Origin of the sequence: Micromonospora sp. MP36, assembly GCF_008119785.1 — a bacterium.
In the GTDB taxonomy this organism is placed as follows: Bacteria; Actinomycetota; Actinomycetes; order Mycobacteriales; family Micromonosporaceae; genus Micromonospora.
The window spans coordinates 1-46866 of record NZ_VSFA01000057.1 but is presented as its reverse complement, the minus strand read 5'-3'; the positions used below and the strand labels follow the sequence as shown (position 1 = coordinate 46866).

Genomic DNA, 46866 nt, shown 5'->3' with positions numbered 1-46866 from the left:
GGCGGGGGGGGGGCCGGGGGGGGGGGGGGGGGGGGGGGGGGCGGGGGGGGGGGGCGGGGGGGGCCGGGGGGGGGGGGGGGGGGGGGGGGTCCGGTGGCGGTGGTGCGGTGAGCGCCGCCGCGGTGTGGGCCGGCCCGAGGGCCAGCCGGTGCGTGGCGGCGGCGAGGCCGCCCGCTGTGGCCGCGATGGCGAGCAGCATCAGCACGGCGCCCTGTAGCAGGGGCAGGTCCTGGGCGGTGGCGGCGCCGAGCGCGACGCGGCCGAGTCCGGGGATCGCGAAGAGGATCTCCACGGCGACGGCGCCGCCGACCAGGCCGACGACGACGAGGGCGAGTTGCGGGAACAGCGGCGGTAGGCAGCGGCGCAGGGCGCCGTGGGCGAGGGTTCGCCAGGGCAGGCCGGCGGCGCGCCAGGTGCGCGCCCACGGCTCCCGGTACGCCCCGGGCAGTGCGTCGTCGGCGAGTCGGCCGAGCAGCCCGCCGGCGGGGATGCCGAGGGCGAGCGCGGGCAGTACGAGGTGTGCGGGTGTCGACCAGCCGTACGGTGGCAGCCACCGTAGCCAGACCGCTCCGATGAGCAGGAGCAGCGTGCCGAGGAGGAATTCGGGTGCGGCGGCGAGGGCGGCGCCGGTTGCGCCGGCGCGGGGTTGGGTGTGTCCGCGTAGGAGGCGGCGGCTGGTGAGCAGGGCGGCGATGGTGAGGGCGACGGTGAGGGCGGCGCCCATGAGGGTCAGCGACACTGCCAGGGCCTGCCACACGGTGGGTGCGACGGGGTGGCCGGTCACCCAGGAGGTGCCGAGGTCGCCGTGGGTGAGTCCGGTGAGCCAGCGGCGGGACAGCGCCAGCGGGCCGTCGTCGAGGTGCAGCCGGTCGCGGATCGCGGTGAGCGCGGCGGGGTCGGGTTCGCGTTCGCCGTACTGGGCGCGCAGGATGCTCAGCGCGGGGTCGCGGCCGGACAGCCAGGGCAGCATGCTGATCAGGGTGAGCAGGGCGGCGGCCGCGGCGAGCCGGGAGACGGCGGTCAGGGTGTGGTTGCTGTTCATTGGGTGACGCGGGTGGTGAGGCCGATGAGCAGTCGCTCGCGGGGGTCGAACACGGCGTCGACGACGCCGGGCCGGTTGCCTTGGATGACGCGTTCGTGCAGCAGTGGCACGGCGGCGTCGGTTTCCAGGATGGTTTTTTCGGCGGCGAGGATCCGGGCGCGTCGGGCGGTGAGGTCGGCTTCCGCGCCGGCTCGGGCGACGGCTCGGTCGACGGTGGGGTTGCACAGTTGGGCGAGGTTGAAGCCGCCGTGGCAGGTGAAGTCGCTGGTCAGGTAGGCGACGGGGTCTCCGGAGTCGAGCATGGTGGCGCGGGAGAGGATGAACGCGTCGAAGCGGCCGGCGAGGGCGTCGGTCTCGATGTGGGCGTATTCGCGGACCACCTGCCGCACGGTGAAGCCGGCGGCCTGCAGGTGTTGGGCGAGGGTGGCGGCGACTTCGGGAAGTTCGGGGCGGTCGCTGAAGGTGGCCAGCACGATCGTTCGGCCGGGCACGGGGGCGGCGGGGTGCTGGGCGCGGGCGGGGCGGGCGGCGGTCCAGGGCAGGGCGGGTCCGAGCAGCCCGACTGCGGGGTCGGCGCGGTTCTCGTACACCCCGCGAACGAGGTCGTCGCGGCGGACCGCGGCGCGGGCGGCGGCGCGGATGGCGGGGTCGGTGAAGGGGCCGCGCCGGGTGTTGAGGTAGAGGGTGTTGGTGCGTGGCATCGCCACCTCGCGGTAGGTGTCGGCGGTGAGCAGCGCCGCCTGGGCGGCGGGTACCGCCTCGACGATGTCGGCGGCGCCGGTGCGGAGCGCGGCGGTGCGGGCGGTGCCGTCGGGGACGAAGGCGACGTCGATGCCCGGCGCGGCGGCGCGTCCGGCCCAGTGCTCGGGGAAGCGGTCGAGGCTGGCGCCCTGGGTGCCGTTGAGGTGGGTGAGCACGAACGGGCCGGTGCCGGCCTGCCGCGGGTCGACGGTGTCGCCGGTGTACGCCTTCGCGGCGAGGATGGACAGTTGCGGGCTGGACAGGCGCTGCGGCAGCAGCGGATCGGGTGTTCCGGTCCGCACGACGAGGGTGGTGGGGCCGTCGGGTGCGACGGTCAGGTCGACGCCGTCGAGGATGCGGGGTTTCGGTCGGGCGGTCGCCGCCCGGGTGATGGAGGCGGCGGCGCGTTCGGCGTCGAGGGTGGTGCCGTCGTGGAAGCGGACGCCGGCGCGCAGCGCGAACCGCCAGGTCCGGTCGTCGGTGCGGGACCAGGACACGGCCAGGGACGGCTGCGGGGTGCCGTCGGCGTCGAGGGTGGTGAGGGCTTCGGCGACGCCGAGGCGGGAGAGTTTGAAGGCGTCGTCGCTGAGTGGGGACAGCGCGGCCCGGGGTGGCAGCAGCATCACCACGCGCAGCCGCTGCCCGGTGGGGTGGTTCGGGGCGGGGCCGGCGAGGCAGCCGGCGGCGGCGAGCGTGACGAGCGCGGAGGCGATGGTGATGGTGCGTCGGATCGGATGCGGCATGGGCCCTTCCTCAAGGTGGGGAACGGCCCGCAGCATAGTTACGATCGGTTGTCATTTTCATATCGTCGGGGCGGCATGGGTACGACCGGCCGACAGTCGCGCCGGTGCCGGCGCTCGGTGAGCGTCGCGGAGGGCCGGCCCGGGGCCAGGCCGGTCTCGTGGGGCGTGGCCATCGCGTCATGGCAGCATCGGCGGGATGCGGGTGGGTGCGGCGCGGGCGGTGGCGGTCGACTGGGTACGCGAGCGGATGCGCCGTGACCCGGCCGTGCGGGGCGCGTTGTTCAGCGGCTCGACCGTGGCGCTGCCGGACACGGCGGCGCTGCCGGCGTCGTCCGACGTGGACGTGCTGCTGGTGCGCGACGAGCCGGGCGCGAAGCTGGGCAAGTTCCGCCACCGCGGGGTGCTTCTGGAGGTCACCGAGCTGACCTGGGCGGACCTGGGGTCGGCCGACGACGTGCTCGGGTCGTGGGTGTTCGCGCCGCTGTTCCGTACGGACACGGTGATCGCGGACCCGACGGGCCGGCTGGCGGCGATCCGGGAGCGGGTGGCGGCGGGGTTCGCCGATCCGGGGTGGGTGCGGCGGCGGTGCGCCGGGCTGCGCCGGCGCGTCGAGGACGGGCTACGGCGGCTGGACGATGAGGCGCCGCCGCACGCGCAGGTGACGGCGTGGTTGTTCCCCACCTCGCTGACGGCGCTGCTGCCGGTGGTGGCGGCGCGGCGGGACCCGACGGTACGCCGCCGGTACGTGCTGGCGCGGCAGGTGCTGGCCGAGCACGGGCTGTCCGCCCGGTACCGGGAACTGCTCGGCTGGCTGGACGGTGGCGGGGTGTCCCCCGCCCGGGTGCGGGAGCACCTGAACCGGCTGGCGGAGACGTTCGACGAGGCGGCGCGGGTGGCGCGTACGCCGTTCGCCTTCGGCGCGGACATCACCGCGGCGGCGCGGCCGGTGGTGGTGGACGGTGGCGCGGAGCTGGTCGCGGCGGGCGCGCACCGGGAGGCGATGTTCTGGATCGTGGCGACGTACGCCCGCTGCCACACCATCCTGGCCGCCGACGCGCCGCAGCGGGAGGTGGCGTTGCGGCCGGCGTTCGAGGCGGCGGTGGCGGACCTGGGGGTGGCGTCGGCGGCCGACCGGCGGCGGCGGGCCGACGAGGTGCTGGCGGCCCTGCCCGGCTGGTGGGAGGTGTCGCGTGCGATCGGCGGGTGGGATGTGGCAGGCTGAGCGCGGACGCGACTGGCGGCACGGGGATGGCAGCAACCATCGGGGAGCTCGTCGCGGGGGTCGACCGCCTGGGCCTCCGCGGGCGAGGTGAGCCATGTCTTCTGCGGGTACGACGGCCCGGATCCTGTCCGGCAAGCCGGTGGCCGACCAGGTGTTGGCCGAGGTCACCGAGGCCGTTCAGGCGTTGCGCGCCGCCGGGGTGACCCCGGCGCTGGCGACGGTGCTGGTGGGTGACGACGACGCCAGCGCCGGCTACATCCGGATCAAGCAGCGGCAGGCGGCGGAGCTGGGGTTCGTGTCCCCGCACGTGCACCTGCCGGCGTCGGCGTCGCAGGCGGATCTGCACGCGGTGCTGGCGGACTTCAACGCCGACAAGGACGTGCACGGGGTGCTGGTGCAGCATCCGATCCCGGGGCATCTGGACTACGACCGGGCGTTGCAGGTCCTCGACCCGGACAAGGACGTCGACGGGATGCATCCGGTGAACATGGGGCGGCTGGCGTTGGGCCTGCCGGGTCCGCTGCCGTGCACGCCGGCGGGCATCGAGGCGCTGCTGGCGTACCACGGGGTGCCGGTGTCGGGTCGTGAGGTGGTGATCCTGGGCCGGGGGGCCACGTTGGGTCGGCCGCTGGCGATGCTGCTGGCGCAGAAGCGGCCGACGGCGAACGCGGCGGTGACGGTGGTGCACACCGGGGTGGCGGACTGGCCCCGCTACACCCGGCGGGCGGAGATCCTGGTGGCGGCGGCGGGCGTGCCGGGCATCATCCAGCCGGAGCACGTGCGCCCGGGCGCGGTGGTGGTCGGCGGCGGTGTCCGCTACGAGGGGCGGCGTCTGCTGCCGGACGTGGACGAGTCGTGTGCCGCGGTGGCGGGGGCGATCACGCCGCGGGTCGGCGGGGTGGGTCCGACGACGGTGGCGATGCTGTTCCGCAACGCGGTGCGCGCGGCGGAGCGGGCGGCCGGGATGGCCTGAGGTCGACCGGCGCCGCGCCGGGTGGCGGCGGCGCCGCTCAGGTGACGGTGACGGGGCGGCCCAGCCAACCGGAGAGCCAGTCGAAGGCCGGGTCCTCGGCGGCTTCCCAGACGGACATGCTGTGGCCGCCCCCGTCGACGTAGGTGGTGGTGACGGTCAGCGGCGGCCGGGCGAGCCGGCGCAGGGCCTCGGCGTCGTGGTGGGCGGTGCGGTCGGCGCGGCCGCTGGACAGGTAGAGGGCGACGGCGGGTGGGGGCAGGTGCCGCAGCCGCCACCGGTCGTCGTTGAGGGTGTGTTCGCTGCCGTCGCCGATGGTGATGCCGGGGTCGGCGTAGCCGGAGAGGCTGGCGGCGGCGGCGTACCGGTCGGGGTGGCGCAGGGCGAGGTTGGTGGCGCAGTAGCCGCCGGCGGAGTAGCCGATCAGTCCCCAGCCGGCGCGGTCGGTGCGCACCCGCAGTTGGGCTTCGGCGGCGGCGGGCACGTCAACGGTGAGGAACGTCTCGGCCTGCGGCCCGCCGACCAGGTTGGTGCATTCGGTGTCCAGCAGCGGGCTGGGCGTCTGCGGGGGGAACAGCACGACGGTGGGCGCCATCCGGCCCGCGGTGATCTCCTGGTCGAGGTGCCGGGCCGCGGCGAGGCGGTTGAGCCAGGCGGCGGGTGAGCCGGGGTAGCCGTGCAGCGCCTCGACGACGGGGAACCGTTGGGTGCGCTGCCGGTCGTAGGCGGCCGGCAGGTAGGCGGGGACGCGCAGGGTGAGGCCGCTGGCGGCGCCGGCGACGGTGAGGGTGACCAGCCGTCCCCCGCCGTGGCCTGCGGCGGGTGCGGCGGCGCCGGTGGTGGCGACGGGGTCGCGGCCGAGCAGCGCCGACCAGCTGGTCCAGGTGTCGACCTGCCGGTTGACCCAGATCCCGGCGGCGGCGCCGGCGGTGAGCAGGCACAGCAGCGCGGTGGCGGCGCGCACGGCGGCGCGGCGGACGCCGGCGCCGCGGTCCCAGAGCGCGGACAGCAGCACCGCGGCGGCCACCGCGACGGTGGTGGCGGTCAGCGCGGCGGCGAGGCTGTCGGGGCCCACGGTCAGCCTCCGGTGCTCGGTGAGCCGGCCTGCGGGGGCGGTGGGATCAGCGGCGCGGGCCCGTCCAGAGGTACGGGTGTCTGCCGGCACGCCCAGCGCAGGGCGACGGCGAGCCGGTCAGCGGGGCGGCCGGGGTGGTGGGTGGACGCGCCGATGACGGCGACGGTCTCCGTGGCGGGCAGGTCGGGCGGGACGGCCAGGCCGGTGGGCTCCGGCGCGTCGTCGACCAGAGCGAGGGCGGGATAGCGGGCGGGTGCGGCGCGCACGACGTCCCGGGCGAGCCCGGTCAGGTCGGCCGGGGCGATCAGCGCCCAGCTGTGGCTGGTGACCCGCAGGTCGCGGGCGAGGCCGGCGGGCAGGGCCTCGGTGAGCACGGTCGGCCCGGCGCCGGGCCGCAGGTGGGTGAACACGACGATCACCGGCCCGGTGTCCTGCTCGACCGTGCGGGCGGCGGTGGCCTCCCCGGGGCCGGTGGTGTGGTCGGCGAGGACGGCGATCACCGGGTACCGCCGGGTGGGGTGCTGCGGGTAGTCGGCGGGGACGACGACGGTGGGGGTGGCGGTGACCGGCCAGCGGCCGCCGCGCGGCGGGTGCCACGGAAACGCGACGGGGGCGGTGGGAGTCGGACTCCGGCTGGCGAGCCAGCGGTCGAGGCGCCCGGCCCGGGCGGGTTCGGTGTCGTGGCGGCCGGTGCCCGCGGGCAGCAGGTCGCCCCAGGTGGGATAGAACCCCTCGGCCCGGTTGACCGCGAGGCCGACGGCCAGCAGGGCGAGCACCTCGGTGAGCAGGACGGCGGCCGCTCGGGTGAGGGCCCGGCCGCGGCCGCGGCGGTGCCAGGTGCGGGCGGTGACGACCGCGGCGCCGACGGCGAGGACGGCGACCGCGATGAGCAGCGGCAGGCCGGTCAGCGACATGGCTGGCCCCTCCCCTCGTCCTCCCATCGCTATCACGGGCGCCGGGCCGACCGGACAGGATTCGGTGTTCCGTCGCACCCGGGCACAGCCGACGGTAGGGGCGGTGGCTGGGGGTTTGCTGCGAGCTAGCCGAGGTCGACCAGCAGCGGCCGGTGGTCGGAGATGGTCGACAGCGGGGTGCGCACGGCGGTGACGGGCGGCAGCCGGTCCCGGCCCTGCCGGTCGGCGAGGATGTGGTCGAGCTGCACGCGGGGCTGCCCGGCCGGGTAGGTGGGGCGCCGACCGAGGGGACGCCACCGGGACAGCAGGGCGGCCGGGCCGGCGGGCAGGTTCAGGTCGCCGAGCAGGATCCGCGGGGCGGGCAGGGCGCGCAGCGCCCGCACCACGCGGCGCAGTTGCAGGACGTTCCAGCCGGGGACGAAGGACAGGTGGGTGGCGGCGACGGTGAGCGGCCCGTACGGGGTGTCCAGCACGGCGGCGAGGACCACCCGGGGTTCGTCGCGTAGCAGCACCAGCCCACCGCCGGGGCCGGGAACGTAGACCGGGGAGCGGACGGGGGCGGGACGCAGCCGGGTGACCTGCCAGGAGCGCACCGGGTGGCGGCTGACCAGCCCGACGCCGTAGCAGGGTTCGCCGTGCCCGTCGTCGTCGTGGGTCAGCGGGCGGAACGCTTCGCCGGGGGTGCCGACGACGGCGGCGGCGAACCGGTGTTCGGGGGCGTCGAGGGCGCGGGCGGCGATCGCGGTGAGGTCGAGGTTGCCGCTGCGGGACTGGTCACGGTCGACCTCCTGCAGGGCGAGGACGTCGGCGTCGAGTGCGGTGACGGCGGCGGCCAGCCGGTCGGGGTCGACGAGTCCGTCGGTGAGGGACCGGCCGTGCAGCAGATTGAACGTGGCCAGGCGCACCTGGACACCCTACGACGCCGTGGCAGGCTTGCCGGGTGCTCAAGGCGTTGGTCTGTTCGATCCTGGTGTTCGTGGCGGTGGCGGCGGCCGGCCTGTGGTTGCGGCGGCTCCGGGGCCGCTGAGCGGCGGTGAGCCTGGCCACAGCGGCTCTCGTCGGGGCGATGGTGGTCGGCAGAATGGCCGCCCGTGGACCCCCTGTCGTTGACCACCCTGCTGACCGCGGCCGCCATGGCGGGCTGGGTGGACGCGGTGGTCGGCGGCGGTGGCCTGTTGCTGTTGCCGGCGCTGCTGGTGGCCGCTCCGGGTGTGCCGGTGGCGACGGCGTTGGGCACGAACAAGCTGGCCGCGATCTTCGGCACGTCCACCGCCGCGGCGACGTACGCGCGGCGCACCAAGCTGGACTGGGCGGTGGCCGGGCCGGCCGCGGGGTTGGCGGTGCTGACCGCCGGGCTGGGCGCGGCCCTGGCGGGGGCGGTGCCGGCGGGCGCGTACCGGCCGGTGGTGCTGGTGGTGCTGGTCGCGGTGGCGGTGTTCGTGCTGACCCGGCCACGGCTGGGGGTGGTGTCGCAGCCGCATCGGCGTACGCCGGCGCGGGTGACGGCCGCGGTGGCGGTGGCCGGGGTGGGCATCGCCCTCTATGACGGGCTGATCGGCCCGGGCACGGGCACCTTCCTGGTGCTGGCGTTCACCGCGCTGATCGGCGCGGACTTCGTGCACGGTTCGGCGCTGGCGAAGGTGGTCAACGCGGGCACGAACCTGGGCGCGCTGGTGGTGTTCGCGGCGACCGGGCACGTGTGGTGGCTGCTCGGTGCGGGGATGGCGGTGTGCAACGTCGCCGGCGCCGCGCTGGGCGCGCGGATGGCGCTGCGGCGCGGCGCCGGCTTCGTGCGGGTGGTGCTGCTGGTCGTGGTGCTGGCTCTGGTGGCGAAGCTGGGCTACGACCAGTGGCGGGCGGCCTGAGCCGGCCGCTCAGGCGTGCCGCACCACGTCGTCGTAGTCGAGGCGGGGCAGCCGGGGGAACCAGGCGTCCGGGCCGGGCTTGCCGATGTTGACCACGAGCAGGGACTTCCAGGCGCTGTCGGCGAAGAACTCCTTGTCCACCCCGGCGGCGTCGAAGCCGGCCATCGGTCCGGCGGCGAGGCCGGCGGCGCGCACGGCGAACAGCCAGTAGCCGATCTGCAGGGTGGCGTTGAACCGGGCCATCTGTTCGCGGCCGGCGGGGTCCTCGGCGAGGGAGTCGCGCATCTGCGGGCGGATCGGGAAGACCCGCGGGACGAACTCGTGGAAGTCGGTGTCGGCGGCGAGGACGGCGACGACCGGCGCGGTGGCGGTCTTGGCGCGGTTGCCGTCGGCCATGTGGGTGAGCAGCCGCTCGCGGGGCTCACCCTGGCGGACGAACAGCACCCGCAGCGGTTGGGTGTTGGCGGCGGTGGGCGGGTACTTGGCGAGTTCGAAGATGGCGCGCAGCTGCGCGTCGCTGACCGGTTCGTCGGTGAACGTGTTGGCGGTGCGGGCGTCGGTGAACAGTTGGGCCTGCGCCTCGGGGTGCAGGGTGATCAGATCGCTCATATGCTCCTCGCTTCAGCCGGGCTGCTCCGAGGAAGGGAGCAGCTAGCTTTTTAGTAGTGCCTTGCAGGGCGAGGGTAGCGCGTATCCTGAGGGCATGACGACGAGGCCCCAGGTGAGCGCTGCCGCCCACGCCTGCGACGCCGGCCTGGCCCGGGCCTTCGCGTTCCTCGGCAAACGCTGGAACGGGATGCTGCTGGGCGTGCTCGCCAACGGTCCCGCCGGCTTCGCGGAGCTGGCCCGCGCGCTGCCCGGGATCAGCGAGTCGGTGCTGTCGGACCGGCTCGGTGAGCTGTGCCGGGTGGGCCTGGTGTCCCGCACCGTGCGGGAGGGGCCGCCGGTGGGGGTCAGCTACCAGCTCACCGACCCGGGAGCCGCCCTGCTGCCGGCCCTGGACGCCCTGGCCCGCTGGGCCCACGACCACCTGCCGGCCGAGGCGGGACGCGCGGGCGGCTGCTGACCACCGCCGTGTGATCATGGGCGGATGCCCGTACGCGCCGAACACGACCGGGCCGTCCTGGCCGACCTGCTGAGCCGGGACCCGGTGCTGCACGCCTACCAGCTGGGCGACCTGGACGACTTCTTCTGGCCGTACACCTCGTGGTACCGCCGCGGCGACCAGGTGGCGCTGCTGTACCACGGCGTCGACCTGCCGACCCTGCTGGCGTTCGCCGCCCCGGAGCGGACCGGGGAACTGGCGACGCTGCTGGGCGAGCTCGCCCCGGTGCTGCCGGCCCGGCTGTGGGCGCACCTGTCCCCCGGCCTGGACGCCACCGTGGCCCGCTGGTACGAGGTGTCCGACGCGGCCGTGCACCACCGGATGGCGTTGACCGACCCGGACCGGCTGGCCCGAGCCGGCGCCGCCGGGGAGGTGCTCGACCGGTCCGACCTGCCGGCGCTGCTCGACCTGTACGCGGTCGCCTACCCGGGCAACTGGTTCGACCCGCGGATGCTGGACACCGGCCAGTACGTGGGGATCCGGGAGGCCGGCGAACTGGTCACCGTGGCCGGGGTGCACGTCTGGTCCCCCACCTGGCGGGTGGCCGCCCTGGGCAACGTCACCACCCACCCCCGGGCCCGCGGCCGCGGGCTGGCCGGCGCGGCGGTGGCCGCGCTCTGCGCCCGGCTGCGCGCCCGGGTGGAGCACGTGACGCTCAACGTCCGGGCCGACAACACCGCCGCGGTGCGCCTCTACGAGCGGCTCGGCTTCACCCGGGTCGCCGACTTCACCGAGTGCGCGCTGCACCGCCGCCCGTGACCGGACGGCCGGCGATTCTCCCCTGTCCAGCCACCACGCCGGGTCAACAACCCGACGCTGACCTGCGCATGTGTCGGACCGGCCGGCGCCGCCGGAGCCCCTAGCGTCTGCCTTCGAGGCCGCGCCCGGGGCGGGCGCGGCCGGAGCTGAAGGAGACACGACGATGGGTTTCACAGCAGTGCCCCGCGGGCGCGCCAGGGGGGTGACCGTCGCCGCCGTGACCGCGATGGTGACCGCCGTGGCGGCCCCCGCCTGGGCAGCCCCGGGAGTCGACCCGGGCACAGTGGACCGGTCCGCCGACCCCGGCGCCACGATCCCGATCAGCAAAGTCGTCTCGACCCCGCCGATCCCGCCGCAGCCGGACGTGGTGCTGCTGGTCGACACGACCGGCAGCATGGGTCCGGCGATCGCCAACGTCCGGACCAACCTCCAGCAGGTGATCACCGACGTCCGCGCCGCGCAGCCCAGCGCCGAGTTCGCGGTCGCCTCCTACCGAGACGAGGGCGACGGGCCGGAGCTGTTCCGGGTCCGGCAGAACCTCACCGCCGACGCCACCGCCCTGCAGACCGCCGTGGACGGGCTGACCGCCGCCGGCGGCGGCGACACCCCCGAGGCGTGGGTGAACGCCCTGTTCCAGGTCTCCGACGGCGCGATCGCCTACCGGTCGGGCAGCAGCCGGATCGTGGTGCTGGTCGGCGACGCCCCCAGCCACGATCCCAGCGCCGGGCACACCCTCGCGCAGGCCACCGCCGCGCTGCAGGCCGACACCGCCCGGGTGCTCGCGGTCGACGTCACCGGCGGGGGCGGCGGCCTGAACGCCACCGGCCAGGCCAGCAGCCTGGCCGCCGCCACCGGCGGCCAGGTGGTCGGCAGCGCCCCGAACACGGTGACCGCCGCGATCCTCAGCGGGCTGCGGGACCTCGACGTCACCGTCACCCCGACCGTGACCTCCTGCGATCCGGGCCTGTCGGTCAGCTTCGACGCGGCGTCGCGCACCCAGCAGAGCGGCACCGACGTGCCGTTCGCCGAGACCATCACGGTGGCCGGAAACGCCGCCCAGGGCGCCACCCTGCACTGCACGGTGGACTTCCTGCTCAACGGGCTCTCCGGCGGGCCCGCGTTCGTCGAGCACATCAGCGTGAAGGTCAACGACGTCACCCCGCCGACCGTGGTCGTCGACGACCGGACCGTCGAGGCGACCAGCCCCGCCGGCGCGGTGATCACCTATCCGGCCAGCGCCACCGACAACGTCGACGGGCCGCTGACCCCGACCTGCGCGCCGCCGCCCGGGAGCACCTTCCCGCTGGGCGCCACCACGGTCACCTGCACCGCCACCGACGCCGCCGGCAACACCGGCAGCGACACCGCGGTGATGCGGGTGGTCGACACCACCGCCCCGACCACCCGGTGCGTGCCGACGAACAACCCGAGCGGCGGCAACGTCCCCGGCTCCGACAACCCGGACGGCTTCTACCAGCTGACCGCCACCGACATCGTGGACACGAAGGTGGACGTGTACATCGGGGACGCCGCCGACCCGTCGGTGCGGTTCGGGCCGTTCCCCGCCGGTACGAAGATCAAGTTGGTCCAGGCGCCGGGCGCGCAGTCCCGGGTCAAGGACGGCACCGGCGACATCGACTACAAGGTCACCCTGCGTGGCGACGCGGTGATCACCGGCGTCGACGACGCCGGGAACCGGTCGACGGCGACCTGCCTGGTGGCCCCGCCGCCCAAGTGAGCCGGTGAGCGGGCGCGGGGGTGGCCGGCGGCCGCCCCCGCGTCGTCACCGCCCCCGGCTCGGCGAGTCGAACCGCCCGGCGCGGATCTCCCGCAGCGCCCGCCGGCGGGTGTCCCCGCGCAGCGTGTCCACGTACAGGCGGCCGTGCAGGTGGTCGGTCTCGTGCTGCAGGGCCCGGGCCAGGAATCCGCTGCCGGAGATGGTCAGCGGCTGGCCGTGCTGGTCGAAGCCGTGCGCGGTGGCGTGCATGGCCCGCGTGGTCGGGAAGTACAGCCCGGGAATGGACAGGCAGCCCTCGTCGTCGTCCTGCAGTTCCGTGGACAGCTCCAGCCGGGGGTTGACCAGGTGGCCGCGGTGGCCGTCGGCGTCGTAGACGAACACCTGTGCGCTCACCCCGATCTGCGGGGCGGCCACCCCGGCCCGGCCGGGCGCGCCGAGCAGCGTGTCCATCAGATCCTGCACGAGCCCGCGCAGTTCGGCGTCGAAGCTGGTCACCGGCTCGCAGGGGGTGCGCAGCACGGGGTCGCCGATGATCCGGATCGGGCGCATAGTCATGCCCGGAAGGCTATCCGCTCGTTACCGTTGCGCGCGTGCCCGGGGTCGGTCGGCGGGGTCGGCTCAGGCCGGCCGGTCGGTGGGGGCCAGGCCGGTGTCGGCGATGCGCTCGCGCAGCGGGCGGCGGCGCAGCGCCGCGAGGACCGCGTACAGCTCGTCGGCCAGGGGTACGGGCAGTTCGGCGTCGAGCTGCCGCATGGCGGTGGTGGTGGCCGCCCACTCGGCCTCGATGACGGGCAGCAGGGCGCGGGCCCGGTCGGTGAGGGTGACGATGCGCTGCCGGGCGTCGGCGCCCGGGGTGAGGGCGACCAGGCCGGCGCGGCTCATCTGGGCGACGGTCTGGCTGGCCGCGGAATGGGTGACCCCGACCCGGGCGGCGAGGTCCCGGATGGGCAGCGGCCCGTCGGCGACGAGCACCCGCACCAGCGGTGAGTATCGGGGCCGGTAGTCGGCCAGGCCCAGGCCGGTGTAGACGGCGGCGACGTCGCCGTCGAGCAGTTCCAGGACGTGGCGCAGCAGGGTGCCGAGCGCCTCGCGGTCGGGGGTGGCGGTCACGTCCGCTAATGTAACAGCGCTGTTGCATCTGAGGTGTGGGAGGGGAACCGCATGTATCCGGAGATCGAGCCGTACGCGCACGGCATGCTCGACGTCGGCGACGGCCAGCACGTCTACTGGGAGACCTGCGGCAACCCGCACGGCCGGCCGGTCCTGATGGTGCACGGCGGTCCCGGCTCGGGCGCCACCGCGTCGTGGCGACGGCTGTGCGACCCGGCCGCCTACCGGATCATCCTGTTCGACCAACGTGGCTGCGGGCGCAGCACCCCGCACGCCAGCGACCCGGCCGTGGACCTGTCCGTCAACACCACCGCCCACCTGCTCGCCGACATGCAACGGCTGCGCGAGCACCTCGACGTCGACCGGTGGCTGCTCTGCGGCGCCTCCTGGGGCTCCTCGCTGTCCCTGGCGTACGCGCAGCGCCACCCGGACCGGGTCACCGCGCTGGTGCTGTTCAGCGTGGTCGCCAACACCCGCCGCGAGATCGACTGGGTGACCCGGGACATGGGGCGGATCTTCCCGCAGGAGTGGGCCCGGTTCCGCGACGGCGTGCCCGAGGCCGACCGCGACGGCGACCTGTCCGCCGCGTACGCCCGGCTGGTCAACGACCCCGACCCGGCGGTGCGGGACCGGGCCGCCCGCGACTGGTGCGCTTGGGAGGACGTGCACGTCTGTCTCGCCGGCGGGTTCAAGCCCAGCCCCCGCTACGCCGACCCGGTGTTCCGGGCCTGCTTCACCCGGCTGGTCACCCACTACTTCAGCAACCTCGGGTTCCTGCCCGACGGGCAACTGCTGCGCGACGCCGGCAAGCTCGCCGGCATCCCCGGCGTGCTGGTGCAGGGCCGCCTCGACGTCAGCGGCCCGCCGGACATCGCCTGGCAGCTCACCCGCGACTGGCCGGACGCCCGCCTGGAGATCGTGGAGTCCGGCGGCCACGGCAGCGGCCACGGCGTGGGCGAACGGGTGGTCGCCGCCCTGGACGCCTTCGCCCGCGCCTGACCGACCCGCACCCCGGTCGGTCCGAGCTGGCAGTTCGCCGCGGTGGACACCCCGGAGCACGGCCCACCGCCCGCCAGCCGGCGACGACGAGCAGCCGGCCCCGGCGCCCCGGTGCGGCGCCAACCGGCCGGGCGCGGTGCGTCAGCCGGCGGCGAGCAGCGCGCGCACCGGGGCGGCCTTGGCCGCCGCCTCGGCGACCTCGGCCGCCGGGTCGCTGCCCCAGGTGATGCCGCCGCCGGCCCACAGGTGCAACCGGTCGGCGTCGGCCGCGGCGGTACGGATGGTCAGCCCCAGGTCGAGCCGGCCGGGCCCGACCCAGCCGAGCGCGCCCATGCTGGCGCCCCGCCCGACCGGTTCCAGGGCCGCGATCCGCTCCAGCGCGGCGAGTTTCGGGGCGCCGGTCACCGACCCGCCGGGGCACACCGCGCGCAGCAGGTCGGCCAGGCCCAGCCCGTCGGCGGGCGCCGCCGACACCGTCGACTCCGCCTGCCACAGGTCACACCACCGGCGTACGGCGAACAGCTCGTCGACCCGCACCGAGCCGGTGCGGGCCACCCGGGCCAGGTCGTTGCGTTCCAGGTCGACGATCATCACGTGCTCGGCGCGTTCCTTCGCGGAGGCGAGCAGCTCGCGGCGTCCGGCGGGGGTGGCCGGGCGGGTGCCCTTGATCGGCCGGGTGACCAGCCGGCCACCCTCGAGGGCGACCAGCGTCTCCGGGGAGGCGCAGCCGATCGCCCAGCCGGGCCCGGACAGGGTGCCGCCGTAGCGGGCGCCGGGCAGGGCGGCCAGCCGGGCCAGGGCGGGCAGCGGGTCCCCGACGTACGGGGCGGCGGCGTGGCCGACCACGTTGACCTGGTAGACGTCGCCGCGGCCGATGGCGGCGCGCACCTGCGCGACGGCGTCGGCGTGCGCGCGGGGCGTCCAGCTGTCCCGCCAGTCCCCCAGCCGCCAGCGCTCACCGGCTGGGCGGCCGGCGCGGGCGGGCGGCCGATCGGCGTGCCCGTAGACGACCACCACCAGGTCCGGCAGCGCCGGCACGGGGCTGGGCGCGCCCGGCGGGCCGCCGGCGGTCAGGGCCCCGGCGGCGGCGGACAGGTGCAGGGCCGCGCCGCACACCCCGGACGGGTCGTGCCCGCCGGGGCGGGCCAGGTCGTGCAGGGCGATCCCGTGGGCGGCGAGGAACTCCTGCGCCAGCGCGGCCGGGTCGCCGCCGTCGGTGGTGTGCCACTGCAGGCGGGCCCGTTCCACGAGCCGGCCCCGGCAACCGTCGGGTACGCCGGGCACGTCGACTACGCCCGGCACGTCCACCACGCCCGGTGGGAGCGCTCCCACACCGTACGGCTTGTTTCCACTCATACGTTCAGCCGATTTCCGGTGAACAAGGCGGAAGCCTGCTCGATAGCGCGCGCTTCCGCTTGGTACTGTGCGTCACTGGTCATGTGAACCATGACACAGCGCCCCCACAGTCCGGAGAACCCGATGTGTCAGCACCAACCGACCTGCCCCTCCGCTGAGGCGACCGACCGCGCAGCCGCCCGCGTCATCGCCTGCTTCCGTGAGCAGGGCTGGAGCCTGCTCTGCAACGGCGTCATCGTCTTCGAGGACACCGGCGAACTGCTCCCCGACGGCAGCACCATCGCCCCGCACCGCGGCCCCGCCCGACACGCCCTCGTCGCCTGACAGATCACGCTCCGTCAGGAGCATAGGCGCCAACGCCGGCCGGGGCGGCGAACCGCACCGCCCCGGCGCCTGCACGTCAGTCCTCGAACGCCTCCGGTGACGGGCACGAGCAGACCAGGTTCCGGTCGCCGTACGCGCCGTCGATCCGCCGCACCGGCGGCCAGTACTTCCCCGCGCGGTCCGCAGCCGGGTACGCCCCCACCGACCGCGGGTACGGGTGCGGCCACTCGTCGGCCGACACCATCGCCGCGGTGTGCGGGGCGTTGGACAGCGGATTGTCCCCGCCCGGCCACTCACCCGAGGCAACCTTGTCGATCTCCGCCCGGATCGCGATCATCGCCTCGCAGAACCGGTCCAGCTCGGCCAGGTCCTCACTCTCGGTCGGCTCCACCATCAGCGTCCCCGCCACCGGGAACGACATCGTCGGCGCGTGGAACCCATAGTCGATCAGCCGCTTCGCCACGTCGTCCACGCTCACCCCGGTCGCCTTGGTCAGCGGCCGCAGGTCCAGGATGCACTCGTGCGCCACCAGGCCCTTGTTGCCGGCATACAGCACCGGGAAGTGGTTCCGCAGCCGCGCCGCCACGTAGTTCGCGGCGAGCACCGCCACCCCGGTCGCCCGGGTCAGCCCCTCGGCGCCCATCATCCGCAGGTACGCCCACGGGATCGGCAGGATCCCCGCCGACCCGTACCGGGCCGCCGAGATCGCCGGCCGGCCTTCCCGCACCGCCTCGGCCGGGTCACCGGGCAGGAACGGCGCCAGGTGCGCCCGCACCGCCACCGGCCCCACCCCCGGCCCACCACCGCCGTGCGGGATGCAGAACGTCTTGTGCAGGTTCAGGTGCGACACGTCCGCCCCGAACCGGCCCGGCTTGGCGAACCCGACCAACGCGTTGAGGTTCGCCCCGTCGACGTACACCTGACCGCCGGCGTCGTGCACCTTCGCGCACAGCTGCGCGATGCCCGTCTCGTACACCCCGTGCGTCGACGGGTACGTCACCATGATCGCGGCGAGCGCGTCCCGATGCTTGTCGATCTTCGCGTCGAGGTCGACCAGGTCGACGTTGCCGTTCTCGTCGCAGGCCACCACGACCACCCGCATCCCGGCCATCACCGCCGACGCCGCGTTGGTGCCGTGCGCCGACGACGGGATCAGGCACACGTCCCGGTGCCCCTGCCCGCGCTGCCGGTGGTACGCCCGGATCGCCAGCAGGCCCGCCAGCTCCCCCTGCGAGCCGGCGTTGGGCTGCACGCTGACCGCGTCGTACCCGGTCACCTCCGCCAGCCAGCCCTCCAGCTGGCCGATCAGCTCCCGGTACCCGGCCGTCTGCTCCACCGGCGCGAACGGGTGCAGGTGGGCGAACTCCGGCCAGGTGATCGCCTCCATCTCGGTGGTGGCGTTCAGCTTCATCGTGCACGACCCCAGCGGGATCATGCCCCGATCCAGGGCGTAATCGAAGTCGGCCAGCCGCCGCAGGTAGCGCAGCATCGCCGTCTCGGAGTGGTGGCTGCGGAACACCGGGTGGGTGAGGAAGTCCGACGTACGGGCCAGCCCCGACGGCAGCGCCGCGTCCACGTCGCCGTCGACCCCGTCGACCCCGAACGCCGCCCACACGGCCGCCAGGTGCGCCCGCGTGGTCGTCTCGTCGCAGGAGATCCCCACCCGGTCGGCGTCGACCAGCCGCAGGTTCACGTTCCGCTCGGCCGCCGCGGCCACCACCTCGGCCGCCCGCCCCGGCACCGTCACGGTGACCGTGTCGAAGAACGCCACGTCCGCGACCTGCACCCCGCCGGCGCGCAGCCCGGCCGCGAGCCGCGCCGCCATCTCATGGGTACGCCGGGCGATCGCCCGCAACCCGTCCGGGCCGTGGTAGACCGCGTACATGCCGGCCATCACCGCCAGCAGCACCTGCGCGGTGCAGATGTTGCTGGTCGCCTTCTCCCGCCGGATGTGCTGCTCCCGGGTCTGCAACGCCAGCCGGTACGCCCGGTTGCCGTCGGCGTCCTTCGACACCCCCACCAGGCGGCCGGGCAGCATCCGCTCCAGGCCCGCCCGCACCGCCAGGTAGCCGGCGTGCGGCCCACCGAAGCCCATCGGCACCCCGAACCGCTGGGTGGTGCCGGCGGCGATGTCGGCGCCGATCTCACCCGGCGCGCGCAGCAGCGTCAACGCCAGCAGGTCCGCGGCGACGGTGACCAGCGCCCCGACCTGGTGCGCGGCCTCGACCAGACCGGCGTGGTCGCGGACCGCCCCGGACACGCCCGGGTACTGCAGGTGCAGGCCGAAGAACTCACCGGGCAGCTCGTCGCGCTCGACGTCGAGCACCCGCACCTCGATGCCGAGCGGCTCGGCCCGGCTGATGATCACCGCGATGGTCTGCGGCAGCGTGTCGGCGTCCACCACGTACACCGGGCTCTTGCTCTTGGCCGCACGGCGGGCGAGGGTCATCGCCTCCGCCGCGGCGGTGCCCTCGTCGAGCATCGACGCGTTCGCGGTGGCCAACCCGGTCAGGTCGGTGACCATCGTCTGGAAGTTCAGCAGCGCCTCCAGCCGGCCCTGGCTGATCTCCGGCTGGTACGGCGTGTACGCCGTGTACCAGGCCGGGTTCTCCAGCACGTTGCGGCGGATCACCGCCGGGGTGTGGGTGCCGTGGTAGCCCAGCCCGATCATCGACACGGCGACGGTGTTCCGGGCGGCCAGGGCGCGCAGCTCGGCGATGGCCTCCCGCTCACTGGCCGGCGCCGGCAGGTCCAGGGTGCCGTGCCAGCGGATCACCTCGGGGATCGCCGCGTCCATCAGCTCGTCGATGGAGCTGTAGCCGACGGTCTCCAGCATCCGGCGCTCGTCGCCGGGGTCAGGGCCGATGTGCCGGTCGGCGAACTGCTCTGCGGTCATGCGCGGCGCTCCTTGTCGGGGCGAGGTCGACGGGTCGGCCTCCCCCTGAGTCGCGCTGACGCGCTCCACAGTGCCTGCCCACGCGGTCCTTTTGCCTGAGAGGTTCCGGGGAGGAATCTGCCCCTTCGGCGCCGTCCGGGTGGTTTCCGGGCGGTCTCTCCCGCGTGGGTGGTACCGGCATGGTCAACGCTACCAGCGACCGGGTTTCCGGCTCATGTCCGGCCCCGTCGGGGGCGCCCTACACGGCGGCCGGCTCCCCGGCGGCCCGGGACGCGGCGGCCGCGTCGGGCCCGGTGATCCGGTCGGCCAGGGTGGGCAGCACCGCACCCAACGGCGCGTCCACCCGCACCGTGGCGTGCCCGTCGCCGCGCGTCGGCCCCTGGTTGACCACGGCCACCGGAATGCCGAGCTTCGCCGCCCGGATCACGAACCGCCGCCCCGACATGACCGTCAACGACGAACCGAGTACCAGCAGCGCCCGGGCCCGTTCGACCAGGGCGAAACAGTCGGCCACCCGGGGCGCGGGCACCGTCTCGCCGAAGAACACCACGTCCGGTTTCAGCATGCCGGTGCCGCAGATGCCGCAGTCGACGGTGCGGAACCCGGCCACCGCCTCGTCGGGCAGGTCGACGTCACCGTCGGGGTTGACGTGGGCGACGTGCGCGGCGAAACCCGGGTTGGCCTCCCGCAGCCGCCGGTCCAGCTCCTCCCGGGAGGTCAGGTTGCCGCAGTCCAGGCAGATCACCTCGTCGAGCCGGCCGTGCAGCTCGATCACCCCGCGGCTGCCGGCGGCGGTGTGCAACCCGTCGACGTTCTGCGTGATGAGCCCGCCGACCAGGCCCGCCTGCTGCAGCCGCGCCACCGCCCGGTGCCCGGCGTTCGGGGCGGCCCGGGCGATCAGCCGCCACCCCAGGTGGCTGCGCGCCCAGTAGCGCCGCCGCGCGTCCGCCTCCCGTGTGAACGCCTGGTAGGTCATCGGGGTGTGCCGGCGGGCGGCGCCGCTGGGCCCCCGGTAGTCCGGGATGCCCGACTCGGTGGACAACCCGGCCCCGCTGAGCACCACCACGCCCCCGCCGCCGACCAGCCGCGCCAACGCGTCGATCTCCGTCACCCGTCCATGCTGCCTCAACTGTCGCCCCCGCTCCCACCGGGTGACCGCCCTCACCCGACCGGGCCGCGCGCCGGAGCGGCGGGGGTTGCGGCTCGCCCGGCGGGCGCACCAGGCGGAGACTAGGTTGGGGCGTATGCGCGTCGTCATCGCCGGAGGCCACGGCAAGATCGCCAAGCTGCTGGAACGGGAACTCGCCGGGCGCGGCGACACCGCGGTGGGGCTGATCCGCAACCCCGACCATGCCGCCGCGCTGCGCGCCGCCGGCGCCGAACCGGTCGTCGCCGATCTGGAACACACCGACGTCGACACCGTCGCCGCCCACCTCGCCGGCGCGGACGCGGTGGTCTTCGCCGCCGGCGCGGGCCCGGGCAGCGGCGCCGCCCGCAAGGACACCGTCGACCGGGCCGCCGCGGTGCTGCTCGCCGACGCCGCCCAGCGCGCCGGCGTCCGCCGCTACCTGCTGGTCTCGTCCATCGGCGTGGACCGGCCGCCCGCGCCCGGCAGTGACGAGGTGTGGGTGGCGTACCTGCGGGCGAAGAAGGCCGCCGAGGAGGAGGTGCTCGCGCGGGACCTCGAGGTGACCGTGGTGCGGCCCGGGCGGCTCACCGACGACGAGCCCGTCGGCCGGATCACCCTCGCCCCGCACGTCGACCCTGGTGAGGTCACCCGCGCCGACGTGGCCCGCGTCGTGCTCGCGCTGCTGTACGAGCCGGCCACCGCCGGCCTCACCCTCGAACTCGTCGGCGGGGAGACACCGATCGCCGACGCGGTCCGCGCCGCCGCCCGTTAGCGCGCCGCCGCGACCCGGTCCGGCGCGGAACGCGAGCGGGTCGCGGCGGGTCGGCCCACCGTCGTGGCGGGCCGACCCGCGGTTCAGCGCTGCTGGTGGCGGGGCGGCAACGCCACCCGCACCCGGCCGCCGCCCACCGGCGCGGCGCCGGTCGCCGCGCCACCGCCGACCCGCGCGGCCGCGGCCGGCGGCGCCCCGCCGGTGACCTCCGCGGCGATCCGCTCCATGGTCCGCGACAACTGCTCGCTGCCGTTGTCGAGGTGCCGGGCCGCCGCCTGCATGTGCGAGATCATCATCTCGCCGAAGATCCGCAACGCCTCCCGCGCCGCCACGGAGTCCTCGAAGTTCGCGCCGGCGCTGCTGCGGTAGTCCGCCACCGCCCGCTCGGCTTCCTGCTTCGCCTCCTCCACCGCCGCCCGCATGTAGCTCTCGTACTGCATCCGCGCGTACTCGGCCACCCGCTGCGCGTAGTCGTGCGCCTGAGCGATGATCTGCTCGGCCTCCCGCTGCGCCGCCGACAGCAGGTTGACCTCCTTCGCCGCGGGCAGCTTCGCCGCCGCCCCCGTGCTCGGGATCACCCCGTGCCGGTGCAGCTCCAGGTGGTCGTTGAGCCGCTCGTTCTCCGCCCGCAGGTTCGCCACCTGCGTCGCCAGCACATCCAGCTCGTCGGCCACCTGCATCCGGAACCGGTCCACGTCCGCCGGGTCGTACCCACGGCGGGTGAACGAAGCCCCGCCGAACTCCCACCGGCGCACCCGGTCCGAGGTCAACCGGACCTGCACGCTGGAGACCTGACCCCCGTCGTACCTGCTGATCGGGGCTGCGCTCACCGGACACCCCCTTCGCCTGCAGGATTCGCGAGCTCACTCCTCGCGCTCACCGGACACCTCCGGAATCGTCAGGGGCGGCCGCGGTCCGCCACGTCGGCCCGTACCAGTGCTTGCCGAAACCCTCATGGTGCAGCTGACCCTGGTGGTAACCCGCCCGGCTCAACGTCGTCACCGAATGACTGACCATCTCATCCGAGCCGCAGATGTAGACGTGCCGGGACCGCCAGTCCCCGTCGGTCAGCGCCCGGTCCACCACGTGCGCGAACTCCCCCGGCCGCTGCAGGTCCCGCCCCACCACGTAGGTGACCGCCAACCACGGATACGACGCCGCCAGCTTCTCGATCGCCTCGTTGTCGTAGAACTCGGCCGGCGAGCGGGCCCCCACGTACAGGTCGACCCGGCGGCGCGAACCCTCCACCGCGACCTGCTCCACCAGCGACTTCAGCGGGGCCCAGCCGGTGCCGCTGCCCAACAGCAGCAGATCGGACGCCCCGGACGGCCGCAGCGTCAACCGGTCCCCCAGCGGGGCGGCCAGGTGGATCTGGTCACCCACCGCGCACCCGTAGACGAGCCGCGACGACACCGTGCCGCCCGGCGCCGCGCGCACGTGCAACTCCAGCGTGCCGTCCGCGCGGGGCGCGTTCGCCGGCGAGTAGTACCGCCACGCCCGCGCCGCCGGATGGGACACCCCGATCGACTGACCCGGCGTGAACGGCAGCAGATACTGCGGGCGCAGCGTCAGCACCGCCACGTCGAACGACCGCCGCTCGTGCCCGAGGATCTCGGCCACCCACCACGGCGGGTTCACCGCCTCGGCCGCCTGCGCCGCGTCGATCATCACCTGCGACACCAGCCCGTACGCGGCCGTCCAGTCCTGCGCCAGCTCATCGGTCCACGCCTCGCCGAGGAAATGCTGCAACGTCGCCAGCAGCGCCTCACCGACCGCCGGATAGTGCTCCGGGCGCACCGCGAACTTACGGTGGTCGGCACCGAGGTCCTGCAGGAACCCGACCAGGCTGTCGACCTGGTCCACGTTGGACACGATGTGCCCCAACGCGGTCACCAGCCGATCCCGCTGCCCCGCCATGTTCGTGGGGAACATCTGCCGGGTGTCCGGGTGAGCCAGGAACAACATGGAATAGAAGTAGAGCGCCACCTGGTCGCCGTGCGAGGCGACCTCGGACCAGCTCTGCTTCAGCCGTGCCGCATCCACTCAGACGCCCGTTCCGCGTCCCTGGGCCACCACCTGGTCCTGCACCTTCTCCAGGACGACCTGCACGTAACCGATGGTGTCCCCGGGCACACCCAGCTCCGTCAGCGTCGCCGTCAGGTGCTCACCGACCTTCACGTAGTGCGCCACCGGGATGTTCAACGGCTGGTGCGCCTCGGCCAGCTCACGGCCGTCGTACTCGTTCGGCCCGCCGAGCACCACGGTCAGCATCAACGCCAGGTGCCGCCGCTGCTCGGCCATGTTCAGCTCGGTGAAGTAGCCGGCCAGCTCCGGGTCGGCGAGCACCTTGTCGTAGAACAGCGCCACCGCCGCCTTGACCGAACTGGCACCGCCAATCCGCTCGTAGTGGGACGGCGCGGTCTCTTCAATAACCGTCACGGTCGTTCCTTCCCAGGGTGAAAGGCCGCGCCGTTCGGCGCGGAGGGGCAACCGGTCGGCTGGCGGGAGGTGCCGTGACGTCAGTGCCAGCGCGACCGTGTGGGACCTTAGCGTGCCGACCGGACAAAGGCACGTCCGGCCTATCAGATTTTTGACAACCGCCGACCGGCCAGCGTCGTCATCGTCCGGACGGACCGTTCACCGCCACACACGCCGGACACCGACAGCCCGTCACCGACCGGCGACCTGTCCACGTGACACCGTCCACCCTGGACCGGCCCACTCACCGCCCGCACGCCCGACCAGGCAACCGGCCGGGACCGCCATGGACGGGCACCCGGCGCGGCGACCCGCGGGGCCGGCCCCAGTCCCGCCCACCGGACCAACGGGACCACCTTCCCCCCGCCCCGACACGCAGCGTCACCAAACAGAAGATCGCGCCGGGCCACAGCCACGACGCGATCCCACACCAAGCCCCCGGCCAGACCGGGGCCGCCCGATCAGCCCGCCTGCCGCCGCGCCCGCCGCGCCGCCAACTCGTCACCCACCGGCTCCGACGGCGCCGCCACCGGCTGCTCACCAACACGACCCGACGAATCCGCCGGCTCCGCCGGCAGCAGCGACAACGAACCCTGGATCTCCTTGAACGCACCACCGATCGCGATGCCGAACACCCCCTGGCCGCCCTGCAACAGGTCGACCACCTCCTCCGGCGACCGGCACTCGTACACCGTCGTCCCGTCGGAGATCAACGTGATGCCCGCCAGATCCTCCACCCCACGCGACCGCAACGCCTCAATCGCCTTCCGGATGTTCTGCAACGACACCCCGGCGTCCAACAACCGCTTCACGACCTTCAACACCACCAGGTCGCGGAAGGAATACAACCGGGACGTCCCCGAGCCCGACGCGTCCCGCACGCTCGGCACCACCAGGCCCGTACGCGCCCAGTAGTCCAACTGCCGGTAACTGATGCCCACCGCGTGACACGCCGTCACACCCCGGTAGCCCACCTCGCCGTCACCGCCCGGCGCGGCCACACCCGCCTGCTGCTCCGTACCCGGATCAGGATCTCGCGGCTCGTGCATCCGGACAACCTCCCCGCCCGTGCGGCGACCACACCGGCCCCGGCGTGGTGCACCCCTCGACACCGCAACCCTATAGCGGCCCACAGGAGTTACCACGCAGGAAACACCGCGACACGCCGCGCAACCACCAGGAAGATCACTCACAGCGAGCCGGCGTCACGCACCGTGACACCGGCCACCGCGCCACACCGACCACAACCGGCCGGCCACCGATCAGCCCGCGAAATCCTCCGGCCGCACCTGCTCCAGGAACTCCCGGAACTTCTCCACCTCGTCCTCCTGCTCGTCCGGGATCACGATCCCCGCCTCGCTGAGGACCTGCTCCGCACAACGAATCGGAGCCCCCACCCGCAACGCCAACGCGATGGAGTCACTCGGCCGCGCCGACACCCGCACCCCGTCACCGATCAACAGATCGGCGTAGAAGACGTTCTCCCTCAACTCGGTGATCTCCACCGCCCGCAACGGCGCCTGCAACGCCGCCAACACGTCCCGCAACAGATCATGCGTCAACGGCCGCGCCGGCTTGACCCCCTGCTGCTCGTAGGCGATCGCCGTCGCCTCGACCGCGCCGATCCAGATCGGCAGATAGCGGTCCCCCTCGACCTCCCGCAGCAGGACGATCGGCTGGTTGCTGGGCAGCTCCACCCGAACTCCGACCACGCTCAGCTCGCGCACCGCCGCCTCCGTGTCGTTGTCATCTACGCCCGCACCGCGCCCTTCCCTGCACGGTACACGGACCGCGACACGAGAGTCCCATGCGCTCTGTGCACCACGCCTCGCCGGAACGGGTTACCCCGGCAAGCCTACGACACGCTTCCCGAGCCAGATCTTTCCACGGCCACCGGACAACAGAGGCCGGGCGCCCCCACGACACCCGGCCCCCACACGTCACCGACCCAACGTCGACCGCAGCCCCACCCGCACCAACGCCGCGTGCAACTGCTGCGACAACGCCACCAACTCCCGCGCCGTCTCCGCCGCCCGAGCCCGCGCCGCCGGATCACTCTGCCGCGCCAACGGCGCCACCAACTGCGCGAACAGACCGACCTCACGATCCGCCGCCGTCCGGTACCCCCGCAGATGCCGCGGCTCCAACCCGTACGCCGCCAGACCCGCCACCGCCCGCGCGATGATCAACGCATCCCCGTCATACCAACCCGGCGGATCCGACACCACCACACCGAGCCGCTCCAACTCGGCCAACGTCGACTCGTCGACACCACTACGGGAGATCAGATCCGCCCGCCCCAGCCGCACCTCCGACGACTCGGCGGACTCCACCCCCTCCCGACCCGGCACCTCACCACCGGGACCGACCGCCACCAACGCCGGCCGCTGCCGCCCCGGCGCCGCACCCGACGCGTCCCACTCCGCCAACTGGTCACGGATCACCCGCAACGGCAGATACTGGTCCCGCTGCGCGGTCAACACGAACCGCAACCGCGCCACATCGTCCCAGCTGTACTTCCGATACCCCGATGGCGTCCGCTGCGGCTCCACCAGGCCCTCGGCCTCCAGGAACCGCAACTTCGAGATCGTGACGTCCGGGAACTCCACCCGCAACTGCGCCAACACCTCACCGATACTCATCAGCGGTGTCGCACGCGCCGCCCCGGAAGGCATCGAAGCCGCAGGCCCGTTCACCCCCGGCCGGCCTCCTCCTCCGGACGCGGACCGGCGATGAACACCACCCGGAACTTACCGATCTGCACCTCGTCACCATTACTCAACGTGGCCGCCTCGACCCGCTCACGATTCACGTACGTGCCGTTCAGACTGCCCACGTCCCGCACCGTGAACGTGCCACCATCCCGGTGGAACTCGGCGTGCCGCCGCGACACCGTCACATCATCGAGGAAAATGTCACTGTCCGGATGCCGCCCACTCGTCGTCACATCGTGATCCAACAGGAACCGGGCACCCGCATTCGGACCGCGACGAACCACCAGCAGCGCCATCCCCGGCGGCAACGAACCGGACATCCGGCTCGGCACCACATCGGTGTCCGGACCCTCCAGCACTTCGTCGAGCGAACCGAGATTGAGCGTCGAAGTGACGTCGAGCGGGGGGAACTCGTCGTCTGGGCGCGTCATGGGGACCACCTCACGGATCTGTTCGGTCGGCGTCGGGGTAATGGCGGGTCTGGCCGCCGGGCAGTCACACACCCGGCGGCTGGCTCCCCGTGCCCGGGAAGGCGCATTCCACAACGCTCAACTATCGGCTTTTCGGTCGACTGGGCGAGCCTAGCCAGCGCCGAAATACAGGGCAACCGGACGCGCGGAGAACCAACCCCGCCGCCCGCAACGACAATCAGCTCTCAGTGAGCTCGCGGTACGCACCAGCGGTCAACAAACTCTCGACCACGGCCGGATCATCCGGAGTGATCTCCACCAACCACCCCGCACCGTACGGATCCGTGTTGATCACCTCAGGGGTGTCGGCCAACGCCTCGTTGCGCGCCGTCACCGTGCCACTCACCGGGGCGTAGATCTCCGACACACTCTTGGTCGACTCGATCTCACCCAGCGGCTCACCCGCCGCCACCACCACACCCTCGTCCGGCAACTGGACGAACACGATGTCACCCAGGGCGTCCTGCGCGAAGTGCGTGATACCAACCCGGACGGCACCGCCGTCACCACCCGCCACCCACTCATGCTCGGCGGTGTACCGCAGATCCTCAGGAATCACCAGCTGCGTCCTTCATCATCGGTGCACCGGGGGGAAGACCGGCGCGGCCCCGACCGGTCAGGAAACCGGACGGGCGTGTTCCAGCTTGATCGGCGCGTGCAACTGCGAAACCTCCACAGCCTCACGATCCTCGACGATCACGTTACCGCCGGCATCAGCCACCGATGCGACCACCCCGCCGGGAATGTTCAACGCCGTACGCATCGTCGCCGGCTCACCGATCACCAGGATCGTGTACGGGGCGCTCAACCGCCGCCCGTCCACCACCAGGCCACCGCTCTGCCCGTCCACGAAATACGTCGACGCGATGATCCGCACCGCCGTCCCGTCCGCCCCGGCGATCTGCATCGCCTCCGCGCCCGCACCCCGCAACTCCTGCACCGCGTCCAGGATCCGCGTCGACGACACCGCCTTGTCCGGGCCCTCGAACCGCACCGACAGACCCGGCCCCACCGCCGGCAACGAACCCGCCAGGATGCCCAACTCGTCCGCCCGCCGCGTCGCCTCCTCCAGCGCCGCCGCCCGGCCCAGCTCACCCGAGCGCAACTGCCGCTGGCTCTCCTCCAACGCCGCGATGTCCTGCCGCAGCCGGCGCTCCCGCGAATCCAGATCCGACGAGATCCGGACCAGGTCCTCCTCCCGCGTCGCCGCGAGGGTCGGATCCGTCGACGTCGTCTTCAACTGCACCACCAGCGTGAAACCCAGCAACGCCAGCAGCACCGCGATCATCGCGCCCGCCGACGTCAACCGCCGCGACACCCGCTTCGCCGCCGCCGGCCCCTCCGGCGCGACACCCTCCGGCTCCGGCTCAGCCGGCGACCCGTCCGCCTCCCGCTCCGGCGGCGCCAACGGGCTCAACTCGTCCGGATCCGGCGCATCCGGGCGCGGATCCGGCTCACCCGCCGGGCCCGACGGCCGCGCCGGCTCCTCCGGCTCCGGCCACCCCGTACCCGTCTCCCGGTGCTCCTCGCTCATCACCACAACCTACGCCCGGAACAGGTGCCGGCGGATCGCCGCCACGTTCCCGAAGATGCGCACCCCGAGCACGACCACCACACCGGTGGACAACTGCCCGCCCACCCCCAACTGGTCACCCAGATACACGATCACACCCGCCACCAGCACGTTCGAGATGAACGACACCACGAACTGCTTGTCGTCGAAGATCCGGTCCAGCTTCGCCCGCACGCCGCCGAACACCGCGTCCAGCGCCGCCACCACGGCGATCGGCAGGTACGGCTGCAACCCCGCGGGCACCGTGGGATCCAGATACACCCCGAGCAGCACACCGGCGAGCAACGCCAGCACCGCGATCATCGGCCACCTCCAGAGGGGCTTGGAGACGTCGCCGAGCCGGACGGCCCGGGACTGGTCGAACCGGCGACACCCGAACCCGACGGCGACGGGCTCGGACTCACCGAGGGCTCGGCGTAGCGTAGCCGTGGCTGCGGCGCGGCCGGCAGGGTGAGGTTGTCGGCCTCCTTCACCCCGAACGACAACCCGGTGGTCCGCGCCACATACCGCATCCCACTCGCTGCCCGGCTGCCGTCGAACTTGTCCCGCATCGACCCCGGCCCGATCGCCGACACCTCGTACGGGCTCGTCACCGGCCGGTAGTCCACCAGGATCGCCTCACCGGCCGAACGGATCGTCGACGTCGCCGTCAACCGCTGCCCGTTGATCGCGACCGCCTCCGCGCCCGCCGCCCACAGCGCGTTCGCCACCTTCTGCAGATCCGAATACAACACGTGGGACGGACCGGCGTCCGCGCCGGTCACCGCGTCCTTGTCCGCCGGCGCGTCGGCCAGCCGCACCACCACACCGTCACCGCGCACCCGGCCCAGGCCCGTACCGGCCTCCAGGTTCCGCAGCCGGGACGCCTGCGAACCGCCCAGCGCCGCGTCCCGCTGCCGGCCGACCTCCTCGCGCAACTGGTCCGCCCGCTCGGTCAACCGGTCCGTCTCGGCCTCCCGCTGCTTGATCTCGGCGATCAGCCCGGCCCGCGCCTTCGCCCGGCTCGGCTCCTCCGCGATCGTCTCCCGGTACGCCACCGCGAACAGGAACCCGATCACCACGAGCACCACCAGGCTGACCGGACGGGCCAGCAGGCGCCGCAGCCGCGAGGGCGGCCCCTCCCGACGCCCCGCCGCCGCGTCGGCGTACCCGGGATCGAGCGGGTTACGGAACAGCTCTGTCAGGAAGTCGGGGGCGTACGACCGCGCGGACGGGTCCCAGGCCTTGTCCCGAGGTGCCACGCTCATGCCGCCGCGCCCGCACGCCGCGCCCGCATCTCCCGGACCAGGCGGCTGGCCTGCACCACGTACATCCCGCCGGCCACCCAGTAGAGCACCAGACCCCACCAGGCCAGGCCCCAACCGATCGCCTCGGCCGCGGTGGCGATGCCCGGCGCGGCGGCGGCCAGCAACAGGATCGGGAACGCGGCCAGCAGCAGGAACGTCGCCGTCTTGCCGACGTAGTGCACCGGCGGTGGGCCGTAACCGTAGCGGCGCAGCACCCCGAGCGACCCGAGCAGGAGCAGCTCGCGGGCCAGCAGCGCGGCGGTGAACTGCCACGGCACCACCTCGCGTGCGGTGAACGCCAGCAGCGTGGCCAGGATGTAGAGCCGGTCGGCGAGCGGGTCGAGCAGCTCCCCCAGCCGGCTGACCTGGTGCAACCGGCGGGCGATCCAGCCGTCCACCCAGTCGCTGGTCCCGCCGATCGCCAGCACCACGATCGCTGCCACGTCGGCCCGGACCACCAGGAAGAGGTAGAGGAACAGCGGCACGCCGACGAGCCGGACGAAACTGATCACGTTCGGCAGGGTGAGGACACGGTCCACCACGACCGCCGCACCGTCGGGAGCCGGATGCTCCGATGGAGCCGGCCGACGCGACACCGAACCCTCCCTTCGCAGCACGGCCCGGCGACCGACCACGATCGGCCGCTCCTCCAGGACGTGCGCGTTGCCGGCCGGTCAGCGCCGGCGCCCTCTGCGATCCCGGGCTGGGACCTCCCCGATGCCGCCCACGCTCGTGTCGATCGTGAACCGGCCAGTTTTGCGCTGCCACTATATCGGGCCGCTTCGGCGTGCTCCGGGGGCTGCTTTCCGTTGGCGATTCGCGTGTCTGCGTTACGTGTGGTGGTATACCACCTCTGAGGCGTCCTAGGACGCTAGTGGGAACGCAGAAACCGCGTGGGCAGGGCCGCCGAGGTCAGGCCGTGCGGGCCGTGGAGTCGGGGCCGGTCTGCTGGGCGCCCAGCGACGCCGCCTGGCTGAACGCGAGCAGGGCCAGCAACAGCTCGTGCTGGACCCGGTTGGGCATCCGGTCCAGCACCGCCTGGACCGCCTGGTGGCGGCGCGCCTTCAGGTCCCGCAACAGGGTCTCGGCCGCGCCGGTGGGGACCAACCGCACCTCGCGCCGGTCGCGCGGATCGGCCGCCCGGCGCACCAGGCCGACCGCCTCCAGCCGGTCACAGAGCCGGCTGGCCGAGGAGGGCACGACATCCAGCAGCTCGGCCAGCCGGTTCACGTTGGTGTCCGGATGGGCCATGATCAACGACAGCACCCGGAGCTGGGTCGGCGAGACGCTCAGCGCGTGCCGGGAGGTGGCGGAGTCGAGCACACCGATGAGCGCCTCGGCAGCCGCGTCGATGGCTGCGGCAAGATTCGGAGATCGCTCCACCCGATGTCCCCTGCGATGTGTTCGCCCGCCGGTCTGGTCACTGCCCGCCGGCGTCGTCCGGAGGGCTGGAACCGCGCCAGTCCAGGCAGACGACCACCGCGTCGTCACGGAGATCCGCGTCGGCGTGGTACGCGTGCAGTTCGCGCATCACCGTACCAACTGCTTCGGCCGCTGGCTGCAACCGAGTGGACCGCATCGATCGCGCCATGCCCCGCTCCCCGTACGGCTCCCGCCCGTCCGGCTGCGCCGCGTACACCCCGTCGCTGACCACGAAGAGCCGGTCCCCCGGCTCCACGGTGAACTCCTGCACCTCGTACCGGGTCTCGGCGAACATGCCCAGCGGCAACTGCTGCTCCAACGGGACCCGGGCGACCGTGCCGCCACGCAGCCGCAGCACGTGCGGCGAACCGGCGTCGACCGCCCGGACCAGGCCCCGCCGGGTGTCGAGCTGCAGCAGCAGCGTGGCCACGTGCCGGCTCCCCCGGTGCTGGTAAAAGATGGTGTCCGAGGCCAGCTCGGCCTGCTCCACCAGGCTTCCGCCCGAGCGCCGGGCGTTGCGCATCGCGTTGACGGTCACCGCGGTCAGCAGCGACGCGGCCAGGCCGCTGCCGGCGCCGTTGAGCACGGTGACCGTCAGCCGGTCGCCGTCGACCGACCAGTCGAAGTGGTCGCCGCCCACGGTGTACGCCGGTTCGAGCTGCCCGGCCAGCACGAAGTCGCCGTGCGTGACGCTGCGCCCGGGCAGCAGGTCCCACTGCATCTCCGCCGCCATGCTGAGCCGCTCCCGCCGACGGGCCCGCCGGTAGCGGTCGGTCGCCCGGTCCGCGGCCCGCAGCGCCACCGCCAACTCGCCCGCCACGTCCCGGGCCACCTCCAGGGTCGCCGCATCCGGATGCACCGGCAGCTCCAGCATCAGCACCCCGAGCCGCTCACCCCACAGCGACAGGGGCAGGTAGACCCGGCAGCGACCGTCCTCACCAGCGTCCAGCACCGGCTGCTGACTGCTGAAGCAGCGCTGCGCCACGCCCTGACAGGCGAGGAAGCCGCCGTCGGGCAGGTTCGGGTCGAGCACCGGCCAGAGCCCGCTGGACCGGTAGTCGGCGATGAACACCTCGGTCCGCGACGCGTCCAGCGCCAGGCGGACCGCCCGGTCGGCGGCCTCCGCCAACTGGTCGGGCGACGCCGCGCGCAGGGCACGCGACACCTGTCCGGGCCCATCCGGCATGCTCATCCTCCGAAGGCGACTATTGCTACGGAGCAAGCATCATACGGAGGGCGCCCAGCCGCCGGCCGCCCCGGCTCCCGCCGGTTCGCCGGCGGGCGACGGTGGCGGGTCCGGGACGTGCCAGGAGGCCGGAACGGGCCGCGGTCAGGCCGCGGCCCTGGTGGCGACCGCGCCGTAGAAGGCGTCAGGCACCGGGTCGGGCTCACCCGCCGGACGCCACTCCGCGACCGGGACGATGCCGTCCACCGTGGGCTGCCAGCGGCCGAGCAGTGGCGCGAACGCGGCCGGCGATCGCATCCGGAACGCCGGCCCCATCATCGCCAGCGCCTCCGGATGTCCGGACAGCTCCTCGCTGTCGAAGTCGATCGCCAGGAAACTGCCCGGCGCGGCCACCTCGTACAGCTCGTCGAGGGTGCGAGCCAGCGTGGCGTCGTCCAGGAACGCGGCCAGCCCGAGGAAGACCACCCCGACCGGCCTGCGCCCCCACCCCGGTACGAAGCGGTGCAGCTGGGCCGGGTCGATGGTGCCGATGTCGGTGGCGTCGCCGAAGCCGTACCCGGCGCGGTCGCTGCCGGCCAGCAGGCGCTGGCCCAGCCGGATGGTCACCGGGTCGACGTCGGTGTAGAGCACGGTGGCGTCCGGGGCGACCTCGTGCACGTTGCCCCGGGTCGGCACGCCGGCACCGAAGACCAGGAAACCGTCCACCCCGGCGCCGGCGATCGACCCGACCGCCCGGCCGAGGAAGCCCCGCAGCGAGCGGAAGATCGCCGCACAGGGCCCGTACGCGCCCTCGAAGGCGCGGGCCGCGGCCACGTCCACCGGGAAGTGGTGCTCGCCGCCGAGCCAAAAGTCGATCATACGGGCGGTGCTCGGCTGGTCGGGCTCGGCCATCGACGAGGCTCCCTTCCTCGGGCGGTGGTCGACAGCGTACCCACGGGCCGGCTCCGGCGGTATGGCCCCGACGACGCACGGCCGGCCGCGATACTGGCCGCGGGCGTCCGGCGGCCAGGAGGTGCAACGGTGAACTCGGCGAACGGCGCGGCGGTGGTGGTCGGCGTCGACGGCTCGGAACCGGCGCTGCGGGCCGTCCGGCTGGCGGCGGCCGAGGCCGCCCGGCGGCACCGGCCGCTGCGGGTGGTGCACGGGTTCATCTGGCCGCTGTTGCGCGTACCGGTCAACCCGCCCGCCGGGGCGCCACCCGGGGGCGGCCTGCGCCACCAGGCGGAACAGCTCGTCGCCGCGGCCGTGGCGGCGGCGGAGACGGCGGCGCCCGGGGTCCGGGTCTCCGGCGAGATCATCGACGGCGAGGCGGCGGCGGTGCTGCTCGGCGAGTCCCCCACCGCCGCGATGATCGTCCTAGGCGACCGCGGCCTCGGCGGGTTCGCTGCCCTGGTGGTCGGCTCCGTGGCCATCCAGGTCGCCGCGCACGCCGACTGCCCGGTGCTGGTGGCCCGCGGCGCGGAGCGGGCCGCCGGCCCGGTGGTGGTCGGGGTCGACGGCTCCCCGCCGTCCCGGGCCGCGGTCGACTTCGCCGCCGAGGAGGCGGCGCTGCGCGGGGCTCCGCTGCGGGCCGTGCTCGCCTACACCCATCCCGTCTCCACCGGCCCCGGCGACATGCAGCCGCTGGTCTACCAGGAGGACCGGCTGCACGACGCGGAGGACCAGGTCCTGGCCCGGTCGCTCGCCCCGCTGGCCGAGCGTTACCCGGAGGTGCCGGTGAGCCGGGAGGCGGTGCACGGCCGACCGGTCGCCGTGCTCACCGACGCCGCCCGCGACGCCCAACTGATGGTCGTCGGCGGGCAGGGCCGCGGCGAGCTGAGCGGGCTGCTGCTGGGCTCGGTGAGCCAGGGCGTGCTGCACCACGCCGACTGCCCGGTGGCGGTGGTCCGCTCCCCCGGCTGAACGGTTGGTGCCGCCGTGGGTGGGTAGACGGTGCGGGTACCCACACCGGAGGAGGCAGCGATGCCAGGACCACGGCCGGGCAGCAACGCGTACGACAAGGAGCGGGCGCGGCTGCGCGATCTGATCGAGAATTCCGGGCGGGCCGCCGACCAGGAGGCGAACCAGGTGGCGAATCGGATCCTCCAGGACGACCGCGGCCAGCGGGGCATCGTCCGGGGGGAACGGACGTTCGGCCCCAAGGGTGAGCGCGAACCGGGCGACCCGAAGTGAGGGCGGCACCCGTGGTCGACGGCGCCATCGCGGGCGCCGTCGGCACCGCCGCGTTGAACGTCGTCAGTTTCCTGGACATGGTGGTCCGGGCCCGCCCGGCGAGCAGCACCCCGGACGAGACCGCCGGCCGCATGGCCCACGCCGCGCACCTCGACCTCGGGCCCGAGGAGAAGGCGACCAACCGCCGCTCCGGGCTCGGGGCGGTGCTCGGCTACGGCACCGGCATCGCCGCCGGTGCCGTGTTCGGGTTACTTGCCGCCCGTCGCCGCATCCCGCTGCCGGTCGCCGCGGGAGTGCTCGGCGGCGGGGTGATGGCGACCACCGACGGGTCGATCGCCGCCCTCGGCGTGAGCGATCCCCGGACCTGGCGGCCCAAGGACTGGCTGTCCGACATCGTGCCGCATCTGGCGTACGGAATGGCGGCCGCAGCCACCTGGCGGAGGCTGCGGCCGCCGTCGCGGCGGGGCCGTTAGCCCCGCTGGCCGCTCTCGTCGTCGGCCACCTGCTTGTCGGCCGGGCCGTGCGGCGACACCTGGCCCTTCGGAACCGGTCGCCCGACGTCCGCGTTGGAGGAGCCACGGTTCCGCGGGGCTCCCGCGGCGCCGGGAACCTTGCTGTCCTGGCTGGTGGTGCCTCGGTTGTTGCGGCGCAACTCCGGCTGCTGCGGATTGACCACGGGTCTCTCCTTCCGGTGGGTGCGCGCGACGTGGGCCGCGCACATGACCGGGGTACCCGCGCCGACCAGCCGCATTCCGGGTCCGGCGCGGGCGTCTGCCTCTCGCCGGTGCGGGTACCCGGACGGGATGCCAGACGATCGGAACGTGGCGCGGGTGCTGCTGGACCGGCAGGCCCGCACGTACGCGGAGGAGGCGGGGATCGCGCTCGCCGACCGGCCGGGACCGCTCTACCAGCTGCTGGTGCTCACCACACTGTTGAGCACCCGGATCCGGGCCTCGGTGGCGATGGCGGCCGCGCGGGAACTCTTCGCCGCCGGTTATCGCACCCCTCAGGCGATGGAGGCGGCGACCTGGCAGGACCGGGTGGACGCGCTCGGGCGGGGGCACTACCGCCGATACGACGAACGCACCGCCACCATGCTCGGCAGGGGTGCCCGGCTCTGCCTGGACCGGTGGCACGGGGACCTGCGCCGGATGCACCGGGAGGCCGACGGCGACCGGGACGCGCTGCGTCGGCTGCTGATCGAGTTTCCCGGCATCGGCCCGACCGGGGCGGACATCTTCCTGCGCGAGGCGCAGGCGGTCTGGCCGGACCTGCGCCCGTACGCCGACCGGCGGACCCTCGCCGGCGCGAAGCGGCTCGGCCTGCCGGCGAATCCGGGCCGGCTGGCCGGGCTGGTCGGCGAGGCCGACTTCGGGCGGCTCGCCTCGGCGCTGGTCCGGGTGGCGCTCGGCCAGGAATCGGCCGGCGAGGTCAGCCGCACGGCAGCCGGCCGCTGAGCGTCACTTGGCCGGACCCGGCCTGGTCAGGTACCAGACCAGCAGCGAGGCAGCCACGGCGAGCAGGACCAGACCACCCGAGATACCGCCCTCGCCGCCGCCGCTGCGGTGGCCGGTGACCCCGAAGTAGATCACCGCCACTCCGGCGAGCACCGCGAGGAATGTGCGCAGATTTCGGTCCCTCACGCTCCGCACCGTACGGCCGAACCGGTGCCAGTTCGTCCGGTTCGCCGTGGTTTCCCCCGTCCGGGTTCCGCCCGGTCAGTCGGCCCCGGAGCCGGTCGCGGGGCCCCGCAACCGCACCCGGCGCACCGCCCGGTCGGCCACCTCGACCACCTCCACGGTCAGCCCGGGCAGCCGCACCGTCTCACCGGGTCCACTGGGCAGCCGGCCGAGGCCGGCCAGCACCAGCCCGGCCACCGTGGTGTATTCCTGGGTCAGCGGGAAGGTCAGCCGCACGCCCACGTCGGGCAGGTCGTGCAGGGGGAAGTTGCCGGGGAGCACCAGTGCGCCGTCCGGCTCCCGCAGCACGCCGCGGACGTCCCGGTCGGTCTCGTCGTACAGCTCGCCCACCACCTCCTCGAGCAGGTCCTCCATGGTGACCAGCCCGTCGATGCCGCCGTACTCGTCGACCACCAGGGCGAGCTGCTCGTGGCGCTGGCGGAGCTGGCGCATCGCGTCGGCCACCGGCAGCGTGCCCGGCAGCAGCACCGGCGGGCGGGCCCGCTCGCCGACCGTGGCGCCGTCCCCATCGACCAGGTCCCGGATGTGCACCACGCCGCACACGTCGTCCAGGCCACCCGGGCCGGTCACCGGGGCGCGGGAGCGACCGGTCCGGGCGAGCCGGCGCATCGCCTCGGCCGCCGTCATCGAGGCCGGCAGGAACGTCACGTCGCGCCGGGTGACCAGGACCTCCCGCAGCCGCCGGCCGGCGATGTCGAACGCCCCGGCGAGGATCTCCCGCTGCTGAGCGGACAGGCCCCGCTGGCTGACCAGCATCTCCCGCAGCTCCTCCTCCGTCACCTCCGTCCGGCGGGCACGCGGGTCGCCACCGGCGAGCCGGACCAGCAGGTCGGTGGCGCGGCTGAGCAGCCACACCGCCGGGCGGGACAGCCGGCTCAGCAGGTCCAGCGGCCCCGCGCTGAGCAGCGCCCACCGTTCCGTCCACTGCATGGCCAGCCGCTTCGGGGCCAACTCCCCCACCACCAGGGTGACGAAGGTCAGCACGAGGGTCACCAGCAGCACGGCGACCGGGTGGGCGGCCCTGCCGAGGAAGCCCAGCGGTCCCACCAGGGGCCCGGCCAGCGACACCGCGGCGGCCGCCGAGGCGAGGAAACCGGCCAAGGTGATGCCGAGCTGGACGGTGGCCAGGTAGCGGTTCGGCTCCCGGGCCAGCCGAACCAGCCGGGCTCCGTTCTGCCCCGCCCGCGCCAGCCGCCGCAGCTGGGCCTCCCGGAGCGTGACCAGCGCCATCTCGCTGCCGGACAGGGCGGCGTTGACCAGCACCAGGACGACGACCAGGACGAGTTGCCCGACCATCACGCCCCCTCCCGCCGCCCGGCGCCGCGGCCGGTCAGTCCTTCTCCAGGTCGTCTAGGGAGATCTTGTGCGTCATCAGCCAGCGGGCCAGCGCGTTCATCCCGAACAGCCACAACGGCGCGGACTCGGGGGTGCCGTTCGTGGCGAAGATGGCGAACCGCAGGTCCGGCGCCCGGTACGCCTCGATCCGCCACCGGTGCTGCTTGTCCCGCCAGATCGCCGCAGGATCCATGGCGTCACCGTAGGCGACCTGCGGCGCCGGCGGAGCGGCTTGGGATCACCCGCCGGGTATGACAATTCCACCGAACAGGGCGCGCAATCCCAGTACTGCCAGCGACAGCACCAATCCCCCGAGCAGCCCCCAGCCGAACCCGGCCCATCCGGACTGCCGGTTCCGGCCCGCCGGCACCTCGGCGTGCCACTGCTCCCGAAGCAGCCAGCCGAGTAGTCCTGCACCGAACGGCAGTAGCCCGATCCAGAACCAGAACCAGCGGCTGCCGGCCTGCGGTGCCGGGCCACCGATGAGCAGCCCGAGCCACGCCAGCGCCAGCGCCCCCGCCAGCAGCGCCGCCGCGTCGGCGAGCCGGTCGGCCGACGCTCCGTCGACGCGCCAACTGGAGGCGACCTGAGCAAGGCGCGCCTCATCGCGGTCGGCCGACCGCGGCTCATCGGTCGACAGGACACCGAGATCGGCGTAGCGAACCCGGCCGTCAGGCAGGCTCCAGATCATCATCCAACCCTGGCTGTCGTATCGCGGCTCGGGCCGTCGCCCCCAGAAGCCGCCCTGCTGGTCCCAGCCGTCGGCACGGACGAAGGTGACGATCCTGCCGGCCGCGAGGTCCCGGTCCAGCTGCTCGGGGCCGGCCTGGCGGGGTGCCGTCCACCAGGCGAGGGCGGCCCAGGCCAACCAGCACAGCGCCATCACCACGGACAAGGCGCGCCGGAGCAGCCGACACCGGCTGCGGGCCTCGGCGAAGCCCACGCCGAGCCACGGAATGATCATGGTCACACGCTCGCACACCGGGGCAATGGTCAAGCGGGCGGCGCCACCACCTCGCGGGCGTCGTCGGGCAGCCGGCGGGTGGCACCGCGCCGGTCCAGCAGCTCCAACAGCGGCACCGCCACCCGGCGGGTGGTGTCGAGGGCCTGGCGCGCGGCGCTGAGCGTGAACGGCTGCGGCAGCCGGGCGAGGACCCGGACCGCGTCGTCGAGCGCGCCCGGCAGCAGGACCACGTTGTCGGCCAGCCGCAGCAGGGCCCCGGCCCGGACCGCCGCGCCGATCTCCCGCGGGCCGAGGCCGAGGTCGGCCAGACGGTGCGCCTCGGGAGCCTGGAACGGACGGTCGCCGTACTCGGCGCGGACCCGGTCGACTGCGCGGGCGACCGGGTCGGGCAGCAGGTCGCCCGCGGTGGCGGTGACCCGGCCGGCCCGCAGCCGCAGCGGCGGCCGCAGCAGCGCCGCCACCAGCGCCCGGTCGGGCAGGTCGAGGCGCTGGCGCAGCACCTCGACCGGCACGCCGGGCTCCAGAGGGTGCGCCCGGCCGTACCGGGCGACCTCCTCGGCGAGGCGGACGCCCAGGGCGTGCCAGTGCTCCGGGTCGGCCAGCCAGTCTCCGGCGACCGGGGCGGCGTCGACCGTCACCCCCATCCGGGTCAGTTCGCCGGCCCGGACCAGCCGCCGGCGGCGCAGCTCCCCGGCCAGGTCGGGCCGGCCGTCCAGCCCCGCCAGCATGGTCGCCCGGGCGGCGGCCGCGCCCCGCCGACGCAGCGGCGGCGGGTCCACGTCCAGCACGGTCACCCCACCGGCGACGTGGTGCCGGCCGGGGTCGCGCAGCAGCGCCCGATCCCCGATCAGCAGCGGCAGCGGCCGGGCCAGCCGCAGCCGCACGGTGTCCGGACCGAGCGGGCGTACCCGGGCCGGCACGGCGGCGGAGCCGACGTGCAGGGTGAGGGTGGCCGGCAGGTCGGCGGCCGGGTCGCCGGCGAGCCGGACGTCCAGCAGGTCGGTGCGGCGGAAACGGCCGGGGCTGAGCAGGGCGTCGCCGCGGGCGATCTGCTCCCGGGGCACGCCGCGCAGGTTCACGGCCACCCGGGCCACCGCGTCGACCCGCTCGTGCGCGACGCCCAGCGAGTGCAGGCCGCGTACCCGCACCGGCTCCCCGGTGGCGGCGAGTTCGAGCCGGTCACCGACGTGCAGCCGGCCGCCGCCGAGGGTGCCGGTAACCACCGTGCCGCTGCCCCGGATGGTGAACGAGCGGTCCACCCAGAGCCGTACCGGTGCGTCCCGCGCCGGGTCGGGCAGCCGGGCGACGAGGCGGTCCAGGGCCGCCCGCAGCTCGGGCAGGCCAGCGCCGGTGGCGCCGCTGACCGCCACCGCCTCGACCTCGCCCAGGGAGGTGGCAGCGATCTCCTTCCGCGCCCGCGCGACGGCGGGCCCGGGATCGGCCAGGTCCGCGCGGGTCACCGCCAGCAGCCCGTACGACACCCCCAGCGCGTGCAGCGCGGCCAGGTGCTCGGCGGACTGGGGCATCCAGCCCTCGTCCGCCCCGACGACGATCAGCGCGGCCGGGACGGGGCCGACCCCGGCCAGCATGTTCGGCACGAACCGCTCGTGCCCGGGCACGTCGACGAAGGCGATGGTCCCGCCGGAGGGCAGGGTGGTCCAGGCGAAGCCGAGGTCGATGGTCATGCCCCGGCGGCGTTCCTCCGCCCACCGGTCGGGTTCCATTCCGGTCAACGCCCGGACCAGGGTGGACTTGCCGTGGTCGACGTGCCCGGCGGTGGCGACGACCCACACGACTAGCCGCCCACCCGCAGGATCGCCGCCCGGACCGCCCCGTCGGCGCTGGCCGGTACGCAGCGCAGGTCGAGCAGGAGCCGGCCGTGCAGCACCCGGCCGAGGACCGGCGGCTCGCCGGTGCGCAGCGGCTCGGCGTACCGCTCGGGCAGGCTCAGCGCCCATGAGTCCAGCTCCACGCCGGGCGCGCCCCCGCCGCCGACCACCGCGACGCTGGGCACCACCTCGGCCTTGCACCCGTCCTCGCCGAGCCGGTCGCGCAGCCGTTCCACCCGGTCCCGCAGCGCGGCCGGGGCGGCGTGCAGCGCCTCCCGGGTCGGGGTGGTCGGACCGTGCAGGGTGGCGGCGAGCGCGGCGAGGGTGAGCTTGTCCACCCGCAGCGCCCGGGCGAGCGGGTGGCGGCGCAGCCGGTCGACCAGGTCGGCGGCGCCGAGCAGCAGGCCGGCCTGCGGGCCGCCGAGCAGCTTGTCGCCGCTGGCGGTGACCAGGTGGGCGCCGGCGCGCAGGGTGGTGGCGGCGTCGGGCTCGTCGGGCAGCAGCGGATCGGGGGCGAGCAGCCCGGAGCCGATGTCGGCGACCACGGGCACGCCCAGGGTGGCCAGGTCCCGCACCGGCACCGCCGAGGTGAAGCCGCGGACCACGAAGTTCGACGGGTGCACCTTCAGCACGAACCCGGTACGCGGGCCGAGCGCCGCGGCGTAGTCGGCCAGGGTGGTGCGGTTGGTGGTGCCCACCTCGCGCAGCCGGGCGCCGGTGCTCTCCAGCAGGTCCGGCAGGCGGAAGCCGTCGCCGATCTCGACCAGCTCGCCCCGGCTGACCACGATCTCGCGGTCGGCGGCGAGGGCGGTGGCGGCGAGCACCAGCGCGGCGGCGCCGTTGTTGACCACGTGCACGGCGGGCGCGTCGGGCACGGCGGCGGCGAGCGCGTCGAGGGCGTCCCGGCCGCGCCGGGCCCGCCGGCCGGTACGCAGGTCCAGTTCCACGTCGGTGTGCCCGGCGGCGGCGACGAGGGCCGCCACGGCCGGGGCGGACAGCGGCGCCCGGCCGAGGTTGGTGTGCAGCACGACGCCGGTGGCGTTCAGCACCGCCCGGGGGGTGGGCGCGGGCAGGTCGGCCAGCGCGGCGTCGCGTACCTCGTCGGGGCTGATCTCACCGCGGCGGGCGCGCTGCTGGGCCCGGACGACGGCGGCCTTGACCCGGTCGCGGCCGAGTGTGTCGACGGCGGCGGCCAATTCGGGGTCGGCCAGCAGCGCGTCGGTGCGCGGCACCCGCCGCCGCGGGTCGACGTCACGCATCGGGTCATCTCCCTGGCCCGCCCCGCGGAGGCGGAGCCGCACGGTTGCTTGGCGGAGACGGACGGGAATCGAACCCGCCTGGCCCGGGTCCCGGGCCACACCGGTTTTGAAGACCGGGAGGGGCACCAGCCTCCTGAACGCCTCCACCGAGCACTTAACCACATGTGATCTCCGTCCGCCCGTGGGAGGGGCGAACCGCCACGGTCAGGGCCCGGGCGTCTCGAAGTGCGCCCGGGGCCGGCCGGGGGCGGTGGGCAGGTGGGTGATCGGCGGCAGCACCAGCGCGGCGAACGCGAGCAGGCCGATCACCGTGAACGGCAGGGTGTAGCTTCTGCCGCTGGCGTCGTAGAGCAGCGCGGTGACCAGCGGACCGACGACGCCGCCGATGCTCCAGGCCACGATCATCGCGCCGTAGATGGCGCCGGCGTTCGGCGTGCCGAAGTAGTCCGCGGCGGTGGCTGGCATGGTGCCGAAACCGCCGCCGTAGGCGAGATAGACCAGGGCGGCGAGCACCGCGAACAGCCAGAAGGCGGAGGCGTGCGGCAGGATCAGGAAGCAGATCCCCTGCAGGGCGAGCATGCCGAGGAACGCGCTCATCCGGCCGATCCGGTCGGACAGCCACGCCCAGATCACCCGCCCGCCGCCGTTGAACAGGCCGAGGACGCCCACCAGCCCGGCGGCGGTCGCGGCGCTCGCCCCGGCGACCGCCTGGGCCGCGTCCGCGGCCTGGGAGATGAGCGCGATGCCGCAGGTCACGTTGAGCGTGAGGATCAGGGTGAGCAGGTACCACTGCCGGGTGCGCAGGGCCTCGCCGAAGGTGTAGACGCGGGTGCCGGCGACCGCGCGCCCGCCGACCGCCGGGGTGAAGCCGGGCACCTGGTACCCGGGGGGCGGGTCGCGGAAGAACGACGCCCCCAGCAGCACCGCGATCAGGTACGCGATGCCCAGCGGCAGGAAGACGCTGGTCTTGTGGCTGGTGCCGGCGAGCAGCGCCTTCGCCACCGGGGCGGTGATCACCGCGCCGAAGCCGAAGCCGGCCACCGCGATGCCGGTGATCAGGCCCCGCTTGTCCGGGAACCACTTACCGAGCATGGCGATCGGCGTGATGTACGCGGCGCCGAGGCCGATCCCGCCCAGCACTCCGTAGGTGAGCAGCAGCAGCCACAGCTGATCGCTGGTGGACACCAGAGACGCCAGCATGGTCCCCACGGCGTAGAGGACACCGCCGCCGAGCGCGACGGGTCGGGGCCCGCGCCGGTCCTGGATGCGCCCGCCGATCAGGCTACCGATGAAGATGGTGCCGATCGCCACCTCGAACGGCAGCACCACCTCGGCCTTGCTCCAGCCGAACTCGGCCTGCAGCGGTTTGTTGAACACGCTCCACGCGTAGACGGCGCCCAGCGCAAGCTGGACGAGCACGGCCGCCACCACGAGGCCCCACCGGCCCCGCGTCGGTCTGGGTTGTCCCCGCGATCCCGCGGCTGTCGTGGCCATGAGCGTTACCCCCGTATCGGCTCATGGGCCTGGCGCCTGCTGCCTGGCTACCCCCCGGTCGGGCCGACGCCCGGCCCGTTGACGTCTGGTGCGAGCTCCCCCTGCCGGGCGCGCTCCCGCTGCGGCACCACCGTGTACTTCGGATCCCGGGCGGAGGCGACCCCGCCGTGGAAGATGCCGAACCGGGTGCACGCCGCAGCGGCGAGCAGCGCTCCTCCGGACAGGGCCGACAGGACCCGGTTGCGTCGCCCGACCAGCGCGCCGGCCACGCCGACGGCGGTCAGCGCCCGGCCGGCGCGCAGCATCCGGCCGGGCGTGCCGGTCGCGTAGGGCTCGCTGAGCAGGCCGAGCCGGTTCTCCACGCGGTGCGAACCCCACAGCTCCAGGGCAGCGCCGGCGACCGCGAGCCGCCGCGCGGGGCCGGCCTGCCCGGTGGGCGCGGCCAGCAGCCCCACGCCGGCGCCGCTGGCCAGCGCGCTGCCCGCGAAGATCACCGGCAGTTCCGGGTACGCCTCGTGCCAGGACGGCACGGCGGTGTCGGCGAGCAGCACCCCGGTGTACGTGGCCAGCGCCGGTGCGGTGGCGGCGGCGAGCAGCCCCGCGGCGTGCCCGACCGGGGGCAGCAGCCGCCGGCCGAGGCCGAGCAGCCCCCGCTCGGGCAGCCACGGTGCCGCCTCGGCGACCGCCGCCACCCCGGCGGCGGGGCCGAAGGCGCTGAGGATCCAGGTGCCCACCGACATCGGCGAGGTCGGCTTCGCCACCCGCAGCATGTGGTGGAACCGGCTCGGTTTGCCCAGGTCGTGGATGAGGAAGTACGCGCTGGCGGTCACGGCCGCGAGGGAGGTGACCCGGCCGGCCCGGCGCAGCGCCGGCCGGCCGGTGAGCTGCCCACCGGCCGCCAGCAGCGAGGACCCGGCCGCGACGCCACCGGAGAACAGGTAGGCGGCGATGTCCCACTTCCACACCGGTGGCTTGAGAATGGGGCGGCCGTAGTAGGAGGTGAACTCGGCCGGCGGCACCGCGAGCTGCTCCCCGCCGCCGCCCTTGCGCCGACCAGCGCGCCGGTCGGTGGGCGGGACGTCACGGGGCGGCACCGGCCGCAGCCCGGCCTCGACGGCACCGGCGTCGGTGCGCGCGCCCGCGCCCGTCGCCCGACTGCCGTAGCTGGCCTCGCCGGAGCGGCCCGCCTTCGGGCCGTGGCTGCCCGGCGCGCCGGGCAGCGCGGGCGCCTGGGCGGCGAGCCGCTCCCGGAACCGGCGGAACAGGGCACCGACCGGTGGGCGGTCCGAACTCACGACGAACCTCCGACGAACGCGGCGACGGCGGCCGCCGCCATGGCCAGGGCGGCCAGCCCCGCCCGCTTCCACATCTTCGGCAGGTCCCGGGTGGTGACCACCGGGTCCGGCGGCAGGCCGTACACCTCGGGCTCGTCGAGGAGCAGGAAGAACGCGCCGTCGCCGCCGACCCCGTCGGTCGGGTCGTGGCCGTAGAGCCGGGCCTCGGGCACGCCCCGCTCGTGCAGCTGCGCCACCCGCGTCGCCGCCCGTTCCCGCAGCTCATCGAGGGGGCCGAACTGGATCGACTCGGTCGGGCAGGCCTGCGCGCAGGCCGGAGTCTGCCCCGCGCCCAGCCGGTCGTAGCAGAGCGTGCACTTCCACGCCCGGCCATCGCCCTTGCGCTGGTCGATCACGCCGTAGGGGCAGGCGGAGATGCAGTAGCCACAGCCGTTGCAGATGTCCTCCTGCACCACGACCGTGCCGAACTCGGTGCGGAACAGGCTGCCGGTCGGGCAGACATCCAGGCAGGCGGCGTGGGTGCAGTGCTTGCAGACATCCGACATCATCAGCCAGCGGAAGTCGGTGCGCGACTCGGCGCCGGTGGCCCGGCCGGGCGGCTGGGCGCCGGGCATGCCGAGGAACTCCGGCCCGGCGGCCATCCGCGCGGCCGGCTCCGGCTGCCCCGGCCCGACGCCCGGAATCGTCCCGGTGTCCGCCCTGGTGTCGGCGGCGGCCGCCGCGCTGCCCGGGCTGGCCGGCTCCCCGGTCGGGTTGCCGGCGAAGGGCGGGGTGCGGTGCCCGGCCGGGCGGGGCTGCTCGATGAAGGCGACGTGGCGCCAGGAGTTGGCGGTGAGCGCCCCGGTGTTGTCGTACGACATGCCGAGCAGGTCGAAACCCGAGTCGGGTACCCCGTTCCACTCCTTGCAGGCGACCTCGCACGCCTTGCAGCCGATGCAGACGCTGGTGTCGGTGAAGAAGCCCATCCGCGGCGGCGCCTCGACCCAGCCGGCGTCCGGTGCCGGATCGAGCGGCCCGTACAGGCTGTTGGCCTCGATCATCCGACCTCCCGTTCGGACGCCTTCGTGGTGACGATCGGCGCGCCGCCCCCGGTCAGCCCGGCCCGGCGCCGGTACTCGTCGACCAGGTCGAGCAGCGCCGGACCCGTCGGGCGCCGGCCGGGCCGGATGTCACAGGTGCCGACCTTGCTCTCCTGGATCAGCACGTTCGGGTCCAGGGTGATGCCGAACAGGTCGTTGACCGAGTCGCCGGTGACGATCCCCTCGCGACCGAAGTGGTACGGCAGCCACACCTGGTGGATCACCCGGCCGTCCAGCCGCAACGGGGTGAGCCGGTCGGTGACCAGCACCCGGGCCTCGATCGCCGCCCGCCCGCTGATCAGATGGGCCCAGCCGAGGTGGTCCAGGCCGATCTCACCCGCCAGCTCCGGGGAGACCTCGACGAACATTTCCGGCTGGAGTTCCGCCAGGCGCGCCACCGTCCGGCTCATGCCGCCGGCCGTGTGGTGCTCGGTGAGCCGGCTGACGGTGAACACGTACGGGAAGACGTCGGTGTGCGGCTGTGGCGGGCTCGGGTTCACCGAGTTGACCGGGTTGTCGTACACCTTGCGGGTCGGGTTGGCCTGCTGCCCGTACAGCGGGTTGCGGATCGGCGACTCGGCCGGCTCGTAGTGCGTCGGCATCGGCCCGTCCTGCAGCCCGGTCGGCACGTACAGCCAGCCCTTACCGTCGCCCTGCATGATGAACGCGTCGTCGCCGGCGAGCCCCTCCACCCCGCTGGCGCCGTGCGGCGGCCGGTAGGTCGGCGGCTTCTTCTTCTCGAAGTCCGGCACGTCGTAGCCGGTCCACTCGCCCCGGTCGGGGTCCCACCACACGTACTTCTTGCGTTCGCTCCAGGGCCGCCCCTGCGGGTCGGCCGAGGCGCGGTTGTAGAGGATGCGGCGGTTGGCCGGCCAGGCCCAGCCCCACTCGGCGGCCACCCAGTCCTGGTCGTGCCGCGACTTGCGCCGGGCGGACTGGTTGACCCCGTCGGCGTACACCCCGGTGTAGATCCAGCAGCCGATGGCGGTGGAGCCGTCGTCCCTGGCCTCGGTGAACGCCGACAGCGGCCGGCCGGTCGCCACCTCGTACCCGTTGATCTCCTTCAGCACCGCCTCGGCGCTGGGCTCCGCGTGCTCGCCCTGCGTGGGGTAGTCCCAGGTGAGGTCGCGGATCCCGCGGTCGCGCGGCTTGTCGGACGCGGCCAGCTTCCGCCGGATGATCCGGCCCAGGTGGTAGAAGAACCACAGCTCGGAGCGGCAGTCGCCCGGCGGGTCGACCGCCTTCTCCCGCCACTGCAGCAGCCGCTGCGTCTGGGTGAACGTGCCCTCCTTCTCCACGTGTGAGGCCGCCGGGAGGAAGAACACCTCGGTGCGGCACTCCTCCGGCACGATCTCGCCGGTCTCCACCTCCGGGCTGTTCTTCCAGAACGTGGCGCTCTCGATCATGAAGAGGTCGCGGACCACCAACCAGTCCAGGTTCGCCATGCCCAGCCGCTGGGCCTTGCCGTGCGCCGAGCCGACCGCCGGGTTCTGGCCGAGCAGGAAGTATCCCCGGACCATGCCGTCGATCATGTTCAGCACCGTCTGGTACGTCCCGTGGTCGCCGGTCATCCTCGGCAGGTAGTCGTAGCAGAAGTCGTTCGCTGGGGTCGCCGCATCGCCCCAGTACGCCTTGAGCAGGCTGGCGCCGAACGCGCGGGCGTCGTCCCAGAAGCCCTTCTGGCCCGGGTGCCGGATGCTGTCCACCCAGTCGGTGAAGCTCGTGTGGTCGGTGAAGTGCGGCATCGGCAGGTAGCCCGGCAGCAGGTTGAACAGCGTCGGGATGTCCGTCGAGCCCTGAATGCTGGCATGCCCGCGCAGGGCGAGCACCCCACCACCCGGGCGGCCTCG

The 46866-nt window shown here is 74.3% G+C and carries 50 protein-coding genes, 1 tRNA gene and 1 riboswitch; of the genes, 13 read left to right on the top strand and 38 right to left on the bottom strand.

Annotated features, from left to right (window positions below):
* Together FXF52_RS43900 and FXF52_RS27710 are read right to left on the bottom strand one after the other, a co-directional pair.
* Nucleotides 1–1042, bottom strand: a 1042-nt coding sequence (locus FXF52_RS43900) for an ABC transporter permease (protein ID WP_148801274.1), incomplete at its 3' end; no start/stop codon positions are given.
* Nucleotides 1039–2526, bottom strand: coding sequence for an ABC transporter substrate-binding protein (locus FXF52_RS27710; RefSeq protein ID WP_222870709.1), 1488 nt, complete (start codon nucleotides 2524–2526; stop codon nucleotides 1039–1041). The genes FXF52_RS43900 and FXF52_RS27710, both read right to left, overlap by 4 nt.
* 196 nt (nucleotides 2527–2722) lie before the next feature.
* On the opposite strand from FXF52_RS27710, the gene FXF52_RS27705 reads away from it, so the two are divergent.
* On the top strand, nucleotides 2723–3748 hold the full coding sequence (locus FXF52_RS27705; RefSeq protein WP_148801272.1) for a hypothetical protein: 1026 nt from the start codon (nucleotides 2723–2725) through the stop codon (nucleotides 3746–3748).
* A gap of 94 nt (nucleotides 3749–3842) precedes the next feature.
* Nucleotides 3843–4721: a bifunctional 5,10-methylenetetrahydrofolate dehydrogenase/5,10-methenyltetrahydrofolate cyclohydrolase gene (locus FXF52_RS27700; RefSeq protein WP_148801271.1), complete on the top strand. Its 879-nt coding sequence runs from the start codon at nucleotides 3843–3845 to the stop codon at nucleotides 4719–4721.
* A gap of 37 nt (nucleotides 4722–4758) precedes the next feature.
* Here the strand turns inward: FXF52_RS27700 and FXF52_RS27695 are convergent, their stop codons facing one another.
* The 3 genes from FXF52_RS27695 to FXF52_RS27685 all read right to left on the bottom strand — a co-directional run bounded on the left by FXF52_RS27695 (nucleotide 4759) and on the right by FXF52_RS27685 (nucleotide 7612).
* On the bottom strand, nucleotides 4759–5793 hold the full coding sequence (locus FXF52_RS27695) for an esterase family protein (protein WP_148801270.1): 1035 nt from the start codon (nucleotides 5791–5793) through the stop codon (nucleotides 4759–4761).
* 2 nt (nucleotides 5794–5795) lie between these two features.
* Nucleotides 5796–6707 carry a hypothetical protein gene (locus tag FXF52_RS27690; RefSeq protein WP_148801269.1) on the bottom strand — a complete coding sequence of 304 codons (912 nt, stop codon included), beginning with the start codon at nucleotides 6705–6707 and terminating at the stop codon, nucleotides 5796–5798.
* A gap of 125 nt (nucleotides 6708–6832) precedes the next feature.
* A complete protein-coding gene (locus tag FXF52_RS27685) occupies nucleotides 6833–7612 on the bottom strand; it encodes an endonuclease/exonuclease/phosphatase family protein (protein WP_148801268.1) in 780 nt (259 codons plus the stop codon).
* 186 nt (nucleotides 7613–7798) lie between these two features.
* On the opposite strand from FXF52_RS27685, the gene FXF52_RS27680 reads away from it, so the two are divergent.
* A complete protein-coding gene (locus tag FXF52_RS27680) occupies nucleotides 7799–8572 on the top strand; it encodes a TSUP family transporter (protein ID WP_264998584.1) in 774 nt (257 codons plus the stop codon).
* A 9-nt stretch (nucleotides 8573–8581) separates the two neighbouring features.
* On the opposite strand, the gene FXF52_RS27675 is transcribed toward FXF52_RS27680, so the two are convergent.
* Nucleotides 8582–9181: a malonic semialdehyde reductase gene (locus FXF52_RS27675; RefSeq protein ID WP_148801267.1), complete on the bottom strand. Its 600-nt coding sequence runs from the start codon at nucleotides 9179–9181 to the stop codon at nucleotides 8582–8584.
* Nucleotides 9182–9275: 94 nt separating this feature from the next.
* Between FXF52_RS27675 and FXF52_RS27670 the strand changes: the two genes are divergently transcribed.
* From FXF52_RS27670 to FXF52_RS27660, 3 genes are all read left to right on the top strand, one after another.
* Nucleotides 9276–9638, top strand: a complete 363-nt coding sequence (locus FXF52_RS27670) for a helix-turn-helix domain-containing protein (protein WP_148801266.1) — start codon at nucleotides 9276–9278, stop codon at nucleotides 9636–9638.
* Between the two features lie 24 nt (nucleotides 9639–9662).
* Complete coding sequence (locus tag FXF52_RS27665) at nucleotides 9663–10436, top strand: GNAT family N-acetyltransferase (RefSeq protein WP_148801265.1); 774 nt, start codon at nucleotides 9663–9665, stop codon at nucleotides 10434–10436.
* A 163-nt stretch (nucleotides 10437–10599) separates the two neighbouring features.
* A complete protein-coding gene (locus FXF52_RS27660; protein ID WP_148801264.1) occupies nucleotides 10600–12174 on the top strand; it encodes a VWA domain-containing protein in 1575 nt (524 codons plus the stop codon).
* A gap of 45 nt (nucleotides 12175–12219) precedes the next feature.
* Here the strand turns inward: FXF52_RS27660 and def are convergent, their stop codons facing one another.
* Nucleotides 12220–12729, bottom strand: coding sequence for a peptide deformylase (gene def, locus FXF52_RS27655; protein WP_148801263.1), 510 nt, complete (start codon nucleotides 12727–12729; stop codon nucleotides 12220–12222).
* Nucleotides 12730–12792: 63 nt separating this feature from the next.
* Nucleotides 12793–13284 carry a MarR family winged helix-turn-helix transcriptional regulator gene (locus tag FXF52_RS27650; protein ID WP_148801262.1) on the bottom strand — a complete coding sequence of 164 codons (492 nt, stop codon included), beginning with the start codon at nucleotides 13282–13284 and terminating at the stop codon, nucleotides 12793–12795.
* A 51-nt stretch (nucleotides 13285–13335) separates the two neighbouring features.
* Between FXF52_RS27650 and pip the strand changes: the two genes are divergently transcribed.
* Complete coding sequence (pip, locus tag FXF52_RS27645; RefSeq protein ID WP_148801261.1) at nucleotides 13336–14283, top strand: prolyl aminopeptidase; 948 nt, start codon at nucleotides 13336–13338, stop codon at nucleotides 14281–14283.
* A gap of 141 nt (nucleotides 14284–14424) precedes the next feature.
* Here the strand turns inward: pip and FXF52_RS27640 are convergent, their stop codons facing one another.
* Nucleotides 14425–15639 carry a chorismate-binding protein gene (locus FXF52_RS27640; RefSeq protein WP_148801260.1) on the bottom strand — a complete coding sequence of 405 codons (1215 nt, stop codon included), beginning with the start codon at nucleotides 15637–15639 and terminating at the stop codon, nucleotides 14425–14427.
* A gap of 123 nt (nucleotides 15640–15762) precedes the next feature.
* Here FXF52_RS27640 and FXF52_RS27635 point away from each other — a divergent pair, with 123 nt between their 5' ends.
* Complete coding sequence (locus FXF52_RS27635; protein WP_148801259.1) at nucleotides 15763–15963, top strand: DUF5999 family protein; 201 nt, start codon at nucleotides 15763–15765, stop codon at nucleotides 15961–15963.
* A 76-nt stretch (nucleotides 15964–16039) separates the two neighbouring features.
* On the opposite strand, the gene gcvP is transcribed toward FXF52_RS27635, so the two are convergent.
* On the bottom strand, nucleotides 16040–18859 hold the full coding sequence (gcvP, locus tag FXF52_RS27630) for an aminomethyl-transferring glycine dehydrogenase (RefSeq protein ID WP_148801258.1): 2820 nt from the start codon (nucleotides 18857–18859) through the stop codon (nucleotides 16040–16042).
* A gap of 73 nt (nucleotides 18860–18932) precedes the next feature.
* Nucleotides 18933–19032: riboswitch (glycine riboswitch) on the bottom strand.
* Between the two features lie 65 nt (nucleotides 19033–19097).
* Nucleotides 19098–19970 carry an NAD-dependent protein deacetylase gene (locus FXF52_RS27625; RefSeq protein ID WP_148801257.1) on the bottom strand — a complete coding sequence of 291 codons (873 nt, stop codon included), beginning with the start codon at nucleotides 19968–19970 and terminating at the stop codon, nucleotides 19098–19100.
* Between the two features lie 133 nt (nucleotides 19971–20103).
* Here FXF52_RS27625 and FXF52_RS27620 point away from each other — a divergent pair, with 133 nt between their 5' ends.
* Entirely contained in the window at nucleotides 20104–20760 is a 657-nt protein-coding gene (locus FXF52_RS27620) for an NAD(P)H-binding protein (protein ID WP_148801256.1), read from the top strand.
* Between the two features lie 83 nt (nucleotides 20761–20843).
* Here the strand turns inward: FXF52_RS27620 and FXF52_RS27615 are convergent, their stop codons facing one another.
* The 15 genes from FXF52_RS27615 to FXF52_RS27545 form a co-directional block, all read right to left on the bottom strand.
* Complete coding sequence (locus FXF52_RS27615; protein WP_148801255.1) at nucleotides 20844–21590, bottom strand: DivIVA domain-containing protein; 747 nt, start codon at nucleotides 21588–21590, stop codon at nucleotides 20844–20846.
* Nucleotides 21591–21636: 46 nt separating this feature from the next.
* Nucleotides 21637–22803, bottom strand: coding sequence for a globin domain-containing protein (locus FXF52_RS27610; protein ID WP_148801254.1), 1167 nt, complete (start codon nucleotides 22801–22803; stop codon nucleotides 21637–21639).
* Complete coding sequence (locus FXF52_RS27605; RefSeq protein ID WP_148801253.1) at nucleotides 22804–23199, bottom strand: group 1 truncated hemoglobin; 396 nt, start codon at nucleotides 23197–23199, stop codon at nucleotides 22804–22806.
* A gap of 500 nt (nucleotides 23200–23699) precedes the next feature.
* Nucleotides 23700–24287: a MerR family transcriptional regulator gene (locus FXF52_RS27600; protein ID WP_148801252.1), complete on the bottom strand. Its 588-nt coding sequence runs from the start codon at nucleotides 24285–24287 to the stop codon at nucleotides 23700–23702.
* A 213-nt stretch (nucleotides 24288–24500) separates the two neighbouring features.
* Complete coding sequence (locus FXF52_RS27595; RefSeq protein ID WP_148801251.1) at nucleotides 24501–24965, bottom strand: bifunctional nuclease family protein; 465 nt, start codon at nucleotides 24963–24965, stop codon at nucleotides 24501–24503.
* A gap of 213 nt (nucleotides 24966–25178) precedes the next feature.
* Nucleotides 25179–25880, bottom strand: coding sequence for a MerR family transcriptional regulator (locus FXF52_RS27590; protein ID WP_187413733.1), 702 nt, complete (start codon nucleotides 25878–25880; stop codon nucleotides 25179–25181).
* Nucleotides 25881–25930: 50 nt separating this feature from the next.
* Nucleotides 25931–26383 (bottom strand): FHA domain-containing protein, encoded by a 453-nt coding sequence (locus FXF52_RS27585; RefSeq protein ID WP_007071101.1) that lies wholly within the window; start codon nucleotides 26381–26383, stop codon nucleotides 25931–25933.
* A 217-nt stretch (nucleotides 26384–26600) separates the two neighbouring features.
* Nucleotides 26601–26981: a glycine cleavage system protein GcvH gene (gcvH, locus tag FXF52_RS27580; RefSeq protein ID WP_148801249.1), complete on the bottom strand. Its 381-nt coding sequence runs from the start codon at nucleotides 26979–26981 to the stop codon at nucleotides 26601–26603.
* 57 nt (nucleotides 26982–27038) lie between these two features.
* On the bottom strand, nucleotides 27039–27959 hold the full coding sequence (locus tag FXF52_RS27575) for a DUF881 domain-containing protein (RefSeq protein WP_148801248.1): 921 nt from the start codon (nucleotides 27957–27959) through the stop codon (nucleotides 27039–27041).
* Between the two features lie 6 nt (nucleotides 27960–27965).
* Nucleotides 27966–28298, bottom strand: a complete 333-nt coding sequence (locus tag FXF52_RS27570) for a small basic family protein (RefSeq protein WP_148801247.1) — start codon at nucleotides 28296–28298, stop codon at nucleotides 27966–27968.
* Nucleotides 28295–29242, bottom strand: coding sequence for a DUF881 domain-containing protein (locus tag FXF52_RS27565; RefSeq protein ID WP_148801246.1), 948 nt, complete (start codon nucleotides 29240–29242; stop codon nucleotides 28295–28297). Before FXF52_RS27565 ends, FXF52_RS27570 begins: the two co-directional genes overlap by 4 nt.
* Nucleotides 29239–29877: a CDP-alcohol phosphatidyltransferase family protein gene (locus FXF52_RS27560; protein WP_148801245.1), complete on the bottom strand. Its 639-nt coding sequence runs from the start codon at nucleotides 29875–29877 to the stop codon at nucleotides 29239–29241. The genes FXF52_RS27565 and FXF52_RS27560 overlap by 4 nt, the downstream gene beginning before the upstream one ends.
* A 316-nt stretch (nucleotides 29878–30193) precedes the next feature.
* Nucleotides 30194–30664, bottom strand: a complete 471-nt coding sequence (locus tag FXF52_RS27555) for a MarR family winged helix-turn-helix transcriptional regulator (protein WP_148801244.1) — start codon at nucleotides 30662–30664, stop codon at nucleotides 30194–30196.
* Nucleotides 30665–30701: 37 nt separating this feature from the next.
* Nucleotides 30702–31889, bottom strand: coding sequence for a PP2C family protein-serine/threonine phosphatase (locus FXF52_RS27550; protein WP_148801243.1), 1188 nt, complete (start codon nucleotides 31887–31889; stop codon nucleotides 30702–30704).
* A gap of 144 nt (nucleotides 31890–32033) precedes the next feature.
* Nucleotides 32034–32780: an SAM-dependent methyltransferase gene (locus FXF52_RS27545; RefSeq protein WP_148801242.1), complete on the bottom strand. Its 747-nt coding sequence runs from the start codon at nucleotides 32778–32780 to the stop codon at nucleotides 32034–32036.
* A 129-nt stretch (nucleotides 32781–32909) separates the two neighbouring features.
* Between FXF52_RS27545 and FXF52_RS27540 the strand changes: the two genes are divergently transcribed.
* Genes FXF52_RS27540 through FXF52_RS27530 form a run of 3 tightly spaced genes read left to right on the top strand, consistent with a single transcriptional unit; the run spans nucleotide 32910 to nucleotide 34534 of the window.
* Entirely contained in the window at nucleotides 32910–33791 is an 882-nt protein-coding gene (locus FXF52_RS27540) for a universal stress protein (RefSeq protein WP_148801241.1), read from the top strand.
* A gap of 60 nt (nucleotides 33792–33851) precedes the next feature.
* Nucleotides 33852–34061, top strand: coding sequence for a phosphatidylethanolamine-binding protein (locus FXF52_RS27535; RefSeq protein ID WP_073833194.1), 210 nt, complete (start codon nucleotides 33852–33854; stop codon nucleotides 34059–34061).
* Entirely contained in the window at nucleotides 34058–34534 is a 477-nt protein-coding gene (locus tag FXF52_RS27530; RefSeq protein ID WP_148801240.1) for a hypothetical protein, read from the top strand. Before FXF52_RS27535 ends, FXF52_RS27530 begins: the two co-directional genes overlap by 4 nt.
* Here the strand turns inward: FXF52_RS27530 and FXF52_RS27525 are convergent.
* Nucleotides 34531–34737: a hypothetical protein gene (locus tag FXF52_RS27525; RefSeq protein WP_148801239.1), complete on the bottom strand. Its 207-nt coding sequence runs from the start codon at nucleotides 34735–34737 to the stop codon at nucleotides 34531–34533. The genes FXF52_RS27530 and FXF52_RS27525 overlap by 4 nt on opposite strands.
* A gap of 127 nt (nucleotides 34738–34864) precedes the next feature.
* Here FXF52_RS27525 and FXF52_RS27520 point away from each other — a divergent pair, with 127 nt between their 5' ends.
* A complete protein-coding gene (locus FXF52_RS27520) occupies nucleotides 34865–35518 on the top strand; it encodes a hypothetical protein (RefSeq protein ID WP_148801238.1) in 654 nt (217 codons plus the stop codon).
* 3 nt (nucleotides 35519–35521) lie between these two features.
* On the opposite strand, the gene FXF52_RS27515 is transcribed toward FXF52_RS27520, so the two are convergent.
* The 11 genes from FXF52_RS27515 to FXF52_RS27465 all read right to left on the bottom strand — a co-directional run.
* Complete coding sequence (locus FXF52_RS27515; protein WP_148801237.1) at nucleotides 35522–35704, bottom strand: hypothetical protein; 183 nt, start codon at nucleotides 35702–35704, stop codon at nucleotides 35522–35524.
* Nucleotides 35705–35779: 75 nt separating this feature from the next.
* On the bottom strand, nucleotides 35780–37057 hold the full coding sequence (locus FXF52_RS27510) for a hemolysin family protein (protein WP_148801275.1): 1278 nt from the start codon (nucleotides 37055–37057) through the stop codon (nucleotides 35780–35782).
* A 34-nt stretch (nucleotides 37058–37091) separates the two neighbouring features.
* Nucleotides 37092–37289, bottom strand: a complete 198-nt coding sequence (locus tag FXF52_RS27505; protein WP_148801236.1) for a hypothetical protein — start codon at nucleotides 37287–37289, stop codon at nucleotides 37092–37094.
* 45 nt (nucleotides 37290–37334) lie between these two features.
* Complete coding sequence (locus FXF52_RS27500; protein ID WP_148801235.1) at nucleotides 37335–38060, bottom strand: hypothetical protein; 726 nt, start codon at nucleotides 38058–38060, stop codon at nucleotides 37335–37337.
* Nucleotides 38061–38089: 29 nt separating this feature from the next.
* On the bottom strand, nucleotides 38090–39853 hold the full coding sequence (selB, locus tag FXF52_RS27495; protein WP_148801234.1) for a selenocysteine-specific translation elongation factor: 1764 nt from the start codon (nucleotides 39851–39853) through the stop codon (nucleotides 38090–38092).
* 2 nt (nucleotides 39854–39855) lie between these two features.
* On the bottom strand, nucleotides 39856–41148 hold the full coding sequence (selA, locus tag FXF52_RS27490; RefSeq protein ID WP_148801233.1) for an L-seryl-tRNA(Sec) selenium transferase: 1293 nt from the start codon (nucleotides 41146–41148) through the stop codon (nucleotides 39856–39858).
* 49 nt (nucleotides 41149–41197) lie between these two features.
* Nucleotides 41198–41293: transfer RNA gene (locus FXF52_RS27485), tRNA-Sec, on the bottom strand.
* A 59-nt stretch (nucleotides 41294–41352) separates the two neighbouring features.
* Nucleotides 41353–42567, bottom strand: a complete 1215-nt coding sequence (locus FXF52_RS27480) for an OFA family MFS transporter (RefSeq protein WP_222870708.1) — start codon at nucleotides 42565–42567, stop codon at nucleotides 41353–41355.
* A gap of 122 nt (nucleotides 42568–42689) precedes the next feature.
* Nucleotides 42690–43937, bottom strand: a complete 1248-nt coding sequence (gene nrfD, locus FXF52_RS27475; RefSeq protein ID WP_148801231.1) for an NrfD/PsrC family molybdoenzyme membrane anchor subunit — start codon at nucleotides 43935–43937, stop codon at nucleotides 42690–42692.
* Nucleotides 43934–44977: a 4Fe-4S dicluster domain-containing protein gene (locus tag FXF52_RS27470; RefSeq protein ID WP_148801230.1), complete on the bottom strand. Its 1044-nt coding sequence runs from the start codon at nucleotides 44975–44977 to the stop codon at nucleotides 43934–43936. Before FXF52_RS27470 ends, nrfD begins: the two co-directional genes overlap by 4 nt.
* Nucleotides 44974–46866, bottom strand: a 1893-nt coding sequence (locus FXF52_RS27465; RefSeq protein ID WP_148801229.1) for a molybdopterin dinucleotide binding domain-containing protein, incomplete at its 5' end; no start/stop codon positions are given. The genes FXF52_RS27465 and FXF52_RS27470, both read right to left, overlap by 4 nt.

Coding starts and splice junctions, on each gene's coding strand:
- FXF52_RS27700 (WP_148801271.1), top strand. CDS start 3,843: ATGTCTTCTGCGGGTACGACGGCCCGGATCCTGTCCGGCAAGCCGGTG.
- FXF52_RS27535 (WP_073833194.1), top strand. CDS start 33,852: ATGCCAGGACCACGGCCGGGCAGCAACGCGTACGACAAGGAGCGGGCG.
- def (WP_148801263.1), bottom strand. CDS start 12,729: ATGACTATGCGCCCGATCCGGATCATCGGCGACCCCGTGCTGCGCACC.
- FXF52_RS27710 (WP_222870709.1), bottom strand. CDS start 2,526: ATGCCGCATCCGATCCGACGCACCATCACCATCGCCTCCGCGCTCGTC.
- FXF52_RS27505 (WP_148801236.1), bottom strand. CDS start 37,289: ATGGATCCTGCGGCGATCTGGCGGGACAAGCAGCACCGGTGGCGGATC.
- FXF52_RS27590 (WP_187413733.1), bottom strand. CDS start 25,880: ATGAGTATCGGTGAGGTGTTGGCGCAGTTGCGGGTGGAGTTCCCGGAC.
- FXF52_RS27520 (WP_148801238.1), top strand. CDS start 34,865: ATGCCAGACGATCGGAACGTGGCGCGGGTGCTGCTGGACCGGCAGGCC.
- FXF52_RS27570 (WP_148801247.1), bottom strand. CDS start 28,298: ATGATCGCGGTGCTGGCGTTGCTCGCCGGTGTGCTGCTCGGGGTGTAT.
- FXF52_RS27675 (WP_148801267.1), bottom strand. CDS start 9,181: ATGAGCGATCTGATCACCCTGCACCCCGAGGCGCAGGCCCAACTGTTC.
- FXF52_RS27500 (WP_148801235.1), bottom strand. CDS start 38,060: ATGATCATTCCGTGGCTCGGCGTGGGCTTCGCCGAGGCCCGCAGCCGG.
- selA (WP_148801233.1), bottom strand. CDS start 41,148: ATGCGTGACGTCGACCCGCGGCGGCGGGTGCCGCGCACCGACGCGCTG.
- FXF52_RS27565 (WP_148801246.1), bottom strand. CDS start 29,242: ATGAGCGTGGCACCTCGGGACAAGGCCTGGGACCCGTCCGCGCGGTCG.
- FXF52_RS27670 (WP_148801266.1), top strand. CDS start 9,276: ATGACGACGAGGCCCCAGGTGAGCGCTGCCGCCCACGCCTGCGACGCC.
- FXF52_RS27705 (WP_148801272.1), top strand. CDS start 2,723: ATGCGGGTGGGTGCGGCGCGGGCGGTGGCGGTCGACTGGGTACGCGAG.
- FXF52_RS27690 (WP_148801269.1), bottom strand. CDS start 6,707: ATGTCGCTGACCGGCCTGCCGCTGCTCATCGCGGTCGCCGTCCTCGCC.
- FXF52_RS27545 (WP_148801242.1), bottom strand. CDS start 32,780: ATGGCCGAGCCCGACCAGCCGAGCACCGCCCGTATGATCGACTTTTGG.
- FXF52_RS27635 (WP_148801259.1), top strand. CDS start 15,763: ATGTGTCAGCACCAACCGACCTGCCCCTCCGCTGAGGCGACCGACCGC.
- pip (WP_148801261.1), top strand. CDS start 13,336: ATGTATCCGGAGATCGAGCCGTACGCGCACGGCATGCTCGACGTCGGC.
- FXF52_RS27660 (WP_148801264.1), top strand. CDS start 10,600: ATGGGTTTCACAGCAGTGCCCCGCGGGCGCGCCAGGGGGGTGACCGTC.
- gcvP (WP_148801258.1), bottom strand. CDS start 18,859: ATGACCGCAGAGCAGTTCGCCGACCGGCACATCGGCCCTGACCCCGGC.
- FXF52_RS27510 (WP_148801275.1), bottom strand. CDS start 37,057: ATGGTCGGGCAACTCGTCCTGGTCGTCGTCCTGGTGCTGGTCAACGCC.
- FXF52_RS27550 (WP_148801243.1), bottom strand. CDS start 31,889: ATGCCGGATGGGCCCGGACAGGTGTCGCGTGCCCTGCGCGCGGCGTCG.
- FXF52_RS27600 (WP_148801252.1), bottom strand. CDS start 24,287: ATGCACGAGCCGCGAGATCCTGATCCGGGTACGGAGCAGCAGGCGGGT.
- FXF52_RS27585 (WP_007071101.1), bottom strand. CDS start 26,383: ATGACGCGCCCAGACGACGAGTTCCCCCCGCTCGACGTCACTTCGACG.
- FXF52_RS27620 (WP_148801256.1), top strand. CDS start 20,104: ATGCGCGTCGTCATCGCCGGAGGCCACGGCAAGATCGCCAAGCTGCTG.
- FXF52_RS27665 (WP_148801265.1), top strand. CDS start 9,663: ATGCCCGTACGCGCCGAACACGACCGGGCCGTCCTGGCCGACCTGCTG.
- FXF52_RS27470 (WP_148801230.1), bottom strand. CDS start 44,977: ATGATCGAGGCCAACAGCCTGTACGGGCCGCTCGATCCGGCACCGGAC.
- FXF52_RS27640 (WP_148801260.1), bottom strand. CDS start 15,639: ATGAGTGGAAACAAGCCGTACGGTGTGGGAGCGCTCCCACCGGGCGTG.